Source organism: Gemmatimonadaceae bacterium (assembly GCA_020846935.1).
Taxonomy (GTDB): domain Bacteria; phylum Gemmatimonadota; class Gemmatimonadetes; order Gemmatimonadales; family Gemmatimonadaceae; genus RBC101.
The window spans coordinates 115,344-173,014 of the sequence record JADLCY010000011.1; the positions used below are offsets into that span (position 1 = coordinate 115,344).

50 protein-coding genes and 3 tRNA genes (2 of these 53 cut by a window edge) are annotated in these 57,671 nt (G+C 68.3%); 29 read left to right on the forward strand and 24 right to left on the reverse strand.

Going from position 1 to position 57,671, the window contains the following annotated elements; genetic code table 11:
• The 3 genes in view from IT361_13010 to IT361_13020 are tightly spaced (each overlapping or abutting the next) and all read right to left on the reverse strand, a layout consistent with a single transcriptional unit that may run on beyond the window.
• Positions 1-414 carry the 5' end (the start) of a GMC family oxidoreductase gene (locus tag IT361_13010; GenBank protein MCC6318596.1) on the reverse strand. It extends 1,320 nt beyond the left edge of the window, so 414 of the gene's 1,734 nt are visible here — the first part of the coding sequence; the start codon lies at positions 412-414; the stop codon falls past the left edge of the window.
• Positions 383-949, reverse strand: a complete 567-nt coding sequence (locus tag IT361_13015; GenBank protein ID MCC6318597.1) for a gluconate 2-dehydrogenase subunit 3 family protein — start codon at positions 947-949, stop codon at positions 383-385. The genes IT361_13010 and IT361_13015 overlap by 32 nt, the downstream gene beginning before the upstream one ends.
• Positions 949-1,818 (reverse strand): TIM barrel protein, encoded by an 870-nt coding sequence (locus tag IT361_13020; protein MCC6318598.1) that lies wholly within the window; start codon positions 1,816-1,818, stop codon positions 949-951. Before IT361_13020 ends, IT361_13015 begins: the two co-directional genes overlap by 1 nt.
• A 273-nt stretch (positions 1,819-2,091) precedes the next feature.
• On the opposite strand from IT361_13020, the gene IT361_13025 reads away from it, so the two are divergent.
• Both IT361_13025 and IT361_13030 read left to right on the forward strand, forming a co-directional pair.
• Positions 2,092-2,814: a DNA alkylation repair protein gene (locus tag IT361_13025; protein MCC6318599.1), complete on the forward strand. Its 723-nt coding sequence runs from the start codon at positions 2,092-2,094 to the stop codon at positions 2,812-2,814.
• A gap of 211 nt (positions 2,815-3,025) precedes the next feature.
• Entirely contained in the window at positions 3,026-5,329 is a 2,304-nt protein-coding gene (locus IT361_13030) for a DUF2723 domain-containing protein (protein ID MCC6318600.1), read from the forward strand.
• Positions 5,330-5,372: 43 nt separating this feature from the next.
• Here the strand turns inward: IT361_13030 and IT361_13035 are convergent, their stop codons facing one another.
• Both IT361_13035 and IT361_13040 read right to left on the reverse strand, forming a co-directional pair.
• Positions 5,373-6,665: a dicarboxylate/amino acid:cation symporter gene (locus IT361_13035; protein MCC6318601.1), complete on the reverse strand. Its 1,293-nt coding sequence runs from the start codon at positions 6,663-6,665 to the stop codon at positions 5,373-5,375.
• Positions 6,662-8,518, reverse strand: coding sequence for a hypothetical protein (locus IT361_13040; protein ID MCC6318602.1), 1,857 nt, complete (start codon positions 8,516-8,518; stop codon positions 6,662-6,664). The genes IT361_13035 and IT361_13040 overlap by 4 nt, the downstream gene beginning before the upstream one ends.
• A gap of 157 nt (positions 8,519-8,675) precedes the next feature.
• Between IT361_13040 and IT361_13045 the strand changes: the two genes are divergently transcribed.
• Positions 8,676-8,759: transfer RNA gene (locus IT361_13045), tRNA-Ser, on the forward strand.
• A 137-nt stretch (positions 8,760-8,896) separates the two neighbouring features.
• On the opposite strand, the gene IT361_13050 is transcribed toward IT361_13045, so the two are convergent.
• Positions 8,897-10,768: a hypothetical protein gene (locus IT361_13050; protein MCC6318603.1), complete on the reverse strand. Its 1,872-nt coding sequence runs from the start codon at positions 10,766-10,768 to the stop codon at positions 8,897-8,899.
• A gap of 295 nt (positions 10,769-11,063) precedes the next feature.
• On the opposite strand from IT361_13050, the gene IT361_13055 reads away from it, so the two are divergent.
• The 3 genes from IT361_13055 to lexA all read left to right on the forward strand — a co-directional run bounded on the left by IT361_13055 (position 11,064) and on the right by lexA (position 13,328).
• Positions 11,064-11,154, forward strand: a tRNA-Ser gene (locus IT361_13055).
• Positions 11,155-11,217: 63 nt separating this feature from the next.
• Entirely contained in the window at positions 11,218-12,663 is a 1,446-nt protein-coding gene (locus IT361_13060) for a glutamate--tRNA ligase (protein ID MCC6318604.1), read from the forward strand.
• 2 nt (positions 12,664-12,665) lie between these two features.
• Complete coding sequence (lexA, locus tag IT361_13065) at positions 12,666-13,328, forward strand: repressor LexA (protein MCC6318605.1); 663 nt, start codon at positions 12,666-12,668, stop codon at positions 13,326-13,328.
• A 58-nt stretch (positions 13,329-13,386) separates the two neighbouring features.
• On the opposite strand, the gene IT361_13070 is transcribed toward lexA, so the two are convergent.
• The 9 genes from IT361_13070 to trxA form a co-directional block, all read right to left on the reverse strand.
• On the reverse strand, positions 13,387-14,298 hold the full coding sequence (locus IT361_13070; GenBank protein ID MCC6318606.1) for a hypothetical protein: 912 nt from the start codon (positions 14,296-14,298) through the stop codon (positions 13,387-13,389).
• A 198-nt stretch (positions 14,299-14,496) separates the two neighbouring features.
• Positions 14,497-15,114: a fumarylacetoacetate hydrolase family protein gene (locus IT361_13075; GenBank protein ID MCC6318607.1), complete on the reverse strand. Its 618-nt coding sequence runs from the start codon at positions 15,112-15,114 to the stop codon at positions 14,497-14,499.
• Positions 15,115-15,154: 40 nt separating this feature from the next.
• Positions 15,155-17,620, reverse strand: coding sequence for a helicase (locus IT361_13080; protein ID MCC6318608.1), 2,466 nt, complete (start codon positions 17,618-17,620; stop codon positions 15,155-15,157).
• Between the two features lie 204 nt (positions 17,621-17,824).
• Positions 17,825-19,069 (reverse strand): asparagine synthetase B, encoded by a 1,245-nt coding sequence (locus IT361_13085; GenBank protein MCC6318609.1) that lies wholly within the window; start codon positions 19,067-19,069, stop codon positions 17,825-17,827.
• A gap of 144 nt (positions 19,070-19,213) precedes the next feature.
• Positions 19,214-21,082, reverse strand: coding sequence for a hypothetical protein (locus IT361_13090; GenBank protein ID MCC6318610.1), 1,869 nt, complete (start codon positions 21,080-21,082; stop codon positions 19,214-19,216).
• Entirely contained in the window at positions 21,069-24,611 is a 3,543-nt protein-coding gene (locus IT361_13095; GenBank protein MCC6318611.1) for a hypothetical protein, read from the reverse strand. Before IT361_13095 ends, IT361_13090 begins: the two co-directional genes overlap by 14 nt.
• Positions 24,608-25,273 (reverse strand): DUF4159 domain-containing protein, encoded by a 666-nt coding sequence (locus IT361_13100; protein ID MCC6318612.1) that lies wholly within the window; start codon positions 25,271-25,273, stop codon positions 24,608-24,610. Before IT361_13100 ends, IT361_13095 begins: the two co-directional genes overlap by 4 nt.
• A 62-nt stretch (positions 25,274-25,335) precedes the next feature.
• Positions 25,336-26,109 (reverse strand): 16S rRNA (cytidine(1402)-2'-O)-methyltransferase, encoded by a 774-nt coding sequence (rsmI, locus tag IT361_13105; GenBank protein ID MCC6318613.1) that lies wholly within the window; start codon positions 26,107-26,109, stop codon positions 25,336-25,338.
• Between the two features lie 198 nt (positions 26,110-26,307).
• Positions 26,308-26,637, reverse strand: coding sequence for a thioredoxin (trxA, locus tag IT361_13110; GenBank protein MCC6318614.1), 330 nt, complete (start codon positions 26,635-26,637; stop codon positions 26,308-26,310).
• Positions 26,638-26,715: 78 nt separating this feature from the next.
• On the opposite strand from trxA, the gene mce reads away from it, so the two are divergent.
• Positions 26,716-27,126 (forward strand): methylmalonyl-CoA epimerase, encoded by a 411-nt coding sequence (gene mce / locus IT361_13115; GenBank protein MCC6318615.1) that lies wholly within the window; start codon positions 26,716-26,718, stop codon positions 27,124-27,126.
• Between the two features lie 73 nt (positions 27,127-27,199).
• Here mce and IT361_13120 read toward each other — a convergent pair whose 3' ends face one another.
• On the reverse strand, positions 27,200-27,628 hold the full coding sequence (locus IT361_13120; GenBank protein MCC6318616.1) for a hypothetical protein: 429 nt from the start codon (positions 27,626-27,628) through the stop codon (positions 27,200-27,202).
• A 92-nt stretch (positions 27,629-27,720) separates the two neighbouring features.
• Here IT361_13120 and IT361_13125 point away from each other — a divergent pair, with 92 nt between their 5' ends.
• From IT361_13125 to IT361_13160, 8 genes are all read left to right on the forward strand, one after another.
• On the forward strand, positions 27,721-28,458 hold the full coding sequence (locus IT361_13125; protein MCC6318617.1) for a pyridoxine 5'-phosphate synthase: 738 nt from the start codon (positions 27,721-27,723) through the stop codon (positions 28,456-28,458).
• A gap of 51 nt (positions 28,459-28,509) precedes the next feature.
• Positions 28,510-30,060 (forward strand): hypothetical protein, encoded by a 1,551-nt coding sequence (locus IT361_13130; GenBank protein ID MCC6318618.1) that lies wholly within the window; start codon positions 28,510-28,512, stop codon positions 30,058-30,060.
• 2 nt (positions 30,061-30,062) lie between these two features.
• On the forward strand, positions 30,063-31,070 hold the full coding sequence (locus IT361_13135) for a flippase-like domain-containing protein (GenBank protein ID MCC6318619.1): 1,008 nt from the start codon (positions 30,063-30,065) through the stop codon (positions 31,068-31,070).
• Entirely contained in the window at positions 31,067-31,960 is an 894-nt protein-coding gene (gene ispE / locus IT361_13140) for a 4-(cytidine 5'-diphospho)-2-C-methyl-D-erythritol kinase (protein MCC6318620.1), read from the forward strand. The genes IT361_13135 and ispE overlap by 4 nt, the downstream gene beginning before the upstream one ends.
• A 53-nt stretch (positions 31,961-32,013) precedes the next feature.
• Positions 32,014-32,084 (forward strand) — tRNA-Gln (locus IT361_13145).
• 110 nt (positions 32,085-32,194) lie between these two features.
• Positions 32,195-33,148 carry a ribose-phosphate pyrophosphokinase gene (locus IT361_13150; protein MCC6318621.1) on the forward strand — a complete coding sequence of 318 codons (954 nt, stop codon included), beginning with the start codon at positions 32,195-32,197 and terminating at the stop codon, positions 33,146-33,148.
• A 78-nt stretch (positions 33,149-33,226) separates the two neighbouring features.
• On the forward strand, positions 33,227-33,880 hold the full coding sequence (locus IT361_13155; GenBank protein ID MCC6318622.1) for a 50S ribosomal protein L25/general stress protein Ctc: 654 nt from the start codon (positions 33,227-33,229) through the stop codon (positions 33,878-33,880).
• 14 nt (positions 33,881-33,894) lie between these two features.
• Positions 33,895-34,539 carry an aminoacyl-tRNA hydrolase gene (locus IT361_13160; protein MCC6318623.1) on the forward strand — a complete coding sequence of 215 codons (645 nt, stop codon included), beginning with the start codon at positions 33,895-33,897 and terminating at the stop codon, positions 34,537-34,539.
• On the opposite strand, the gene IT361_13165 is transcribed toward IT361_13160, so the two are convergent.
• Complete coding sequence (locus IT361_13165) at positions 34,457-34,909, reverse strand: four helix bundle protein (GenBank protein MCC6318624.1); 453 nt, start codon at positions 34,907-34,909, stop codon at positions 34,457-34,459. The genes IT361_13160 and IT361_13165 overlap by 83 nt on opposite strands.
• Positions 34,910-34,917: 8 nt before the next feature.
• Between IT361_13165 and ychF the strand changes: the two genes are divergently transcribed.
• Complete coding sequence (gene ychF, locus IT361_13170) at positions 34,918-36,180, forward strand: redox-regulated ATPase YchF (protein MCC6318625.1); 1,263 nt, start codon at positions 34,918-34,920, stop codon at positions 36,178-36,180.
• A gap of 148 nt (positions 36,181-36,328) precedes the next feature.
• Here ychF and IT361_13175 read toward each other — a convergent pair whose 3' ends face one another.
• Entirely contained in the window at positions 36,329-37,090 is a 762-nt protein-coding gene (locus IT361_13175) for an SOS response-associated peptidase (protein ID MCC6318626.1), read from the reverse strand.
• Positions 37,091-37,499: 409 nt separating this feature from the next.
• On the opposite strand from IT361_13175, the gene rpsF reads away from it, so the two are divergent.
• The 11 genes from rpsF to lolA all read left to right on the forward strand — a co-directional run bounded on the left by rpsF (position 37,500) and on the right by lolA (position 51,521).
• On the forward strand, positions 37,500-37,862 hold the full coding sequence (rpsF, locus tag IT361_13180; GenBank protein MCC6318627.1) for a 30S ribosomal protein S6: 363 nt from the start codon (positions 37,500-37,502) through the stop codon (positions 37,860-37,862).
• A gap of 2 nt (positions 37,863-37,864) precedes the next feature.
• Positions 37,865-38,092 carry a 30S ribosomal protein S18 gene (locus IT361_13185; GenBank protein ID MCC6318628.1) on the forward strand — a complete coding sequence of 76 codons (228 nt, stop codon included), beginning with the start codon at positions 37,865-37,867 and terminating at the stop codon, positions 38,090-38,092.
• Between the two features lie 16 nt (positions 38,093-38,108).
• Positions 38,109-39,152, forward strand: coding sequence for a DUF2232 domain-containing protein (locus IT361_13190; GenBank protein MCC6318629.1), 1,044 nt, complete (start codon positions 38,109-38,111; stop codon positions 39,150-39,152).
• Between the two features lie 51 nt (positions 39,153-39,203).
• Positions 39,204-39,647, forward strand: a complete 444-nt coding sequence (locus IT361_13195; protein ID MCC6318630.1) for a 50S ribosomal protein L9 — start codon at positions 39,204-39,206, stop codon at positions 39,645-39,647.
• Positions 39,648-39,982: 335 nt separating this feature from the next.
• Positions 39,983-40,360 carry a ribosome silencing factor gene (gene rsfS / locus IT361_13200; protein MCC6318631.1) on the forward strand — a complete coding sequence of 126 codons (378 nt, stop codon included), beginning with the start codon at positions 39,983-39,985 and terminating at the stop codon, positions 40,358-40,360.
• Positions 40,357-43,629, forward strand: coding sequence for a PD40 domain-containing protein (locus tag IT361_13205; protein ID MCC6318632.1), 3,273 nt, complete (start codon positions 40,357-40,359; stop codon positions 43,627-43,629). Before rsfS ends, IT361_13205 begins: the two co-directional genes overlap by 4 nt.
• Positions 43,630-43,755: 126 nt before the next feature.
• Positions 43,756-45,246, forward strand: coding sequence for an SPOR domain-containing protein (locus IT361_13210; protein ID MCC6318633.1), 1,491 nt, complete (start codon positions 43,756-43,758; stop codon positions 45,244-45,246).
• A gap of 8 nt (positions 45,247-45,254) precedes the next feature.
• Positions 45,255-46,487 (forward strand): SPOR domain-containing protein, encoded by a 1,233-nt coding sequence (locus IT361_13215; GenBank protein ID MCC6318634.1) that lies wholly within the window; start codon positions 45,255-45,257, stop codon positions 46,485-46,487.
• Positions 46,488-50,021, forward strand: coding sequence for a chromosome segregation protein SMC (gene smc, locus IT361_13220; protein MCC6318635.1), 3,534 nt, complete (start codon positions 46,488-46,490; stop codon positions 50,019-50,021). It abuts the gene before it with no gap.
• Positions 50,022-50,049: 28 nt separating this feature from the next.
• On the forward strand, positions 50,050-50,811 hold the full coding sequence (locus IT361_13225) for a ribonuclease Z (GenBank protein ID MCC6318636.1): 762 nt from the start codon (positions 50,050-50,052) through the stop codon (positions 50,809-50,811).
• Between the two features lie 53 nt (positions 50,812-50,864).
• A complete protein-coding gene (gene lolA / locus IT361_13230) occupies positions 50,865-51,521 on the forward strand; it encodes an outer membrane lipoprotein chaperone LolA (protein ID MCC6318637.1) in 657 nt (218 codons plus the stop codon).
• Positions 51,522-51,527: 6 nt separating this feature from the next.
• Here the strand turns inward: lolA and IT361_13235 are convergent, their stop codons facing one another.
• The 6 genes from IT361_13235 to rpmE form a co-directional block, all read right to left on the reverse strand.
• Entirely contained in the window at positions 51,528-53,099 is a 1,572-nt protein-coding gene (locus IT361_13235) for a S41 family peptidase (protein MCC6318638.1), read from the reverse strand.
• On the reverse strand, positions 53,096-53,773 hold the full coding sequence (tmk, locus tag IT361_13240; protein ID MCC6318639.1) for a dTMP kinase: 678 nt from the start codon (positions 53,771-53,773) through the stop codon (positions 53,096-53,098). The genes IT361_13235 and tmk overlap by 4 nt, the downstream gene beginning before the upstream one ends.
• Before the next feature lie 7 nt (positions 53,774-53,780).
• Positions 53,781-54,134, reverse strand: a complete 354-nt coding sequence (locus IT361_13245) for a YlbF family regulator (GenBank protein MCC6318640.1) — start codon at positions 54,132-54,134, stop codon at positions 53,781-53,783.
• A 69-nt stretch (positions 54,135-54,203) separates the two neighbouring features.
• Positions 54,204-55,121, reverse strand: a complete 918-nt coding sequence (prmC, locus tag IT361_13250) for a peptide chain release factor N(5)-glutamine methyltransferase (GenBank protein MCC6318641.1) — start codon at positions 55,119-55,121, stop codon at positions 54,204-54,206.
• The gene (prfA, locus tag IT361_13255) at positions 55,118-56,191 is read right to left on the reverse strand and encodes a peptide chain release factor 1 (GenBank protein MCC6318642.1); all 1,074 of its coding nucleotides are present in this window, start codon (positions 56,189-56,191) and stop codon (positions 55,118-55,120) included. The genes prmC and prfA overlap by 4 nt, the downstream gene beginning before the upstream one ends.
• Before the next feature lie 5 nt (positions 56,192-56,196).
• Entirely contained in the window at positions 56,197-56,406 is a 210-nt protein-coding gene (rpmE, locus tag IT361_13260) for a 50S ribosomal protein L31 (GenBank protein MCC6318643.1), read from the reverse strand.
• 415 nt (positions 56,407-56,821) lie between these two features.
• On the opposite strand from rpmE, the gene IT361_13265 reads away from it, so the two are divergent.
• Together IT361_13265 and IT361_13270 are read left to right on the forward strand one after the other, a co-directional pair.
• Positions 56,822-57,532: a Crp/Fnr family transcriptional regulator gene (locus IT361_13265; GenBank protein ID MCC6318644.1), complete on the forward strand. Its 711-nt coding sequence runs from the start codon at positions 56,822-56,824 to the stop codon at positions 57,530-57,532.
• A gap of 65 nt (positions 57,533-57,597) precedes the next feature.
• A protein-coding gene (locus IT361_13270; GenBank protein ID MCC6318645.1) for an MBL fold metallo-hydrolase crosses the window boundary here: on the forward strand, positions 57,598-57,671 show its beginning. It continues 793 nt past the right edge of the window; the window shows 74 of its 867 coding nt (coding positions 1-74); it begins with the start codon at positions 57,598-57,600; the stop codon falls past the right edge of the window.

Sequence of the window (57,671 nt, forward strand, 5' to 3'; positions counted from 1 at the left end):
GTAGACCTGCCGGCCCCATATGATCGACTTCCCGCCCACCTGTCGGGCGCGGAACCAGTCGAACGGAGTGTTGGCAGGCGTGCTGTAGGGGTTGTCGACGTCGTCAGTCCAGAAGCGGTGACTCACCTCGTCGAAGGAGACCGACCGCTGCTGCTCCGCCTGACGACGCGCCACGTAGCGCCGATCGCCGAGTCCACGAAAGCGCATCTCGAACGGCGCGCGGTGCTCGGCGTAGTCGCGCGACGGATCGATCGGGCGCCCGGCCTCGAGCACGAGCGTGCGCAACCCGAGTTCGGTCAGCTCCTTCGCCGCCCAGCCACCGGTCATGCCGGAGCCAACGACGATCGCGTCGAAGTCCGTGGTGCGCGCCTGGGTCACGGCCTCAGCCTCTCCGGCGCATGGGGGCGTTGCCATCGTACCGCATCGGCAGTGGCCACGCCGCAAGCGTGCGCCGCATCCCGACCTCGGACGTGCAGTAACCCCAGACCGTGAGATACTTGAGCATCGCGAACCAGTGATCGTTGGCGCTCGCGTCCCGTGCCGACCGCAGGCGCTCCACCTCGGCGTCGAACGTCTGGAGCCGGGAGACCTGCTGCGACTCCGTGCAGGCCACGAACACCCTGCCGTGCGCGGCGCGTGCCGCGGCATCGAGCGCGACCAGGCCGGCGGTGAAGCGCGCGCGGTCGGCGTCCGGGTACCAGTCCGCCAGCATCGTATCGATGAACGCCGTCACGTCGGCGTCGGTGGCGCCGGGCGTCGCGGTCGCCGGGATGATGCGTTCCGCGGCGACCGCGACCACCCGTTGCTGCGCCGCATCGAGGGCGCGACCCGCGCGTGCCTGACGATGCACGTCGGCGCCGAGCGTCTCCAGGTCGTGGAGGCTCAGTCGGTGGAAGGCCGCGAGGCCACCGCTGGCGACCATCCACTGGAGCAGCGCGCGGCGTTCCATCAGGGGACGAGCCCGATCGATTGCAGGTACTGCCGCGACGTGAGCGCACAGTCCCGCGGGGTGCGGCCGGCGTCGGGTACGCTATCGAGTTCCACGATGATCCAGCCGTTCCAGTCCGCCGCGGCCAACGCCCTCACGATTCCCTTCACGTCCACGGTACCCTTTCCGAGTTCGACGAAGCGCGGCCCACGCGCGGCAGCGCTCGGTGCCGCGAGATCCTTGAGATGCATGAAGAGCAGGCGCTCGCGATACTGCGCGATGGCGCCCACCGGATCTCCGCCCGCGGCCTGCCAGTGCGCCGTATCGAGCTGGAGCTTCACATAGCGCGCATCGGCGGCGTCCAGCACGCGGGCCACGTCCTCGGGCGACTGCCCGAGGTTCCCCATGTGGTTGTGGTAGCCTAACGACACGCCGAGGTCGGCCACCCGACGCCCCAGTTCCGTGAGGAGGCGGCCCATGCGGGTATAGTCGGCGGAAGCCGGCGGCCGGCCGACCGGTCGCTCGTCCACCACCTGGAGGTAGAGACCGCCTGCGTCGCGCAGGAACCGCGCGTGCCTGAGGTGGAGCGCGAGATCGGCCGCTTCGTGCTGTGGATCGAGCCGCACGAGCCCGCTCGAGAGTGCGACGAACGTCAACTCCTTCGCGGCCAGCAGCTCCCGCAGCGCATCCGGCCGACTTTCCCAGGAGGCGAGCGTGGTCGCCCGCAGCTGAATGCCCCGGTAGTCGAGGTCCGCGATGTCGTTGATCGCCGCGTTGTCGTTGCTGCCCCACGTGATCGCGGCGTAGCCCACGCGCGGCGCGACCGTCCGCCTGAACAATCCTGACGCGGACATCGCGGCCAAACCCTTGAGCACCTGGCGACGATGCATGCGCGAACATAAGTCGCGCCTGCGTTTGCGCCAGAGTTCGGATCGCGGACGACCAACCAGGGCGCGGGATGAGCCGCGTTCCACCCGGACTTGCGACGGCTGCCAGCCGGTTGACCCAGCGCCATGGGCGCGTTCTCTCAGGAGCAGGTTCCTCCGGCGGCGCTTTCGCGTGGGGGGGCGATGCATACCTTGCGGGTCGTCCGTCGTCGACGGACACGACCGACCGCGCGCGATGCGCGCCTCCGCACGACGCAACTGTTCACCCCCTGCGCCATGCCTGCTTCAGGCACCATCCGCGACGTTCTGGGCCAGCTCGAAGCGGCGGGGACGCAACGCACCCGCGAGGGAATGGCCCGCTTCGGCATCGTCGCCCCCCGCGCGTTCGGCGTCTCGCTCACCGATATCCAGAAGATCGCCAAGCGTGTCGGTCGGGACCACGAGCTCGCGCTTGGCCTCTGGAAGACCGGCTGGTACGAGGCACGGCTCCTCGCCGCGTTCGTCGACGACCCGGCGTGCGTCTCCGCGTCGCAGATGGATGCCTGGGCGCGCGACTTCGACAACTGGGCCGTCTGCGACACGCTCTGCTTCAAGCTGTTTGATCGGACGCCACACGCCTGGAAGAAGGTGCATCAGTGGGCGCCAAGGTCGCAGGAGTTCGTTCGACGGGGCGCGTTCGCCCTGGTGGCAAGCCTCGGGGTGCACGACCGCGTGGCGAGCGACGCGCAGTTTCTCGCCACGCTGCCGCTCATCGAGCGATACGCGACGGACGAACGGAACTTCGTGAAGAAGGGCGTGAGCTGGGCGCTGCGTGTGGTTGGACGGCGCAGTCGGGCGCTGCACGGCCCCGCACTTGCTCTCGCTCGACGGCTCGGCGACTCCGACGACGCCGCGGCGCGGTGGATCGGCAAGGACGCGTCCCGCGAGCTGGAGGGCGCGGTGGTGAAGCGCCACCTCGCGCGCAAAGCCGCTGCCGCCGGGAGACGAGCGCGACGCTGACGATTTCGGATGCGGTCGCGAACCCTTCCCCACTCGCGTTTTTGCCCGGCCGTGCGCTGGCATCTTGCTCCCAGGTCTCGCGCCCCTCTTCGGCGTTGGGTCACCCAACGCCCCCTCTTCTGACCGCTCGCCCGGCCGCGGGCCGTCCGGTTAGCTTCTTGAGTTCCCGCCGGGCCTCCGGATCCGCGGGGCCCAAACCCACCCGTCCGCCATGGCATCCGCAGCTTCTGTCGAACTCGACTACCGCCCGTCGTACCTCGCGGCAACCGTAGCCGGGGCGCTCGTCCTCGTCCTGTACGTCCTCACGCTGGGGCCGTCGACCGCCATGTGGGACACGAGCGAATACATCGCGGCCGCCTATACCATGGGACTCCCGCACCCACCCGGGAACCCGTTCTTCGTGCTCCTCGGGCGGTTCTTCACGATCCTGCCCATCGCACCGTCGGTCGCCGCGCGCGTGAACCTCCTCGCCGCCCTCTGCAGTGCGGTCTCGGCGGGCATGTGGTTCCTCATCACCGAGCGGGTTCTGGTCAGCTGGTTCGCCGAACGGTGGCAGCGCATCGTGGGCGGCAGCGTGGCCGCCCTGATCGGCGCCACCGCGTTTACGGTCTGGAGCCAGTCCGTCGTGAACGAGAAGGTGTACACGGTGGCGCTCGCGGGCGTGGCGCTCATTGCCTGGCTCACCGTGCGCTGGTGCGACGATCCCGACGGACCCAAGGCGGACCGCATCCTCATCCTGATCGCGTACATCCTGGGCCTGGGGTATGCCAACCACATGGCCGGCATGCTCGCCGCGCCGGCGGTCGGGCTGGCCGTCCTCATTCGACGGCCCGCGACGCTGCTGCGTTGGCGGCTCATCCTCATGGGAGTGGTGGCGGTGGTCATCGGTATGACGCCCTTCGCCACGCAACCCATCCGCGCGGCCTATCAGCCGCTGATCAACGAGGGCGAGCCCACGGGCTGTACCAATGGCCTCAAGTTCGACTGCACCTTCAGCAAGAAGACCTGGGACAACTTCAAGTACAACTTCAATCGAGAGCAATACGGCAAGCCCCCGGTGACCGAGCGCAACGCACCGTTCACCGCGCAGGTCGGCATGTGGTGGCTCTACTTCAAGTGGCAGTGGTGGCGCGACCCATACGGGACCAACCAGCCGTTGCAGGCAGTTCTCGCCGCGCTGTTCCTCGTGCTTGGACTGTTTGGCGGCTGGGTGCACTGGAAACGTGACAAACAGTCGTTCTGGTTCTTCGGGCCGCTCATGTTCACCATGACGCTGCTGCTCATCTACTACCTGAACTTCAAGTACGGAGCGTCCCAGGCGCCACAGCTCGGAGACGCGGTGGATCGTGAGGTCCGCGACCGCGACTACTTCTACCTCTGGAGTTTCTCGGCGTGGAGCGTCTGGGCCTCCCTCGGCCTCGTGTTCGTGTGGGAGACCGTCGCGTCTCTGCTCGGGAGCGACCCGGTCAAGCTGGGCAAGGAAACGCTCGAACTCCCGCGGCGACGCAGCTGGATGCTCGCGGCCCCCGTGTTGCTGGTGGCCTGTGTGCCGATGGTCGGCAACTGGGGAGCCTCGACGCGCAAGGGCGACGACACCACCCTCGCGTTTGCCTACGACCTGCTCAACTCGGTGGAACCGTACGGCGTCCTCGTGACGGTGGGCGACAACGACACGTTCCCGCTCTGGTACGCGCAGGAGGTGGAGGGCATTCGCCAGGACGTCGTGATCGCCAACACGTCGCTGCTCAACACCGACTGGTACACGCGACAGCTCATCCGCAACCCGATCCGTGAGTACGACGCGGCCAGGGGGCCGGCGATCTACCGCGGCCAGAGCTGGAAGAAGCCGGCGACGCCACCGGTCAGGATGACGCTGGACCAGGCCGACTCGATCCCGCTCGCCTATCAGCTCCCCGATACCGTGGGCTTCGAGGCGTGTGGGACGATTGCCGCGCGCATCGAACCTCGCGTGCTGACGCGCGCCGACATCGTCGTACTGCAGATGATGAAGGACAACTGCGGCGAGCGGCCCATCTACTTCTCCCGCACGGCCGGCAGCTACGGCCGCGAACTCGGCGTCGAGGCCTATCTCGTGACGCAGGGGCTTGCACGCAAGCTGCTGCCCAGCGTGCCCTCGCCGACCGGCCAGGATCCCCTGCTCGTGCCCGGCGAAGGGTTTGTCGCCGTGGCGCGCACCAAGGCCCTCTGGGAAGACGTCTTCCGCGGCAAGGCGTCGTTCATCCGCAAGGATGGTTGGGTCGACAAGCCGTCGGTCGGCATTCCCGCCCTCTACGTGCAGACCGGGTTCATGATCTACGACATGTTGCACACCACCGGAGACCGGCAGGGAGCGGCCAAGGCGCTCGAGGACGCAAAGCAGATCGCACAGGCCACGCGCATCGCGGAGTTCTTCAACTTTGCTGCCGCCGAGTCGCTGGCGATTCCGCCCGACGCCAAGGGCGACGTCAGCCCGGTGGTTCCGCTCGACCTCGGGAAGGACAGCGGCAAGAAGTAGCACATGCCTTGACTGAGGCTCGCCGGTCACGCCCGGCCGAGCCTCAGTCCGCTGCGGACTCCGGCGTTCGCGCTGCCGCGTCCGCGCGCGTCGCCACCAGCGCCGTCGCGGCCACGTCGCCCGTGACGTTGACCACTGTGGCGCACATGTCAGGGATGAGATCGACGGCGATGAGCACGCCGATTCCCTCCGCCGGCAGCCCGATCGCGGTGAACAGAGGCGTCAGCAGAAGAAAGGCCCCACGCGGAACCCCAGGCGCCGCAAACGACAGAAAGACGGAGGCCGCCGCGACGATCGCCAGCGATTGTGCGCCCACGTCGATGCCGTAGAACCGGCCGATGAACAGCACGCCGACGATCCAGGCGACGGGGGCGGCGGGCTTGAAGATCGACACTGCGAGCGGCAACACGAAGCCGCTCACGCGCGCGGGAATCGCCAGCGCGTCCGCGCTTGCCACCATCGCCGGCAGCGACGCCACCGACGAACTGCAGCTCACGCCGATCAGTTGCGTCGGCAACACCGCGCGAGAGAACGCCAACAGTCCCATGCCGCCCGCCACGCGCACGATCGCATGGAACATCAGCGTCGCCAGTGCGCACGTCGCGGCGAAGGCTGCGATGTAGAAGCCCACCGCGCCCACCAACGACGTTCCGGCCTGCGCAGCGAGCGGCATCACCAGCGCGAACACCGCGACCGGCGCCAAGGCGATGATCCATCGGACGAGGTGCAACATCGCATCCCCGAGCGCCGCGAAGAACCGCACCAGCGGCTCGCGCGTATGAGGCGCGCTGTGCGCCACGGCGAGGCCCAGCAGCGCCGTGAAGAGAATCAGCGAAACCATGTTCCCGCTCGCCGCCGCAGCGACCGGATTGGTCGGTATGAGCGACGTAAACCAGTCCACCACGCCGACGCCCGCGGCACCGCCGGCCGCGACGTCACGCGCCGCCTCGGCTGCGCCCGGAGGCAACGCGATCCGTCCCACCGCGTCTGCCGGGAACCAGGCGAAGATCGCCGGGGCGACCAGCAGCGTCAGCAGCGCGCTGGCCATGAGCAGCGCCCCAAACACGAGCAGGGTGCGTCGCCCCAGCGCTCCCACGGCCCGCAGATCCGACACCGAGGCGATCCCCGTGATGAGGAGCGAGACCACGAGCGGAATGACCGTCATCCGGATGGCGTTCACCCACAGCGTGCCGATGGGCTGCAACACCGCGGACAGCCGGATCGCAAACGCACCATCGACCGCGGCGACCCCGATGCCAACCGCCACCCCGAGCCCAAGCGCGGCGAGCACGCGCCCGCCGTCGGACCACGCGCCCCACCAGGCATGACGGATCATCCGGTGCAGAGCGTGGCCACCTGCTGCGCAACGACAGGCTCCAGCTGATCCAGGTACGCGAGGTACTGGCGCGCCGCATCCGCCGCCACGGCCGCACCGGCGGTGATCTTTTCACGAGCGACGGGCAGGAACTCGCTCGCCAGCCGCGAGAGGTCGCACGCCCTGACCACCGGGGCCTCCGTGGCAGCGCTCTGCGAGATGGACAACGCGGTCGCGCCAACCAGGAAGTGCGACTGTGGCGTCCCCTGGATCGAATCGGCGAGCGCGAGGAAACGGAACGCCGTCTGATAGTCCGTGCGTTGTCTTGTGCCGTTCGCAGCCCGATACAGGGCGTTGCCGCGCGCGAGGGCAAACGCGGCGACGCTGGCCGGAGATTCACCTCCTGCAAGCGCGCGCCGCGTACTCACCAGCGCACTATCGAGCAGCCCCTGATCCACCTGCGCCTGCGCCTGCGCCTGCGCGAGCTGGCCCTGCCCGATCCGGGGATCGAGCGTCGTTGCCTTCTGCAGCGAAGCCAGGGCGTCGGCATTCTTCCCGACGCGTCGCTGCTCCTGCGCCCGCAACAGATGCAGCTCGGCAACCTCGGGAAAGCGGGCGACCCCGCGGTCGATGGCAGCCCGACCGTCGGCCTGCACGAGATCGGCGTAGAGGAGATACAACCGTCCGTCGTGCGGGAACCGCGACACGGCACCGGCGGCCACGGCAATGGCACGGATCGTATCGCCGGCCGATCGGTACGCGCTGGCCAGGCGGAACGCGAAGGCGCCGTCACGGACCGATGCGGAGTCCAATGCGGCCAGTCGATCGCCAATCACGGTCGCGGCACGCCAATCGTGCACGGCAAGGAGGACCTGCCACCGTTGGCGCAGCAGGTCCAGGTCACCAGGGTTACGGTCGCTGAGCGTGACCACGAGCGGCGCGGCCGCGGCCGCGTTGCCTCCCCGCAGGAGGGCGCCAACCACGCGCCGCGAGAGGTCGACGTCGAGCGAATCCGACGCGGCGAGCCGGAGCCACATACGCGCAGCGTTCGTGGAGTCGCCCAGCGCATCGTATGACCGCGCGGCGCCATCCAGGCCCCAATAGGCGGTGGGCTGCGCGGCAAGGATCTGTTGCGCCTCCGCCAACACGTGCCGCGCGTCCGCGCCGATGGCCATCAGCCCGCCCACGATGCACGACCGGAGCAGCACCGGAGTCGGCAACGTCGCGGCCACGCGCCGAGCCTCGTCGAGCGCGGCTTCCGACTTTCCGTCACGAATCCCGTTCTCGCAACGGCGCAGCGGATTCAGTTGCTGACGCACCCGTTCCATCGCCGCGGCGACGAGAGTTCCCGCGGAGTCCGCCGTCGGCGCCTCGACCTCCGGGATGTGCTGCACCAGGCGCCGGTCGCGGGTGAGCTGCAGCCACGCCTCGACCCTGACCGTGCCCGCACCGCGCTCCACGCGTGCGTTGATGATCTCATCCGCGCGGTGGTACTTCGCGAGCTGCCTGACAAGAACGCTGTCCACCGCGCCGATGGCGATGCTCGAACGCTCGAGCGTCTGCTCCATGGCATATTCGCCGACCACGGAAACCTCGCGCTTCTTGTAGTGGCGCTGGATGCGAGCGCGCACGACGTCGGCCACCGTATTACCGAGCCGTCGATCCCGGGCCTCGAACGGCGGCACGAGGATGACCTGCGTGGTGAACGTCTGCTGGGCGCGCAGCGCACCCGGCACGATCAGCCACGCAGCAACGCAGGCGGCAAACAGACGAGCGCTCCATGACGGTCGGCAGCGTTCCGCGACAACGCGCAGGAGCACCCTGGCCTGCTGGGTTTGCGGTTGCTGCGAGTTGACCCGTCGTGCGCGTCGCACGGCCGGACTGGAACCAGGGCAAGGCATCTCGACCGGGGGGGGCGTCGGGCGACGGGTGACGGGCACGTACCCAGTACGGACCCTCGGCGACGGAGGACAGTGCTCGGGCGGCGCAGGGCTTTGCCGCCGGGCGCAGGGAGGTAATACTCCGGTACCGGGAGGGCTAGTCTAATGGTAAGGCACCGGTCTTGAAAACCGGCGCGCAGAGATGCGCTTGTGGGTTCGAGTCCCACGCCCTCCGTCTCGTCCCACAGCCCGCGCGACGCGTGGGGCGCCGACGTCGCAGACGAAGGGGCGTGACGGTGACGATGCCGCCTTCAGCGGCCGCGCCCGGCAGCGGCATGCTGGAGGTGCCTCCCTGGCCGGAGAGCCTGGCCGTCAGCGAGTGACCGTCAGCGTGATGGTCAACGTCTTTGACAGCGACGTCGCACCGCTCCCCGAAGCCGCCGTCACGACGATCGGATAGGTACCCGCCGCCGTGCCACCGGTGAGCACCGGAGGCGCCGTCGTGTTGCTCTCGCCCCCACCTCCGCACGACGCCAGCAGCCCCATGGCGACCGCGGCCACGGCCAGGCCTCGGCATCGCGATCGCGCGAACATGACAACCCCCGAAAGCAGCACCACGACCAGCACGATGGAGTCGCCTTCGGTACCGGTCCACGTGGTGATCATGCCGGAGCTTCCCCGCGTGGGCGCCGTCGTGGTGATCGTCAGCGTGGTCGACAGCGCAGCCCCGTTAGGCGTGACCGTCGGCGGAGCAAAGGCGCAGGCCGTCGTGGGCGGCAACCCCGCGCACGCGAAGCTCACCGCCTGGGTGAAGCCACCGCTGGGGGTCACGGTCAGGCTCGCGGTGACGCTCTGTCCCGCGGCTACCGAGGTGGCCACGGGACTCGAGGTCGTGAACGTGAAGTCCGCTACGGCCGGCGCCGGACGCAACGGCGTGCAGGGCACCTGGTTGGTCGTATCGCACAGCTTCACCAGGTAGGGCCGCGTCTCCCCGCTGGGCGTACGCGGGCCGATCCCGTCGCCAACGATGTACTGCCCATCCTGGCTGATCGCCGACGCCGTTACGAGGGAGACGCCGGTCATCCGGAAGCCCTGATCGATCAGCACCTGGCGCAGCTCCCGGATGCTCGCCGACTCCGTCCAGATGAAGGCCGTACCCGCTCCGTATCGCTGGACCGGGTTGAAGCTCAGCGGCCCCGCCGAGGAGATTCCGACGACAACCTTCCCGTTGTCGCTGACGCCCGTCGCGACTGCGTGTGTGTGCCCCGCCAGGGGACCAATGGCTTGCATCCCCCCGGATGAGGTCCAGCGGAACGCGCGACTTCCGTTGGTGGAGCTGTTGCCAACCCGGACTTCGACGCCCCCCTGACCTACGATCGTGCTGCCATCCGCCGATACGCGCGTCGCGATGCTGAAGTATCCCGGCGCGAGCGCCCCGAGGTTCTGGAACCCGCCGGCGGCCGTCCATCGAAAGGCACCGGAGCGAAATCCGGTGAAGGACTGCGGATCGGCAAAGGTCGCGTCCCCGACAATGACATCGCCCGCCGCACTGATGCCGGTGGCCCGCGAGTCCCGCCCGGCGCCCGCAGGAGGAGCCATGGCGACCATTCCCGCCGCGGTCCAGCGAAATGCGTGCTGCGTCGCTCCCGACCCTACCTGCGAAACGCCGACGACCACACTGCCATCCGCGCTCGTCGCCGTCGCCATCGAGGTCCGGCTGGCGTTGTTCGAAGGATCGAGCGTCCCGAGATCCACGAGGCCTCCGGCCCGCGTCCAGCGAAACGCATGGAACGGTGTGAAGTCGCCGCGATCGGCAAAGCCCACCACCACGTCATCCGCCGCGCGTGACGACCCGAAGGCCGCGCTCCCCGCCGACCCTGTCGACCCGCCACCAATCGCCATGGCTCCACCACTCACGCTCGCCTGATTGGGAGTCAGCAGCTGCTCGATCTCGTAAAGGCTTCGGTCGGTGACCGGGTCGCACTTGCCGAGGTGGGGCTGCCAGCGACCGCTGGTATTGGCGCGCTGCAGGTCGTTCCCGATCATAAAGAGCACGCGGGGGCTGACCAACGTCAGCGTGTTCCTGGTGGCGTCCGGCCGCAGGTAGAGATCGTCGAACATCTGGTATAGCTGCTGACGAGTCAGATCGATCTCCTCGACGGCGGAGCTGCACATGCTCCACTGCGCACCAGCAGGCGCCGGAACGAGCGCGACGATGGCAAAGACCGCGACTGGAAAGCGCATGGGCGAGGCACTCGGCCGACGACCTGGGTATCGTGCGCGACATCGGGCTCATGGGCAACCCTCGGCGCGGGCCGGACGAGGGTCCGGCTGAGACATCGCCAACGGGCCCCGGGGGGAAACGGCGATCAGCCAACCCGGAGGATCTCCATCGAGGCAGGCCTTCATCCCGGCCGCGCGGCACGTCCGCGTCGCGGTGCGCCCGGCGGTTCTCGATGCGCTCATGGATCGCGGGCATGGGTCGTCATTGGCTTCCCGCTCGTCGCCCGCCCTGTTAGACTCCGCGTTCCGCACGACGGGAGACGTGGCCGAGAGGCTGAAGGCGGCGGTTTGCTAAACCGTTATAGGGCCTTAAAGCCCTATCGAGGGTTCGAATCCCTCCGTCTCCGCTCAAGCGGCAGGTGATTGGGGACAGGCCTCGCCTGCCCACCCGATCCCTGCCGCTTCTCCTTATGCCCGCGTCCGCGCCTCGCCTCCGTTTCGCCCCCTCCCCCACCGGCTACCTCCACGTCGGTGGGGCACGCACCGCCCTCTTCAACTGGCTCTGGGCCCGCAAGACCGGCGGCGCGTTCCTCCTCCGCATCGAGGACACGGACAAGGCCCGTAGCACCGACGAGAGCACGCGCGCCATCTTCGATGGCCTCCGCTGGCTCGGCCTCGACTGGGACGAAGAGGTCACGTTTCAGGGCGCCAACCTCGAGCGCCACCGGCGCGACGCGTACCGCCTCCTCGAGGCCGGCAAGGCGTATCGCGACTTCACCACCGCCGAGGAACTCGAACGCCGGCGCGCCGAGGCGGAGGCGCGTGGCGAGGTGTTCACGTTTGACCGACGCCTGGCCGAGCTGCCGCAGGCCGAGCTCGACGCACGCATCGCCCGCGGCGACCCCTTCACCATCCGCTTCCGCGTTCCGCCGGGAAGCACGGCGTGGGACGACCTCGTCCACGGGACCATCACGTTCCCGAACAAGGACATCGACGACTTCATCATCCTCCGCTCCGACGCCACGCCGATCTACAACCACGCCGTGGTCTCTGACGACATCGCCATGGGCATCACGCTCGTGATGCGCGGGGACGACCACATCTCCAACACGCCCAAGCAGATCCTGCTCTACGAGGCGCTCGGGGCTGCGCTGCCCCAGTTCGCCCACTTGCCGATGATCCATGGCACCGACGGAAAGAAGCTCTCGAAGCGACGCGGAGCGGTCGCGGTCGGTGACTACCAACACGAGGGCATTCTGCCCTCGGCGATGCGCAACTTTCTTGCACTCCTTGGTTGGTCGCCGGGTGGCGACGTCGAGGTCATGTCGCAGGACGAACTCGTGGCGCGCTTCTCACAGGACGGCCTCCTGCGAAAGGCCGCGGTCTTCGACCTGAAAAAGCTCGAGTGGATGAATGGCCAGCACATGATGCTGCTGCCCATCGATGCGCTCGACGACTATCTCCGCCCGTTCCTCGTGGCCGCCGGCCTGGCGACCGATGCCGAGCTCGTGGAACGGCGCGCGTGGTGGCGGGCGCTGCTCGAGCTGCTCCGCGTGCGCGCACGAACCGTGAACGACCTCGTCCGACTCGCGCGGCCGTACTTCGTGAGCGACCTCTCGTACGACGAAGCGGCCGTGAAGAAACACTGGAAAGACAGACCGGCCACGGCGGAACTGCTCGACGCCGTCGCCGCGACGCTCGAGGCCACGGACTGGTCCGCGGCGGACATGGAGTCGCGGCTTCGCGCGCTTGGTGAGAGCCGGGGGATCGGCACGAAGCTCTTCCAGCCGCTTCGCCTGGCGCTGACCGGCCTTGCCGAGAGCCCGGGGATCTTCGACGTCCTGCTCGTCCTCGGCCGCGAACGCTCGCTCCACCGGATTCGTGCCGCCGCCGCCATGCTGCGGCCGCAGGGCTGACCGTGACCGATCCGCTCACCCATATCGAGCGGAAGGTCTATCACTACCTTCTCGACTTCCTAGCGGAACACACGTATCAGCCCAGCGTCCGCGAGATCGGTCGGCGCCTTCGCATCAAGTCGACCAAGACGGTCGCCGAGCTGCTGCAGTCGCTGGCCGACAAGGGATATCTCGAACGTGAGCCTGGTCGCTCGCGCGGGGTGAAGATCGTCGGCGCCGCGAGCATGGGTGGAGTGCAGCCCGTGCCGCTCTACGCCCGCGTGAACCCGGTGCAGCCGTACCTCACCAGCGAGAATCGTGAGCGCTTCGTGCAGGTCGACCGCTCCCTCGTCCCGACCGACGACACCTGGTTGCTGCGCGTCGTTGGTAACGACATGGCAAACCGTGGCGTGCTTGCCGGCGACTGGGCGCTGATCAGTCCCTCGACGAGGGCACGCGATGGGGATCTCGTGGCCGCCAGGATCGGTGCGCACGTCGTCGTAAGGCTCGTCACGCACCTTGGCGCCGTGCTTTCGCTCTCGACCGCCACCGAGGGCGCGCCAGAGACCTTCCTTGGCCCTGCCGACGACTTCGCGGTGCTCGGCGTGGTCGTGGGCGTCATGCGCGCACGCGAGGAGCCAGACGCCGGTGAGCCCGGGGCTCCCTTCGGACATCGACCATCGTGAACCACGCGGCGTGACCCGGTGCGCGGGCGTCGTGGCGCATTCACCCGCGCGCAACTCATCACGGGTCGCTGATGACCTTCACCTCGGTCTTCTTCTTCTTTTCCGCTTCCTTCCGCTCACGCTCCTTGCGTTCGCGGATCTGCCGGACGGCGCGGCGGAACTCTTCCTCGTTCATGGCCTGCTGGGCCTGCGCGATGATCTCCACGCGCATCGCATCGAGCCGGCGCTGGCGGTCGTAGGCGATCGGGTTTCCCTGCTGGTTCATGGGCAGCAGGCCGAGGAGCGCGGTCGGGATCGACACCTTGCCCAGGCGGATGAACTGCTGGTCGACGCCGTACTTCTTGCCGTCTTTCGTCGTGTAGGTCCAGTCCCCCCGCTCGAACTTGTTCGGCTGATAGGTGTTCTCGGCGACGGAATCGCGGTACGCGAGGATGAGCGCCGAGACCGCGCTGTCGAGCTTGGCGTCACCCACGAGCGGCGCCGCCGTGACCGCCGGCGATTCGACCCAGATGCGGGGCTCGGTGTAGCCCGGCTGCACACCACGCACCGGGCCCTGGCCGGTGATGAGCGGGCCACTGGTCGGGCCGAGCACACGTGGCGCGGTACTGGCCGGCGGGATCGCCGAGGGTACCTCGGCGGGCGCGGCGACCGTCACGGGTGGTTGCGACCGCGGCGGCGCAGGCTCCACGGTCGGCCGCCGTGACGACTCAGGTGCGAGTCGAGCGCTCGGTACGGCGAGGGCGACCTGATCGCGCCGAGGCGCCACCGTGAGATAGCGGAGCCGCTCGACCGGCGGAGCGGAGCGCGTCTCTCCCATCAGGAATGTGATGGCGCGCGGAAACTGGAGGACGTTCCACAAGCCGACCGCAAGCAGCGCGTGCACGACGATCGAGATCGCGGTCGCGCGAGCGCCCCGGGGTGGTTCCCCGCGGTCGCTTGCCTGCGTCCCGTGTCCTCGAAGTCTGAGCATTCAGCCTCGCTGCTGTGGCCGCCCGTGCATGACACGACCGTCTGGAGGGCCCCTACGAATGGGGCTCGGCGCTCCCATCAGTGCCGCGTGTCCGGCCACCCGTCATACGTCAGTCGTACCCCACTGCTGGGTTGCCCTTCCCCTTCAACGCCCGTGCCATCATCAACGCTGACAGCGCGTTGCCCCGCGACGGACCGTTCAGACAACCGGATTTCGCACCGTGCTGATCCCCACGAGTTCCACCTCGACCTGATCCCCGGAACTTAGTCGCCCGACACCCGCCGGCGTGCCCGTGGCAACCAGATCTCCAGGTTCCAGGGTCATGATGTGCGAGATGAACGACAGGCAGAAGGGAATCGAAAAGACCATCTGACTGGAATTCCCACGCTGCCGCTCGGCGCCGTTCACCCGGGTGATGACCTCGATGTTGGCGAGATCGACTTCGCCGAAGAATGGCTCGCCCACCGCGCAGAACGTGTCGAATCCCTTCGCGCGCGTCCATTGCGAATCCTTGCGCTGCAGATCACGCGCGGTGATATCGTTCAGCGCCACGATCGCCCGCACCGCGCGCCGCGCCTCCGCTTCGGAGGCGTGGCGGAGCGTGGACCCGATCAGCACGGCGATCTCGCCTTCGTGCTCGACCTGCGACGACTGCGGCGGGAGAACGATCGCGTCTCCGGTGCCGATGAGGCTCGACGGCGGCTTGAGGAAGAACAGCGGCTCCGAGTCGGGGACGGCATTCCCGAGTTCCCGGGCGTGTTCGGCGTAGTTGCGGCCGATGCACACGATCTTTGACGGGCGCGGTACGAGAGGCATGGACGGGCGGTGAGCGAGTAGGCGTTTGCCAGCGAATGGTCTAGCGATAGAAACGTCGCACCGCGCGCTCCACATCTGCCCACGGTGCCAGGACGCGACTGGCCGGTGGGAGGCCGTCGAGGAGATCCTCACCATACCGCCGTGAGGCCACGCGCGAGTCCATCAGAAGCACCACCCCCCGATCCTCGCGCGTTCGGATCAGCCGCCCGAAGCCCTGCTTGAGGCGCAGCGCGGCGTGGGGAAGCATGTACTCCTGGAACGGGTCTCCGCCACGGGCCGAGATCGCCTCGCAATGGGCGGCGGTCAGAGGCTCGGTCGGCACACGGAACGGCAGTCGCGCGATGACGAGGCCACGCAGCGCCTGCCCCGGCACGTCCACCCCCTCCCAGAACGTCGTGGTGCCGAACAGCACCGCATTGCCCGCCTCACGAAACCGCTGCAGGAGGATGTCGCGGGACTCCTCACCGTGCACGAGGAACGGCAGGCGTGCGCCGAGGCCGCGCTCGCGCAGAAGTCGCGCTGCCTCGCGCACGTCGCGATGGCTCGTGAACAGCGCAAACACCCCGCCACCGGAGGCGTCGGCGAGAACGGCCACGGCGTCCACCACGGCCTGAAAGTGCGCCTCGCCGTCGACGTTAGGCGCGGGCACGTCCAGCGGAACCGCGAGCAGCGACTGCGTGCGGTAGTCGAACGGCGACGCATGGGCCGCGACGTCCGGTTCGACGTCCTCCTCGGTGAGGCCGAGTCGACCGCGCATGAAGTCGAATCGGCCCTCGGTGGCAAGGGTGGCGCTCGTGACAATCGTGGTGTCGACGCGGCGAAACAGGTCCTCGCGGAGGATCGGCGCCAGGTCCAGCGGCACTGCGGTCGCCACCACGTTGCGTTCGCGACCGCGGACTTCGAGCCATCGCACCGTCTTCAGGCGCCCCGAGGGACGCAGGGTCTGACGCAGCGCGTCGGACGAGAGGTCGAGCCGCCTGGCCACGCCCTTCAGTTCGCCGAGCAGCTGGGCATTGAGGTCGATCAGCCGCTCGTCGGACTCCATGCGTTCCCGGATCAGCCGCAGGTTGTCGCTCATCAGGGTCAGCTCACGCAACACGTCGTCGAGCGACGCCTCGAGCCCAGCGGCCCAGACGGGGTGCTCGTCGAACGCACTCGTCAGGCGCATGACGGGAGCACCGGCTTCCTGCAGCACGCCATCGAGCAGGTCGAACACCACGGCCGCCTTCTCGCGCGCCGCATTCGTCGACGGAAACAGCCTGGCGTGCACCAGGTCGAGGCTCGCGGTGCTCAGGATGTCGCGCCGCGTTCCGAGCCGCTGCGCGAGGGTCGGCAGGAGTCCGCGACCACGCCGTTCGAGCCGGGCAAACAGGCGAGTCATGCCGCGCCGCGTCACCGACGCGCCGAGGTGGCTTGCGGCGGCGTCTTCCAGGTGGTGACCCTCGTCGACCACGAGCCGCGAAAACGGGGGCAGCACGGCGGCTTCCTCCCAGTTCTGCGAGGCGCGTCGCACGGCAACGTCAGCAAGCAGCAGATGGTGGTTGACCACAACCACGTCGGCCTGGGCCGCGCGTCGACGTGCAGCAAACACGAAGCACTTGTCAAAGACCGGGCACTGCAGCCTGAGGCACAGGTCGGGCTCGGCGGCCACCTCGTCCCACACCTCCGCGCGAGGAGCGACCGGCAGATCGGCAAGTGACCCGTCACTCGTCTGCTCGGCCCACGCATGCAGGGCCTCGACCTCCGTGGTCATGCCGTCCTCAAAGAGCGTCGCCCCCGCTCCACGCGCCTGCTCGAGCCGGAGCAGACACAGGTAGTTCCGCCACCCCTTGAGCAGCGCAAAGCGCACGGGCTGGTCGGCCAGCGCCCCGGCGAGGAAGGGCAGGTCCTTGCCCACCAGCTGCTCCTGCAGCGTGATGGTGTTGGTGCTCACGATCGTGCGCTCGGCGTTGGCGGCCGCCCAGCGCAACGCCGGGATGAGGTAGCCTAACGACTTTCCGACCCCCGTTCCGGCTTCGAGCAGCCCGATCCCGCCAGAGTTGTAGAGCCTGGCGATCGCGCGGGCGTAGTCACGCTGCGTGGGCCGGTCCTCGTAGCGACCGTGGGCGACGGCGATCTCGCCCGTGGGCCCCAGGGTGCGGTCGATGGCGGAAAGGTCCAGGGGGGCGACCTTTTCCTCGCGAGGCACCTCGACCACGACATAGACATCTGTGGCGCCGTTGTCGGTGATCGCGAACCCGATCCCGTCGTCGTGCAGCCGCGCGGCGATGTCGAGGTCGGGACCCGAGGGTTCGAGCACGCCACTCGGATGGTTGTGCAGCAGCATCTCTCCGCGCTGCGCGAACCCGGGCAGCGCGAGCACGCTCCGCACATCGCCCCGAGCCACCACCCGCGCCGCGGTGATCACGCCGTCGTCGTCCACCTTGCACACGAAGCAGACCTCGCGCCCGCCCGCGAGCTGGATCGCGGTGCGGACGGCGGCGGCGACGACAGGTGTGAGACGCATCTGGACGGACGGATCAGCGGAAGGACACGTCGACAGTGTGGCCTGACGAACGGGCGGACGAGGTGACGCAGGCGTATGCGGCGAACGCCTGGACGGGTGCGGGCACGAAAAGGGGCGTGCGTGGGCACGCCCCTTCATGAAAGCTAGTTCCCTGGATCGGCATTCCACCGACTGGTGTGCACCGCCCTTCCGTCGGTCCTCAGCTCAGGTCTTGAGCGGCTTCTTCTTGGCGGCGGGGAACAACACGTTGTTCAGGATCAACCGATATCCGGGCGAGTTCGGATGCAGCGCGAGGTCGGTCGGGGCCGCGCCGATGTTGTGTTGGGGATCCTCCGGGTCGTGGCCGCCCAGATACGTCCATGAGCCCTTGCCATAGTCGCCGTGCAGGTACTTCACCCACGGTGCGCCCTCTTCCTGCGCCAGCACCGTGACGTTCGGCTTGAGCGTGCTCTTCGAGAACGACGTCGTCACCCCGTAGAAGTCAGGGATGACGGTGCGGTGGTTCTGCACCAGCATGCTCGACACGGGATCGAACTTTGCCGAGAACGAAAACAGCGAAAACTGACCCAACGGCTGGCGACGCCCGGGCACGTTGACCTGATGCCCATCGATGTCGCTCATCGAGTTCACGAAAGGCGAGGGCTCGAGGTGCACGCCGCGGAACGCAAACGAACGCTCCCAGTCGAGCTTCTGGTCCGCATTGTCGTCCACCGGCGTATTGTCGGCAAAGCTGCCCGCGATGTCCGTCGAATGGGCCGCGATGGCCAGCGACAACGTCTCGGTGGCCCCACACATCGCAAACAGAAAGCCGCCCCGCTCCACGAACTGTCGCATCTTTTCCGCCACCGCTTTCTTCAGTGCGGGGATGTTGGGCATGCCGAGCTTGCGCGCCACGGCGAGCTGTGCCTCACGCTGTTCGATGAACCACGGCGTGTCGCGAAAGCCAAGGTACAACTTGTTGAGCTGGCCGGTGAAGTCCTCGTGATGCAGGTGGAGCCAGTCGACCTTGGAGAGGTCGCCGTTCATCAGTTCTTCGTCGTACATGGACGTGAACTCGATGCCGGCGTAGCGGAGGGCGAGAGTCACCGCGTCGTCCCACGGCGGCGACTTGAGGGGCTTGTAGATGGCGATGCGCGGTGCGCGCTCGAGCGACACCGCGTCCATGTTCGAGCCTGCGATCTGGGCCCGGATGGCCGCCACCTGCGCGGCGGCCTGCGGTTCGAACGTGATCCCGTCGAGCGTCGCGCGTTTGCGCAGTTCGGGCGTATCGGGGAGCAGGAACGAGCCGCCCCGGTAGTTGATCAACCACTCGGCCTTGTTGCCGTCACGCAGCGCGTTGAACGTGAGGCCGTAGGCCTTGAGTGCGTTGGTCTGTGCGTCGTCCATCGGCACGAGCAGTTGCTGACTGTGGGCCGGACGGCCAGCCAGCGCCAGCAGGGCAAGCAGGATGGGGACCGCGCGTCCCAAGGAACGGGACACGCGGTGGAGCGGGCGTCGAGGCTGCACGGGCAACAGGGAGAGAGTCATTCGGAGCGCGCACTCGGATTGTATACCACAGCGCGACCGTGCGACGGACCACGCCATGCATTGGAGCTACGCCGCATCGGCGGCGACCGTTCGCCGACGCTCGTCCGACCAGGCGGCCGCGGCAGCGCTCGGGGGAATCGCGCCGCGCAGGATGTCGAGTTCGCGGCGCGCCTGCGGCACCAGGGCGCTTTGCGACCAGGTGAGGATCAGGTGCTCGAGATGGCGCACGGCACCGGCGCTGTCACCACGCACCCGCAGCACGCGCGCCCACGCAAGGTCAGCCTCGGCGGCCTCGGGCGCCTGCTCCTGGCGCTGCAACAGATCGCGCCACAGATCGATGGCCCGCGCCGTGTCTTGCGTGGCGAGAAACAGGCGCGCCGCCACTCCGGTGAGGAACGGCGCGGCATCGCTCAGCGTGCCAGCGACCTGCTCGAACTCGCGCGCCGCGATGGCGGTATCACCGCGGGCCAGCGTCAGAAACGCCCGGCCGACCGCCGGTGAACTGTCCGCGCGCGTGCGAGACAACAACGCCATCGCCGTCACCACATCGTTGGACGGCTCGTCCGTACGCCGCAGCCCGCGGCGCGCCGTCGCGAGGTCGCCCTGGTAGAGCGCGATCCACGCCGCGACGCGTTCCCCTTCATCGGTCTCGCGACCGGCGGAATCGAGCGCGGCGTTGGCACGTGCGAGGTCGCCACCGCGAATCCACGCCCACGCCATCGCGCGCTGCGCCAACTTCGACGTCGGGGCATCGAGCCCCTGCCCTCTGGCCGTGAGGACCGACTCGGCGGCCTGCGGGCGCCCGAGTGCGCCAAGGGCCTGCACCTGCAGCAGCAGTGCGCTGGCGGACACCGCGGGGTCCGTCACCGGCGCGAGGGGCGCCAGCAGATCCAGCGCCGAGCGCGGGTCGCCGCCCGTCATGGCCGCCGAGGCCGCGCGGAGGGCAAGCTTTCGATCGTTTGGACGCGCCGCGGCCGCCCTGGCGTACGCGTCGCGCGCCGTCAGCCACGACTGTTCCGACTCCGCCTCGCCACCGAACACGATCCACGCCGCGACGGTGCTGTCGGTGACGGGCAATTCGCTCAGCACGCGCCAGGCGTCCCGCGGTGCGTGCCACCTGAGTTCGAGACCCGCGAGGATGCGTCGTGCACCAAGCGTGGCCGGCGCGGCGGTGAACACGTCGCGGATCGAGTCCCTCGCCGTGACCGGAACGGGCATCAGCGAGAACACGGCCGCCTGCTCCAGGTACGAGAGTGACTCGGCGGCGCTTCGCCAGCTCCGAGCCGACGGGACCCAGAGACCAAGCGCGGCTTGCATCTGGGCAAACTCCGAGGCCAGCGCCCTGGTATTCCCCAGTGCCACGGCCGCGCCCCGCAGAATCGAATCGGCGGCCATGGCCCGGCCGTTGTCGAGCATGAGTTGCGCGTAGACCCGCCACGGGGTGGCCTCCGCCGGTGCCACCGCGATCCAGGCCTGAAACGCGGCGGCGAGGTCGGCGTCGCGCCGCACGGTGCTCAGGGTGCGCAGCTGCACCGTGCGCAGCGTCGGATCGCCGGGCTTTTGGACGAGCAACGTGTCGAGCAGCGCGAGAATGGAGTCCGGCCGTCCGACGATGCTGTAGCAGCGCTCGAGGCCCAGGATCGCGCCGGTCGGATCAGGGACCTGGACCGCCTGCCGAAACAAGGGAATCGCCTCGCGGCACTTGTTGTCCCCCTCGAGGTCCAGCGCTCGAACCAGCGCCGCCTCGGCGGTGTTGCCAGCCTGGGCGACCGCATCCCGCGGACGCAGGCACGCCAGCATCGCAATCACCAGGAGGGCGCGGCGCCATGCCGCGCCCGCCTTCGGCCCGGCGTGCCGACTCAGGCGCCGAGCCTCCTGCACCTCGCGCTCCACGGTCTCGCGTCCAGCGATCGGTGGGACGTCACGGCCTGGCATTGATCCGCTTGAAGTACTCGAGCACCAGGCGGCGCTCTTCCGGCGTCAGGCCACGCAGGTCGTTCCACGTGGGCGCCGCGAACCGTTCCGCTGCCTTCCCCGAGGCACTGGCAGCACTTGGTGTGTAGACCGCTGTGCCCGTCCACGGCCTTGCTTCGCGCTTCCCCGTGTCCTCGCGCTCCTCTTCTTCGAGCAGCCGTCCGGCGTCGAGCATCTTCCGGAAGAGCCGCTGCTGCCGTTCGAGCACGGCCGGATCGAGCTGGCCCGACTCGAGTTGCTGGGCGATCTGGCGCGCCTCGCGAGCCATCTCGTCGGCACGCCCGCTGTTGTCCTTGTCACCAGACTCTTCGAGCCGGGCTGCCACGTCGCGCTGCTCGCGCGCCAGCTCGCGCGCCTGCTGCGCCGCCTGCCCCGCCTGTTGCTGTTGCGGCATCAGCTGCTGCATCGCCGAGTTGATGCCCTGCTGCTGTTTGGCCATCTGCTGCAACTGTTCGAGCAACTCGGCAAAGCCGGTCGAGGAGTTGGCGTTCGACGTGCGTTCGCGATCACGCACCAGCGACGCCGCCGCCTGGTTGAGACCTTCAGAGGACTCACGCATCGCGCTCGCCATCTGCTGGCCGCTGGTCGCGCGCTGCGTCTGCTGCGTCGCGTCCTGCACCTTGCGCTGCGCGTCCGCCATCATGCGCATGGAGCGCTGCGACAGCAGGCTGGACTTGTTGCCGGCTTCCTGCAGGCGCTGCATCGCCTTCTCGACGCCTTGCTGCAACGCGCTCTGCTGCGAGCGCAGTTCACCAGTCGACGCCCCTCGGCGCGCCGACTGCTCCAGCTGGTCCTGCTCGCGCGCGAGCTGCAGCATCTCCTGGATCGAGCGATCGAGCTCGCCGCTCAGTTCCTTCTTCCATTCGCCCACCTGCTGCTCGCGGGCCTTGGACAGCTCGTTGGCGGCCTGCTCCATGGACTGCGCGGCCTTCTCGGCGGCTTCGCTCCCGCTTTGCTCACCCTTCGCGTTGCCCTGATTACCCGCACCGGTGCGGTTCTGCTCCTGTTGGCCGCCTTTGCCCTGCTGTCCCTGTTGTTGCTGGCCTTGCTGCCCTTGTTGGCCCTGTTGCCCCTGCTGTTGCTGGCCCTGCTGTTGTTGACCTTGTTGACCCTGCTGCCCCTGCTGTTGTTGACCCTGCTGACCCTGTTGTTGCTGGCCCTGCTGCCCTTGCTGTTGCTGCTGGCCCTGCTGCTGCTGACCCTCACGGTTCGTCGACTTGTTCCCCTGCTGCTGCTGGCCTTGCTGCTGCTGCCCCTGCTGGTTCAGCGCCTCCTGCATTTTCTGCAGGGACTCGTCGATCTTCTCACCCGCCTCGCGCACGCGCTCGGCCCCCGCGTCGGCCTTCTCCTGCTGCAGCCGCTTCTGCAGTTCCTGCACGTCCTTCTGCAGGTCCTTCGCCTTGTCGGCCAGTTCCCTGGCAAGCTGCTCGGCCGCCTGCTGCTCCGCCTGCTGATCCGCCTTGCGCAACGAGTCCACCAGGTCACGCTGGCGGCGGGCGAGATCCTTCGCCTCATCCTTCAGCGTCTCCATCTGACCTTCCATCGCTGCGCGCTTGAGCATCTCCACGCTCTTGTCCAGCATCTCGCGCAGCTGCTTCTGCTGTTCGGCGAGGTCCTGCAGCGCACGTTTGGAGTCCTCGGGCGACATGTCCTTTGACGCCTGCTCGAGCTTGCGGAGCTTCTCCGCGAGTTCCGGCGTCAGGGCCTCACGCATCAGCTTCTGGGCCTCGCGCAACCGGTTCTGCAGCGTGCTGTCGAGCGCGCCCGCGTCCTTCAACTGCTTCTCCAGCTGCTTGGCCGCGTCCTGGACCTGTTGCATCCGGTCGGCGAGCTGGCGCTGCTCCTTGGCGAACTGACGGGCCTGCTCCGAGGCCTCGTAGCTCATCGTGCTGTCCTTCTTCGCCGCCTCCCTCGCCTGTGCGCGGGCGGCATCGGCCGTGCGCTGGTTCAGCTGGCGCTGCGCGTTCGCCGCAGCGAGTGCCTTGTCCACCGCGGAGTCGGCCGCCTGGCGTGCGGCTTCGCGCTGTTCGGTCACGCTGGGAAGCCGCAGGACCAGCTCCCGGCTCTGCGCCACCTGGCGCCACGGCGAACCGTCCGTCGCAATCGCCGTGATCCGCATGGCGTCCCCGGGCTGCAGCGCCGACATCGGGATCGACAGGTCGCTCGCCACCTGGTCCTGCGCCGCGCCACTCAACGGTCGCGTCGACGACGTGCGCACCTCGCCACGGCCGTTGGTCAGAGCGATGCGCAGCACCACGTTCGCGATCCCGTGGTCGTCGGTGGCCAGCACCGACACAGCCACCGTGTCCTTGCTGGCGACGAGTGTGTCACGCGACGGTGAAATGATCTCGACGCGGGGCGCAGAGTCGGGAAGCACGTCGAGATCCAGGGCCGAGGGCAGATCAGCGATCGGTCCCTGCGCACCCGCGGCCTCCCACTCGTAGCGGCCGGACGTCGCAGCGACGAGCTGTCCGTTGAACCGGCGCCCGGCTACCGTCATCGCGAGCACGGCCGACTCGCCGCGGCGCAGCGACACGGCGCGCAGCTCGGTCGATGAGTGGCCCTCGAGCTCCAGCGTGGTGCCGCGCGGCACGCGCACCAGCTCACCCAGCGGCACCGTCTCGGGACGACGATTCAGGTACGCGGGAAAGCTGGCCCGCACCGTGACGTCGCCCACGAACGGACGATCGGACACCTTCACCACCGCCGTATCGCTCGTGCTGCGGCCGTCGGTCGCAAAGATCGCCAGGTCCGCATCGAGCGGCCCCAGGGGCACCATCACCGAGTCTCCGGTCACCGCGATGGTCGTGCTCCGCCACGAGCTGCCGGTCACGCGCTGGGCGACCTCGACAGCCTTTCGGCCAGGCGCCCGAATGACGAGTGAGAGGCGCTCGCCGCGCAGGACCGAGCGCGGCACCTCGCCCAGGCTCACGGCGCCGAGCAACGTCCCGCGCCAGGCCGCGACCGGGTGGATGACGGCGCGAAACCCGTCCGGCGCCGCGATCGCGGCGGACCACATGGCCAGCAGTCCCAGCACGGCGGCACCGACGCCGGCGCCCAGCCGCCTGAGGACCTGCTGACGATAGTTTGGGATGAGCGTGCCGCCTCCAAAGGCGTGCAGCTTCTCGGCCATCTGTTCGGCGCCGCGACGACCCAGGACGCCGCTTTCCTGCACCTCGAGCACGCCGCGCAACGAGCCCGCGCGAAGCCGCCGCTCCTGCTCCACCGTCTTGGCCAGCGCCTGAATCGACGACTCGGCACGGCTCTTTGCGTGCAGCCTCCGGTACAACGGCACGGCGCCCGCGAGGACCGCCAGCCACACCACGAACGGCAGCACCCGCGGCAGCTCGAGCCAGCGCGCGTTCCCCAGCGCGAACGTGGCCACCAGCAACACGACGAGCCCAAGCGCCATCACCCAGGCGCCCGAAAGCAGCTCCAGGTGGCGCGCCACGCCGCGCCGTTCCCTTTCCACGATGTCGAGAAGCGTCATTGAATCGGTCGGCTGGTGACGGCGTACACGAAGAGATTCACGCCCATGCGGAGCGCCGCTTCGTGCAGTTCCGGCGGATCATTGTAGGTGCCCACGTCCTCCCACCCGTTCCCAAGGTCCGTCTCCTGCGTGTAGTACACCGCGAGACGATCCCCGATGAAGATCCCGAATCCGCGCGCCGGCTTGCCGTCATGCTCGTGCACCTTCGGGACGCCCTTGGGGAACTCGTAGACCAGGTGGTAGATCGGATGTGACAAAGGAACATCCTGCAGCGGACGGTCCGGGAACACCTTGGCGATCTCGGTACGGAACGACTCATCGAGCCCGTAGTTGTCGTCCACGTGCAGGAACCCGCCCCGCAGCACCCAGTCCCGCAGCTTCGCGGCTTCGGCGTCGGAGAACTTGATGACGCCGTGCCCGGTCGCGTGCAGGAACGCAAAGTCGTACAGCCGGTCATCCGACAGCGAGACCCGACCTTCCGTCGGTTCGACCCGGATCGTCGTCCGCTCGTTTACCGCTTTCAACAGGTTGGACAGGCTCGACGGGTTGGCGTACCAGTCCCCGCCGCCATCGTACTGCAGACGCGCGATGCCGAGCCGCGCAATCGGCCGCGGCCGCTCGGTCGCGACACGAATGCTCGGATCCGGGATTGTGGACAACATCGGCGTGACGGCCCGTACCGCAGCCGTGCCGAACAACAGAGCGACCAACGTGGCCTTTCCAGTCATGCGTCCTCGTGAGCCAGGCGATAGGCCTCATTACGGGCGAGCCCGGCGCGCTCGACGAGGGCGCGGGCAACATCTCGTGCTCCCAGGCCCTCGGCGCGCAGGGCAACCACCATATGCCGTAATTCGGCGGGGTCCGGCACCTCGGGGCCCCGCCCATCCACAATGATTACCACTTCGCCGCGCGGAGGAACCTCGCGGTAGTACTCGGCCAGTTCCGCCACCGTTCCTCGTCGAAACTCCTCGAACTGCTTGGTCAACTCTCGAGCGACGACGGCCTGCCGGTTGCCGCAGCCCGCCGAGGCGAGGTCGTCGAGCGTCGCCCCCACGCGTTGCGGGGCCTCGTAAAGTACGCCGGGGTGCTCCAGCCTGCTGAGGGCGCCCACCTGCCGACGTCGGCCCTCACCCTTGCGGTCAAGGAAGCCCAGAAAGGTGAACGGTCCGCCGCCCAACCCCGACGCCGAGAGCGCCGCGAGGACCGCGGACGCACCCGGTACGGGCACCACCGTCAGGTCATGCGCGATCGCGGACGCCACCAGGCGGCTCCCCGGGTCTGACAACGTTGGCGTGCCGGCGTCGGAGACGAGCGCGACGCTGGCGCCATCGGCCAGCCGGCGCACGAGGCGCGGAACAACCGTGGCCTCGTTATGCTCGTGCAACGCCTCGACCGGCGTCGTGATGTCGTAGTGCGCCAGCAGCGTGCGCGAGTGCCGAGTGTCTTCGCACAAGATGAGGTCGACCGCACGGAGCACCTCGACGGCGCGGTGGCTCATATCCCCGAGGTTGCCGATCGGCGTACTCACGAGGTAGAGCGTGCCGGGACGCGCAAGAGACGCGGGATCCGGCCGCGTGGGCGGTTGGACATCAGACACGGCGCGGGGTCGGACTGGGCCTGGAAACGACGATCGCCAGGGGACGCATGGCCCCCCGGCGAAAGGTGCGTGTCGCGCTGCCCACAGGCAACGCGCGCCTTACGCGCCGATGTGCTGCTTGAACTTCGCGTCCAGCGCCGGCTTCTGCGCGAAGCCGATCACCTGATCGACGAGCTTTCCGTCCTTGAAGAAGAGAATCGTCGGAATCGAGCGAATGTTGAAGCGCATCCCGGTCTTGGGATTGGCGTCAACGTCGAGCTTGGCCACCTTGGCTTTGCCCTGGTATTCGCCCGCGAGCTGCTCGACGATCGGTCCCACCATGCGACACGGGCCACACCACTCCGCCCAGAAGTCCACGACCGCCAGCCCATTGGCCTTCTCGATCTCGGTCTCGAAGGTCGCGTCGGTTACTGCCATGGTATTCCCCATCAATCGCTCCTGATAGCGCGAGGTGACTCGCGCCGGCTGAGTAGTTTCCTGTCTGACCTGATGAATCCCGATCATCCGATGACCGTTCCCGATCGCCGCGGCACCACGATCGCCCACCTGGGCATCGCCGTCCGCTCCCTCGACGACATTCTGCCGTTCTATCGCGACATCCTGGGGTTGCCGGAGGTTCCGCTGGACAACGCTGATGGTGCGCGCATCGCTGGACTCGCAGCCGGTGCGTCGCTCGTCGAGTTGCTCGAAGCAGAGCGCGAGGACTCCCCGATCGGAAAGTTCGTCGCCAGGCGCGGCCCCGGCATCCATCACGTGTGCTTTGCCGTCGACGATCTGGAGGGAACGCTGGCGCGGTGTCGCGCGGCCGGGGTGCGATTGCTCGATGACACCCCGCGGCTCGGTGCCGAAGGCAAGCGCATCGCGTTCCTGCATCCCTCATCAACCCACGGCGTGCTGGTCGAGCTCACCGAATACTGACTCGACTGAAGCGATGCCGCCGGGAGATCCCGACCAACGGCTGAGCGCGCCGTTCGCCGCGCGCGCCCAGGGTTCACGAAGGCCTGCACATCTCCTGCATCGCGTCAAAGTCGGCGTCGAGCACATACCAGCGATCCGAGGGCCCCTTCACCAGCTCGAAATTCGGCGTCTTGGTGCGCCGCCCGCGGCTCACGTTGACCTTCACGTAGCGGTGGCCCATGGGGCCAGGCGACTCGTCCATGACTGCGAACCGATCGTGCGCGTAGCACGTCTGGATCATGATCAGGCGCTTGTCGAGTTCTGCGCGATCCAGCTGATCACGCGCCGCGCCCTTTTCAGTTCCCCACACGACGCTCATCGCCTGCAGGTCCTGTGCGGCCACTGCTCGCATGAACTGCTCCGCAGCCAGGCGGGGTGCCGGTGCACCCGTCAGCTGCGATCCAGGCGTCGGCGTTCGGCTACAGGCCCCGACGAGAAGCCCCAGGATGACTACCTTCTTCACGTGAGACTCCAGGCCATGGTTCCCTTGCGAACGTAACGGGGGGCCGAAGTGCCGGCAACGTCCGCCCGCAACACTCCATCTGACGTTTCACAATGCCCCTCGTTTCAACTCAGCGGCTCTACATCAACATCGATCACGTCGCGACGATCCGGCAGGCGCGGCGCACCGATGAGCCTGATCCCGTCGCCGCCGCGATCGTCTGCGAGCAGGCCGGCGCCGACGGCATCACCGCGCACCTGCGCGAAGATCGCCGCCACATCCAGGATGCCGACGTGGAACGCCTGGGCCACGAGATCTCGACCGTCCTCAACCTCGAGATGGCATGCTCCGACGAAATGCTCGCCATCGCCGAGCGGCTGCGTCCGTTCCAGGTCACCCTGGTGCCGGAGCGACGCGAGGAAGTCACGACGGAGGGCGGGCTCGACATCCTGCGTGAGCCCGCGCGCATCGCCCGGGCCGTGCGACAACTGCAGGCAGCCGGAATCCGCGCGTCCTTGTTCATCGATCCGACGGTGGCCATGGTGCGCGCCTCGCACGAATCGGGCGCCCAGGCCATCGAGTTGCACACCGGGAGCTATTGCCATCATCCGGATGATCCGGCGCGCCTCGTGGCGCTGCAGGAGGCCGCGGCCGCTGGCGCGGCGCTCGAGCTGCACGTGCACGCGGGACACGGCCTCACCGTGCGCAACGTGACGCCGGTGGCCGCGATCGCCGAGATCGAGGAACTGAACATCGGCCACAGCATCGTCAGCCGCTCCGTGTTCGTCGGGCTCGCGGCCGCCGTCCACGAGATGCGCATCGCCATGAACGCCGCGCGGGCCTCCGGCTAGCGGCGCTCGCGAGGCACCGCCTAACTTCTCGCCACCCGCACCGATCGCCGCATGCATGGTTCGCCTGAACTCCTCGAGTTCTACCTCGTCGAAGCCACCGAATACATCGATGCGCTGCACGAGCTGGTGGCCGACGCTCGCGGCGCACCCGATGCCAACGCGCTCCTGGCGACGGCGCGCGCGCTGCGTGGCAGTTCCACGATGGCGAAGGTCGAACCGATCGCCGGACTGAGCCTGGTGCTCGAGGACATCGCGGTCCGCAGTCATGACGCGGACTTTGCGTGGACGCCGGAGTTGCACCGCGCACTTCGCGGGGCCGTGGACGACCTTCGGTTTGCGGTCCGCGGCGTCCGAGTCTGGTCGGACCGCGAGCAATCGCGCGTCGACGCACGGGTCGCCGACCTGCGACGGTTTCTCCCGGGCGAAGGCCGTCGCGCCACGCCGCCGTCGTCGGAGTCCACCACGCCCGTGTTCGTGGCCCTGCAGGCAGCCGCCATCGCCGCGGAGCTCGACGCGTTTGTCGCCTCGCCCGAGCACCGTCGCGCCCTCGACGATGCCATCTCCCGCACGCGAACCCTGCGCGGCATCGCCGGCATCAGCGACTTCCCGCCCCTGCACGACGTGGCGGAGGCGGTCGAGCACGCGGCACGACGCCTGATGCCCGACGCCCCGTTGTCCCACGACGAGGTGGAGCTGTTCGGCGCTGCCGCACATTTGTTCCGCGACGCGGCCGCGCAATTGCGACGCGGACCGACCTACACGCCGGCAGCTGCCGATACGGCCCGCATCGCCGCCGCCACGCACCGCACCGAGACACCCCCGGTCGCCGCGCCGGCGGTGGTCCGCATCGAGCAGCTGTTCTATGCCGACCAGGGTCCGCATGTCGTGGAACCGCCCGCGGCCCCCGGCCGGCCGGAAGACCGGCTGCACCAGGAGCTGCTCTCACGTTCCGAACACCTCCAACGGCTCATCGACGACGCACGCCGAGCCGTCGACGACGTCGTGAAGCGCCGACTGCAGCGCGACCTCGCGCTCACGGTCCGTGACATCGAAAAGCTGGCCGCAAGTTTTGGTGCCCACCAACTCGCGGCGTTCTTTTCGGACGCCGGGGAGTCCGGCGACTTGCTCGCTCCCTCGGAGCTCGACTCCCTGGCGACCGCGGCGCGCGTGACCATCACCCCCTTCCCGTCGTTGGATGAGTTGGAACGACGGATCGCCGTGGTCACGCGGTCTCGTCACATCGCCCCGACGTCCACCGCCAGCGTGACGCCACCTGTCCAGGTACCGCCCACCGCCACACCAAGAGCGCCGCAGCCGGTCGCTCCACCGACCGCGGCGCGCAGCGCACCCACCGGGCGCGCCCTGCAGGATCTGCTCCGCACCGGCATCGAGGAGTTCCGGTCGCTCGACCGGGAGCCGCTGCTCGCGCCGGCGGACGTCGACGGGGGCGAGATCGTCGAGATCGGGACGCTCACCTTCAGTGGCCCCGACGCGCTGGCCCGCGCGATTGCCCTGCGCGACGACTGGCGCTCGCGCGGTGGTGCCGAAGACGAATCGCTGCGCGAGATCTTCGACCTCCTCGACCTCGCGACGTCCGAGTAATCATGAAGTTCGGTTGGCGTGGTGTGCTCGGCATCGTCGTGAGCGTTGCACTGCTCGCCTGGACGCTGCGTGACGTGTCGATGCGGGAAGTCGCCGACGTGCTGCGGCACTCCAGCGCGGCGATGCTGCTGGTGTCCGGCGCTGTCGCCACGCTCGTGTTTCCGCTGCGTGCCCTGCGATGGCGCGTGATCCTCGAACCCGTGGCGGCGCTGCCGCTTGGTCCGCTCTGGCGCTCGATCGCCATCGGCATGATGGTGAACAACGTCGCGCCGGCACGCGCCGGTGAACTGGCGCGCGCGTTCGCCATTACCCGCGAGGCCCCGCAGGTCAGGTTCGGCACCGCCTTTGGATCGCTCGCGGTCGATCGCATCATCGACGCCGTCGTCGTGGTCGTGCTGCTCGTGATCGCCATGCTGTTCAGCGACATCCCGACCACGACCACGATCAACGGCTGGACCGTGACGCGCGTCGCGCAGGTCGCCGGTGGGCTCGCGATCACCGCGCTCGCCGGTGTCACCGCGATCGCGCTGTTTCCGGGCCTCCTCACGCGGATCTTCGACGCGCTGTTCGCCCGGTTCCCGGGCCTGCATGGCCGCGGCCGTGCCATTCTCGACTCGTTGATCGGTGGCTTCGTCGCGTTGCGATCGCCCGGGCGATTCGTGCGGATCGTGTGGTGGGCGGCCGTGATGTGGCTCGTCAACGCACTCGCGTTCTACATCGGCTTTCTGGCCGTGGGGATGGACGTGCCGTTCTGGGCGGCCATCTTCGTCGCTTCGCTCATTGCCATCGGCGTGGCCGCGCCGTCGTCCCCGGGTTTCGTGGGCGTGTTCGAGTTCTTCGCCAAGGCCGGGCTCGCGCTCTACGGCGTGCCCTCCGGACTCGCCGTCAGTTGGGCACTCGCCTTCCATTTCATCGCGTTCATCCCGATCACGGTGTTCGGCTTCTACTACTTCGGCCGCCTGGGCCTCCATTTCAGAGACCTGGGCTCGGCGCAGCAACAGGCCGCGTGAACCGCACCGCGTCCGTCGCGGCCCAGGCCAAGGTCAACCTCGCGCTCCGCGTCCTCGCGCGTGAGGCGAACGGGTTTCATCAGATCGAGACCCTCTTCTGCCGCATCGACATCGCCGATGCGGTCACCGTTCGGCTCGACACCAGCGGTCGGTCGCTCCGGTGCCACGGTCCCGCGATCCCTGACGAGGGGCTCGGTCCCACGGAGCAGAACCTCGCCTGGCGGGCCGCCATGGCCTTCACCGAGGCCGCATCGTGGGCGACCGGTTTCGCCATCGAAGTCGAGAAGCACATTCCGGTTGGTGGAGGTCTGGGCGGAGGCAGCGCGGACGCAGGCGCGGTGCTCCGCTGCCTGAACGCCCTGGCACCGCGCCCGCTGGCAAACGAGCGCCTGCTCCAGATCGCCGGCACGCTGGGTGCTGACGTTCCGTTCCTCACGCAGGAGCGATCGGCGTTGGCCCTCGGCTGGGGCCGCGGTGATCGCCTCCTTGCGTTGACGGCCCCGCCACGTCGCGCCTGCCTCGTAGTGGCGGCGCCGTTCAGCGTACGGACCGCGGATGCCTACACCTGGCTCACAGAACGCCAGCCCTTCCCGGCCGGAAGCACCATCCTCGCGGCGGACGCCCTCGGGCGCTGGCCCGCGCTGGACGCGCTATCGGGGAACGACTTCGAGCCCATCGTTTTCGCGCGCCTCCCGGAGCTGCGGGCCGCATTCACGGCGCTCGACGCCCATCGCGGCCCAGGCGGGGTCGCCGTCGTCCGCATGAGCGGGTCGGGGTCCACGCTGTTTGCGCTGTACGACGGTCGCGAACCGGCCATCCCCCTGCCGCAGGGGTTTTCTGGCCGCCCGACCTGGACGAGTACGGAGGTGAGCTCGGTCGTGGTGACCTGACGACTGGGTGTCCGTTGAGCCTGCCCCGGCGGGCCACTAGCTTGAGGGGCTTCTGCCCCCTCGTCCAATGGCAGGACATCGGTCTTTGGATCCGAGAATGGTGGTTCGAATCCACCGGGGGCAATCGGCGTCCGCGCCCGCGGGAACACGTTACCCAGGGATCACTCCGCAGCACCGCCGCGCATTTGCTGCGCGTAGTTCGTTGTCCTACTTACGTTTACAGACTCCACAGCAATGGATCACCTGCCGGGCGTGCTCCGCGGTTTCAAGCTGCTATCGGGGACGGCCAACAGGGGGCTCGCTGAGGAGATCGCGCGCAACCTCGGGGTCGAGCTGGCACGGGTGACCCTCACGCGATTCGCCGATGGTGAGATCTTCGTGCGGATCGACGAGAATGTGCGCGGCGCCGACGTCTTCATCGTGCAGCCGACCAACCCGCCCGCGGAGAACCTGCTGGAGCTGCTGCTCCTCATCGATGCGGCGCGGCGGGCCTCGGCCGCACGGATTACCTGCGTGATGCCGTACTACGGCTACTCGCGGCAGGACCGCAAGGACCAGCCGCGCGTCGCCATCGGCGCCAAGCTGGTGGCCAACATGATCGAACGGGCGGGAGCCGATCGCGTGCTCGGGATCGACTTCCACCAGCACCAGTTGCAGGGATTCTTTGACGAACCGGTCGACCACCTGTACGCGGCACCGGTGCTCATGAATCACTTCAAGAAGAAGCAGCTCAAGGACCTGGCCATCGTGGCGCCCGACGTGGGGTCGGCCAAGATGGCGCGCAGTTTCGCCAAGAAGCTCAACGCCACGCTGGCGATCATCGACAAGCGGCGGCCGTCGGCAAATGTGTCTGAAGTCGTGAACGTGGTGGGAGAGGTCGAGGGCAAGGATTGCGTGATCCCCGACGACATGATCGATACGGCGGGGACCGTTTCCGAAGCCGCGCGGGCCCTCAAGGAGCTTGGGGCGAAGGACATCTACGTGTGCGCGACACACGCGCTGCTGTCCGGTCCCGCGGTCCAGCGGCTGTGCGAGGCGCCGATTCGGGAAGTCGTGGTGACCGACACGATCGCCCTCGACGCGTCCAAGCGGTTCGATCGCCTGACGGTGCTTTCCGTCGGCGAGTTGCTCGCGAAGGCGATTCGCTTTACGCACAGCGAGCAGAGTGTGAGTTCATTGTTCGACTGACGGTGCGGCCTGGGCCGCACCTCCGCTCCGGCGTCCGCCGGGACCGGCATTCACCCCAGGATCTTTCGAGTCTGACCCATGGCAACTGCCAACCTGTCCGCTGCCGCCCGTACCGGAACCGGTAAGGGCGTGTCCCGTTCCCTGCGCCGCGAAGGGCGCATCCCGGCCGTGATCTACGGTCGTGCCCGTGCACCGCTGGCCCTCAGCCTCGATGCCCGTGAACTCTCTCGCCTGCTGGGCCACATCAACGCCGAGACCACGGTGATCGATCTTGCGATCGACGGCGCGGCGGCCCGAACGCTCATTCGCGACATCCAGCGTCACCCGCTCTCGCGTGCGGTGATCCACGTCGACTTCCAGGAGCTGGTCGCGGGCGAGAAGGTCGTGGTGAAGATCCCGATCGTGCTCGTCGGTACCTCGGTGGGCGTGCGCCTCTCCGGTGGCATCATGACGCAGGTCCTGCAGGAACTCGAGTGCCGCGTGGACCCGGCGAATATCCCGAGCCGCATCGAAGTGGACGTGACCGAAGTGACCATCGGCCACTCGATCCACGTGAGCGAGGTGAAGGTGCCGGACGGCGTCGAAGTCCTCGACGAAGGCACCGGCACGATCATGATCGTCTCGGCGCCGAAGGAAGAGGCAGCGGCGGCCCCGGTCGAGGGTGCGAGCCCGACGGAGCCGGAGCTCATCCGCAAGGCCAAGGCCGAGGACGAGACACCGGAGAAGAAGTAGCGCCCGCCTGACGAGTGAAACTCGTTGTCGGCCTGGGCAACCCGGGCAGGAAGTACGAACAAACGCGCCACAACGTCGGCTGGTGGGTCGTGGACCACCTGGCCGACGTTTGGCGTTTCGACGCCTGGCGCAAGGATGGCGAGGCCCTGGTGGCGGACGGCCGCCGGGGCCCGCACCGCGTCCGGCTGATGAAGCCGCAGACGTACATGAACCTGAGCGGCGCGGCGCTGAGGCCATTCGTGCGGCGGGAGACGTGGTCGGCGGCCAGCGACCTGCTGGTCGTGGCTGACGAGGTGCAGTTGGCGTTAGGCAGGTTTCGCCTGCGCGCCAGCGGCAGCGCCGGCGGCCACAACGGCCTCAAGTCGATCGAGGCGGCGGTGGGCAGCCAGGACTACGCCCGACTGCGCATCGGCATCCGGCCCGAGGCCGAGCATCGTGAGGTCGGCGTCCTGTCGGACTTTGTGCTCGATGCGTTCGGCCGCGGGGAACGGGCGCGCGTCCGCGAACTCTTGCCGCAGTTCGAGGGCCTGGTGGACACATGGGTTGGTCAGGGCGTGTTGGCCGCGATGAACGCGTTCAATCGTCGTCCGGCGGCCCCGGAGAAGCCGGACGATGCCGGGGAGCCGCGCGGGAAGCGCGAGCCGCCGCCGACCGACTGACCGACGGTCTGTCCGGGCGTGCCGAGATGTGCCGGAGGAGGCTGACGATCAGGCGGCACACCTGCTCGCATCTGGCCTCGAGTACGGCCCGCTCCGACGTACGAATGGCTTCGAGGTCGGCCGCCAGCCGAACGAGGTAGCCTGACTCGCGGGCCGCAGCGAGCGCCATCGACAGGCAGGCGGCGAACTCCGTCGCCGAGGACCGGGCAGATCCTTCGACGATGTTGGCCGAAACGGCGATCGCGGCCCGTCGCAGTTGGTCGGCGAGCGCCTCGTGGCGCGCGCCGCTTCGCCGATCGAGCGCCGAGAGGGTGACCACGGTGAACTCATGCGCCTTTTGCCAGGCGATCAGTCGTTCATGGGGAGACATGCCGAAGAATGCGAGCACGCCGCCGCGGCCGCACACCCATTCCCTCCCGGGTTGATACATTTCTCCGCCTGACGCGGCGGCTGCGCGCCTCTCGCGCGGCGAAGTCACCCAGGCCGCGCGTCGCCCTCGGTACGTCGCGACGGCCCTCGACTCTCAGCGAACCACTCGTGCTCTCCCTTGGTATCGTCGGACTTCCCAACGTCGGCAAGTCCTCGCTCTTCAATGCGCTGACCTCGTCCGCCGCGGCCGCGGCGGCGAACTATCCGTTCTGCACCGTCGATCCCAATGTCGGGATGGTCGAGGTGCCTGACGAGCGGCTTGGCCGTCTCGCCGAGGTCGTGCAGCCGAAGAGAACCGTTCCCGCGGTCGTGCAGTTCATGGACATCGCCGGCCTCGTGAAGGGGGCGGCGCAGGGCGAAGGACTCGGCAACAAGTTCCTCGCCAACATCCGGGAGACAGACGCGATCGTGCACGTCGTGCGGTGCTTCGAGGATCCCGACGTCACGCACGTGATGGGGGACGTCAATCCGGTTCGTGACCGGGAGGTGATCGAGTTCGAGCTGGCCCTGGCCGACCTTGGCTCCGTCGAGAAGCGGCTCGACAAGGTGCAGCGATCCGCGCGGTCTGGCGACAAGGACGCGCAGGCGGAACTCCCGGTGCTCGAAGTGGCGAACCGCACGCTCGCCGAAGGAAAGTCGCTCCGCGAGGCGGCGCTCGACGCCGGTCAGCGCGCGCTGCTCGCGCCGCTGCAGCTCCTGACGCTCAAGCCGGTACTGTACGCGGCGAATGTCACCGATGCCGAGTTGAGCGGTGAAGAGGGCGCACATGTCCGTGCGTTGCGCGCGGCGGTGGCGGCGAGCGGAGAAGCCGCCGAGGTCGTGACGTTCTCGGCGAAAATCGAGGCGGAACTGGCGGAGCTTTCGCCGGAAGAGCGCCGGGAGTTTCTCGGATCCCTGGGCATCGAGTCGGCGGGCCTCGATCGACTCATCCGCGCCGGCTACCACCTGTTAGGGCTGCAGACCTACTTCACGGCAGGCGAGCAGGAGGTGCGCGCGTGGACCATCCACCTCGGCGACACGGCGCCCAAAGCGGCCGGCGTGATCCACACCGACTTCGAGCGCGGGTTCATTCGCGCCGAAACGGTGAGCTATGCGGACTTCGTAGCGCTGCGTGGCTGGAAAGAGGCACGGGAGAAGGGCGCGGTCCGCTCGGAGGGCAAGGAGTACCTCGTGAAGGACGGCGACGTGATGCTCTTCCGCTTCAACGTCTAGTGACGCGGCGCGGGCGCCAGTTCTTCCACGCATTCACGGCCATCGACGCAGCAGGACGTCACATCGTCCTCGCCAGGGCTCGGCCACCCGAAGCTCGCGGGAGGGTGAAGGCACACGCAAAGCCGCGGAGCGCGTCGAGCCATCGGTGTCAGCCCAGCTCGAGCTGCTCGTTCTGAGTGACGGGTGGCGACGCCGGCTCGAGCAGTCCCGCGTCGTCCTCATCGGCCTTGTTCACGCGCGGTGAGATCGTCCACGCCTTCATCAGCTCGGACGGAAACGCGCGGACGAACTCGGCGACGCCGGGATCCGGCGTGCGCGGGTCGAGCCAGGTGAGGTAACGGTCGGCCGGAATGATCACCGGCATCCGATCGTGGATCGGCGCGAGGAGCGCGTTGGGCGCGGTCGTCAGGATGGCGAACGTGGCGAGGCCCTCTCCCCCGTCCTTCGGTCGCCAGAAGTCCCAGAGTCCGCCGAGCGCGAACGGTTCGCCGGACCCGAGCCCGATCGCCCATGGCTGCTTGCGCCTGGAGCCGGGAACGGCCTGCCATTCGTAGAACACATCGGCCGGAATGAGGCAGCGGCGGAGGCGCATCGAATCCCGGAACGCTGGCTTGGTGAACGCGTTGTCGGCGCGCGCGTTGGCCATGCGGGCGCCAACGGCGGGGCTTTGCGCCCACCACGGCACCAGGCCCCAGCGGAGCATCCCGGCGTCGCGCTCACCTTTGCGCTCGCGCACGACGAGTGCGGGGGTCCCGGGCGCGATGTTGAATCGAGGCCGTATGCCCTCGGGGAGCCCGACGATCCCGAAGCGTTCGAGTTTGAGCTTGTCGGGCCGCGAGAGGCCGAATCGACCGCACATGGCCTGAGAGTGGCCGCGAGTGCGTCGCGAGGCAACGGCGAGACGTCGCATGGCAACCACGGCGCCCGGCGCGGCCGCTGGCCAGCCCGGCGCATCGACCATGGGTCCGGGTGGGAGAGCCCTTGTACCAGCGGGCCGAGGGCGCGCCCCTTGTGGTCGCGTCGCCGTCGTCGTGCGGGCGAGCCCATGCACCTCGGGTGAGACGCCACGTGCTCCGTACCGCCGTTGAGGTCTCGCGGCGAGCCCATGCGGGTGGGGCGCGTCGGGGGTTCGTGGTGGCCTCGCGCGCGAGCGGCGAGCCCATGCACCTGCGGGTGAGGCACACAGCCAGCGCCCCACGCTCTCCTCCCCTATGTTTCCGCCCCGCAACGCCTTAACTTGTTCGGCTCGACAACTCACCCTCCTCCCCCCGAGGCAACCGGCGGGAGGCGGAAACTGACCAAAGGGAGGTTTGCCAACCGTGTCTCGAGAGTACGAGGCGGTCTACATCTTCGACTCCACGCTCGAAGATGCCGCCATTCAGGAGAAGATTGCGCGACATCACGCGCTCCTCCACGCGACCGAAGAGATCAAGGTCGAGCAGTGGGGCCGACGCCAGCTGGCGTACAAGATCGGCCGCCGCGAGACGGGCTACTACGTCCTCGCGCGATTCCTCACCGATGCCAAGCACCTGCCCGAGTTCGAGCGCGCGCTCAAGCTCGACGACGGCGTCGTTCGCTACCTGATCACCCTGCACGAACACGAACTCGGCGCGCCCCCGCAGACCGAGGAAGAACTCGCGGCCGCCAAGCGTCGCGAGGAAGAAGAGGAGGACGAGGACTGACCATGCGACGACCCAGAAAATCCTGCCCGTTCTGCGAAGGCCGCGTCCACTACGTGGACTACAAGGACGACCGTTCGCTCGGCCGCTTCATCACCGACCACGGCAAGATCCTGCCGAGCCGACTGAGCGGCGTCTGCGCGCGTCATCAGCGGCAACTCGCGACGGCCATCAAGCGCGCACGCTATCTGGCGCTGATTCCGTACCTCCGCGGCCATCAGGGCGCGGCCTGATCACGGGGCCAACGCCGTGACCGTTCCGACCACACCGTCCACGGCGTCACCGATTCCGGTGACGTCGCCGGCGCCACGCGGCTGGTTCCGGCTGCTGGTGGCCATGGTGCTGGCCCTGAGCATTCCGGTGATTGCGCAGTTGCGATTGGTCGTTCCGGTGGAGCAGACCATCCTGTTCCTCGGACCCGCCATGGCCGCCTGCGGCCTCGTGGCGTGGTGGCTGGGCGGCCGCCTTTTGATGTTTGTCGCATGGGGTGGGCTCGCCGTCTGGATGCTGTCGATGAGCCCTCCGAGTGCCCCGAGCTTCGATCCGTTGAGCCGTGGGTGGGTGCTGCTGGTCGGTGCTGCCTTCGGCGTGGTGTCGTGGATGGATCCGCGCCGCACATTCTTTCCTCGAGCACTCGCCGCGACGGCGATCGCGTACGCGGTGTCCCTCGGCATCCTGGCCGTCGGTTCCGCCGAGGTCCAGGACGTGGGGCGCTCGGTGAGCGATGAGTTCGCGCGGCGATTGGCGCAGGTGAGCGACCAGTACGAAACGCGGGCACGGACGCCGGAGTGGCGTTCCTTCGTCGAGCGCTTTCCAGGGGCGGCAGATGTCGTTGAACAGGGAGAGGCGCAATTGCCGACGATCGCACGCACCTCGATCGGCATCTTCCCCGCCCTGCTCGGGTTGCAATCGCTGGCCATGCTTGCCCTGGCGTATGCGGTGTTCCACCGTTCCAGCCGCACACGCATCGGACCGCTCCTGCGTCCGCTGGCCGAGTTTCGGTTCAGCGACCAGCTGATCTGGGGCGTGGTGCTCGGCGTGACCCTGCTCGTGCTGCCTCGCCTCGGCGAGGCGAAGGGGATCGGGCTCAACCTGGTGGTGTTCTTCGGTGCGCTGTATGCCCTTCGGGGCCTCGGCGTACTGTCGTGGTTTCTCGCACCTGGGCGACCGACCCCGGTGCTGTTGGTCGTGGCGGCGTGCCTGGCGGGCCCGGTGGTGGGCATCTTCTCGCTCGGACTCGGACTCGCAGACACGTGGATCGATTGGCGCGGCCGCCTGCGGCCCGCCGGATAGGCAACTACCGGCGCTCCCGCGGGAGCGCTGCATAACGAGTGGAGCACTCTCATGGAAGTCATTCTTCGACAGGCGGTTGATTCGCTCGGACACCCGGGCGACCTGGTAAAGGTGTCCAACGGGTTCGCCCGGAACTTCCTGCTGCCGCGCGGCATTGCCGTCGAGGCGACAGAAGGCAACAAGCGGCGCATTGCGCAGGAGAAGGCGCGGCTCGAGGCCGCCGAGGCCGAGCGTCGGCAACACGCCGAAGCGCATGCGACGCGGCTCGAGCAGGTGTCACTCACCTTCTCGGCGCGCGTCGGCGAAGAGGGCAAGCTGTTCGGTTCGGTCACCGCGGCCGACATCGCACACCAGCTCGAGGCGCAGGGGTTCACGGTCGAGCGTCGGCAGATCGACCTGCACGAGCCGATCAAGGCGCTGGGCGTTTATCGCGTGCCGATCAAGCTGCACGCCGATGTGAAGCCCGAAATCAAGGTCTGGGTCATCAAGGCCTGATCGAGGCAGCACATCAGGCGCACGGGGCGCGGGCCAGCAGGTCCGCGCCCCGCGTGCGTCCGGGGAGGTCGTCGTGCGCGTCGTCGCCAGGTCGCCGTGCGCGGCGTCTCCAAGGCGGTCGCCGTCACGCGCCAGGCGTAGGCACGGGCAGGTCCGCGCCGCGGCGTGGCCGCGCGATAGCGCCGTTCAGCACGCGGCTAGGGTGCCGCTCCCTTCTGCGTGTCGCTGGGACGAGGGCGGCGCATTATGCTTGGCGATGGCGCCCTCGTGACCGGGGGCCTGGCTGCGGCGGACCTCGCCGCTCCGGGAGCCGACGGGCCCCTCCGCTCTCACGCATGGCATCGAGCAATCGCACCACCTCGGCAGCACTGGCTCAGCGCATCGCGGCGCTCTGCCTCGACAACAAGGCGACGGACGTCGTGATCCTCGACCTCAATGGCGTGACCGACATGACCGACTTCTTCGTGATCGCCAGCGGCACCTCCGATACGCATGTCCGGAGTACCGCGGAGCACGTCGCCGAGGCCATGAAACACGAAGGTAACGCCGCGCACCATGTCGAGGGCGTGACGCAGGGCCGGTGGGTGCTCGTCGATTTCGTCGACGTCGTCGTCCACCTGTTTCATCCCACGCTCCGCAGTTTCTACCAGTTGGAACGGTTGTGGGGAGATGCCACGATCGTCCCGATCGCGTCGCAAGGAGCTTCCGCATGAAGATCCGTCCGTTCGCCTCGCTCCGTTTCCTGCTGGCCATGGCGGTCTTTGCCACAGCCACCCGGGCCGAGGCCCAGCTCTACTTCGGCCAGAACCAGGTCCAGTTCGACAAGTTCAACTGGAAGGTGCTCGAGACGGAGCACTTCCTCGTGCACTACTACCCCGAAGAAGCGAACATCATCAACGATGCGGCGCGGATGGCCGAGCGTTCGTACGCGCGACTTTCGCGGCTGCTGAACCACCAGTTCCGGGAAAAGAAGCCGCTCATCCTGTTCCGCTCACGCACCGACTTCGGGCAGAACAACGTGACCGGGGACCTTGGTGAAGGGACCGGCGGCGTCACCGAAGCGCTGCGGCACCGCATCCTGCTGCCGTTCACCGGAGACTTCCAGTCGTTCGAGCACGTACTGGCGCACGAGATCGTGCATGGATTCCAGTACGACATCTTCGCGCGCGGTCGTGCCGGCAACGGCCTGCAGACGCTGGCACAGGTGCAACCGCCCCTGTGGATGATGGAAGGCATGGCGGAGTACCTGTCGCTCGGTCCAAAGCACGTGCTGACACAGAGCTGGATGCGCGACGCGGCACTCAACGGGTCGCTGCCGACCATCAAGCTCATGACCGACTACCCCGATCGCTTCTTCCCCTATCGTTTTGGTGAAGCGCTGTGGGAGTACATCGGCGAGCGCTGGGGTGACGATGTCATCGGCGAGATCCTGAACTCCACGCCCAACGTCGGCGTCGAGCGCGCGTTCAAGCGCGAACTGGGGCTGTCCCTGGAGGAACTCAGTGACGAGTGGCGCGAAGCGATGCAGGTCAAGCACCTGCCGCAGATCGCCCAACTCGACCGCGCCCGCAAGTTCTCCGAGGCGCTGCTGAGCCAGCGCAAGAGCGGTGGCATCGCGCAGTTGTTCGTTGCACCGTCGTTTTCACCCGATGGCAAGTACATCGCCTTCATCTCGCTCGGGAGTTACCTGCGCGGCGAAGTCTTCCCCGACCTCTGGCTGGGCAATGGCGAGACGGGCAAGCGCATCAAGCGACTGGTGAAGTCGGCGCTCGATCCCGACTTCGAGGAACTGCGGCTGCTCTATTCGCAGAGCGCGTTTTCGCCGGACAGCCGCACGCTCGCCTTCACGGCGCAGCGCAACGGCAAGGACGTGCTGTACACAATGGACGTGCAGCGTCGCCGGGTGACCCGGACGTTCGACGAGCTCCCGCTCGACGTGGTGATGAACCCGTCCTGGAGCCCGGACGGCAGCCAGATCGTGGTCTCGGGATACGACAGTGGCATCCACGACCTGTTCATCATCGACGTGGCGACGGGTAAGCTGCGGCAGCTGACCAACGACAAGCACGCGGAGATGATGCCACAGTGGTCGCCGGACGGAAAGACGATCGCGTTCGCCACTGATCGCGGCGCCGGCACGGATCTCGACGTGCTCAAGTTCCAGAAATGGCAGATCGCGACCTACGACATCGCGTCCGGTCGCATCGACGTCATCCCCGGGCAGGCGGGCCTCAACCTGAACCCGATGTGGGCGCCGGACGGCAAGTCCCTGGCGTTCATCTCCGACCGGACCGGCATCTCCAACGTCTTCTTGTACGACTTCGACCGAAAAGAGCATTTCCAGCTCACCAACGTGATCGGTGCGGTGTCGTCGTTCTCCGAGTATTCACCAGCGATCACCTGGGCGCGTGGCGCGGACAAACTCGCGTTCACGTACTACGAGAACGGTGACTACACGGTCTGGGCCGTCGCCAATCCCCGCCGACTCCGCAAGGAGCCCTACCGCGAGACCCCGGTGACCGTGGCTGCTACCAGCCCGACCCGCCCCGTCGATCGCCCGACCAACGCGCGCCCCAACACGGACGCGGCGGGCGACATGCTGCGCGCGATCGCAAGCGCCGCGCGCGCCGCCGATACGACCAAGGACGACGTGGTGTCCGTGTATCGCTCCGCGACCGGGATCCGCCCGTCGGCCGATGTGCCGACCTCCAGCGAGCGATCGGGGAACGCGCCGATCTCGGTGTCCGCGCTGCTCGACAGCGCAACATTTGCCCTGCCGGACACCACGCGCTTCCGCCAGTACGCCTACAAACCGGGCCTGCAGCCGGAATACATCGCACGGCCAAGCGTCGGCTACGCACAGGACAACTTTGGCCGCGGGCTGTTCGGCGGCACGGCGATCGTGCTCGGCGACATGCTGGGCAACAACCGACTGGCCCTTGCCGGCCAGATCAACGGCCGGTTGAGCGAAGCCTATGCGTACGGCGCCTACACGAATCTTGCGAACCGCCTGCAGTATACCGTTGGGGCCGCGCAGACCCCGATCTTTTTCCTCAACGGCTACAGCGAGGAACCGGTCGGCAACGGCACGCCACGCATCGTTCAGTCGTATGACATCGCGCGCTACATCGTGCGGCAGGGGTTCGCCATCGGCATGCGGCCGCGCAACCGGTTTTCGCGCTGGGAGTTCGGCGTCAACGCGACCAATCTCAGCTCATCCGTCCAGCGGATTCAGCGACTCGTCGACTACGGCCTGGGCTTTGCCTCCGACTTCGTGACGACGGAGGTGATCAACGGCCAGAGTCGCAGCTATGTGGGACCGTACCTCGCGTACGTGTCCGACAACGCGCTCTTTGGCTACACCGCGCCGATCTCCGGTCGACGCTTCCGCTTCCAGGTCGAACCGTCGGTCGGACAGCTGCGCTGGACCGAGTTCACCGCGGACTACCGCAAGTACGTCCCGCTGCTCTTCAACTTCCTCACCTTTGCCTGGCGCACGCAGGCCAACATCGGCGTCGGCCGTGACGAGAGCGCGTTCCCCAAGTACATCGGCCGGCCGGACTTCGTGCGCGGCTATGATCGCGAACAGTATCTCTCGCAGTTCTGCGGTGGCCTCGTGAACGACCAGAGCGCCTGCAGTGCAACCGAACTGCTCGGATCCCGGGTCGCCTTTGCCAACGCCGAACTCCGCTTCCCGCTCGTGCGTCGCTTCGACCTGGGCCTGATTCCGATCTCGCTGCCACCGGTGGACGGCCTCTTCTTCTACGACGCCGGCATCGCGTGGTCACGCGGTCAGTCGGTGTCGTTCCGAAAGCCGGAGGGCTACGACCAGGCGCGTTCTCGCTACATGCTCCGCAGCTACGGGGCTGGCATTCGCCTCAACCTGTTCGGCTTCGCCCTCGTGCGCTGGGACTATGCCATTCCGCTCGATCGACCCGGCGCAAAGGGCTACTGGATGTGGACGCTGGGCCAGTCGTTCTAGCGCACACGTCAAGAGGACACGAGGAGCGAGCGGGGGAGCGTCACACGGCGCTCCCCCGCATCGCGTCGTGACGTCGCGCACCACGCGCCGCCTGCCGCGTGTGGACCCGCGCCTGTAACTTGCGGCGTGCGCTACGCCTTCTTCGCACTCTTCGCTGGCCTGCTCCTCGCCTGTGCGCGCGAAAGCGAATCTCCGCAGGGTCGTGCGACCACCATGTCGGCTGGCCCCGATCCGGTCGTGGTTCGGATTCCACGAAACGGCGGGACGGCGCGCGCGTACCGTTTTGCGTCGCTCGACTCGACGATCTGGCGCTCATCGCAGGCGGCCCCTGCCGTCGAGCGGGTGCTCGCATTCGACGCCGAGAACGGGCTGCTGGCGATCGCGGATTCCGCGGGCCAGCCCGGCTGGGTCGACCTCCGACTCGGCACGGTAAGGCGCCCGCCCAGGGCCGCGTTCAGCTCGCTGGTGTCGGCCGATGGATGGTCGGTGTATGGCATCACCGGCAAGAACGAGATCGTGCGCATGACACCTAGCGGCGACTGGCAGCAGTCGCCGCGGCGCAAGGTCCGTCGACTCATCCCCACGCCAGACGGGACCGTGCTCGCTGTGCTCGACGCCGGAAAGGGTGAGGGGATGTTGGTTCGACTCCGCCCACCCGACGACGAGGTTACCGACTCGGTGGCGATCCCGCTCGCCGAGCGCGCCGCGATCACCCCAGTGGGTGACCGCGTGTACCTCGGCGCGGGCCCCGACCTCCTCAGCGTGTTGCCGGACGAGGTGGCTCAGGTCCAACGGTACACCGCGGACGATGACATCCTCGCGATGGCGCCGACTCCAAGCGGCGACCGCGTGTTTGTCGCCAACAAGGGCTCGGCGCGACTCGAGCGCTTTGATCGCTACGCGAATGACCTCGCAGGGTCGGTGCGCCTGCCGGGCCTGATCACCGAACTGCGCATGGACCCGCTCGGGCGATACCTGCTGGCCCGTCCGGTGCATGGCGATTCGGCGTGGGTCGTATCCGTCGGGACGGAGACGCTGGTGGGTGTGGTGCGTACGTCGTGGCGCGCCGATCTCCCGGTCGTGGCGTTCGACGGTTCGGTCGTGACGCTGCGCGGGAGCAACGTGGCGTTCGTTGAGCCCACCACCAACAAGGTGGTTCGTACCGTCGCCAAGGGCGGCGATGACACCTGGTTCTTTACCCGATGGAACGGGTTTCGCCCGCGCGCACGCGGAATCGATCAGCCGGTGTCGTTCCGCACGGGCGCGAGTGAGGTGGCCCCCGTGATCGCGCCGCCCGCCGGGACCACCGCGACGCCGCCCGTGGACACGGCGACGATTGATCCACCGGCGCCGACACCCGCGGTACCGGTCACTCCGGCCCTGCGAGCGCGCACCGGATGGACGCTCTCCTTCGCGGCCGTGCTATCGCTCGATCGCGCGCGGGAGATCGCGGCATCGATCAACGTGAGGGGCGAGCGCCCCCGCGTCGTGACGGGCGATGCGAATGGCACCCCGATCTACCGCGTGGTCCTCGGGCCCTTTGACTCGCGAGACGAGGCCGAGCGCGCCGGCAAGGCCTCGGGACACAGCTTCTGGATTTTCGAGGGCGCCCCCTGACCGACACCATGCTTCGGGCCTTTGAGGCCACCTGGGAGCAGGCCGGGCATCGAGTCGCCCCCTTGCTTGACGGCGTGGCAGCTGCCGCCGTACTCGGTGACGACCCGGTTGCCACCCGGGCCGTTGCCCTTGGCCTCGCCCGAGCGCAGGCCATGCACCGTCGCGTCTTTCTGGGCGACCTGCTCGGCGATGAGGGCGACGGCCTCCCCGACGATGGCGCCGGGATCAGCGACATGGTGCGATACGGCATTTCCATCGGACGCGCCGCGCGCACCACCGACGACTCGCCCAATCTCTTCACCCTGCACGGCGGCACGGAGTCTCCACTGGCCGAAGATGTGCTGACCAGCCCACGCTGGCGGGCATTGAGCCGACAGGTGCACGGAGCCGGGGCGATCCTGCTCATCTCGGCGCCCTCGCGCGTCCCGTCGCTTGGGGCGCTCGTGGAGCAGTTCGACGGCGTCGTCCTGGTCGGCGACGCCGCGCGACCCGGCGGGGTGACGGTCCTTGCGGACGTACAAACCGCGGCGACCATGCGCACACCCACCGTTGCCGCGCGACCCGTCGCACCGCGAGTCGAACGGCGGTCGGCCCGCTGGCCCTGGGTCGCGCTGGCGGCCGCACTCGCTGCCGGCGTGCTCGCAATCCCTCAGGTGCGTGAACCGCTGCTGCGAGCCGCTGGGCTGGCGAGTCCCGCATCGGTCGCTCCAGGCGTCGATTCCTCCGGCGGGCAGCTCCCCGTCGTGCCGCCACGCGTGACTTCTGACGCTGCGTGGAGCACCGAACTGCGTTTCCTCAACTCGCGGGCCGATGCGCAGGCGGCGGTGCTTGCGCTCCACGACTCCGTCCCGGCGGCAACGTTTGCCGACGTCCGCACGAGTGCGGACTCCACGGCATGGTACCGCATCCTGGCGGGTGCCTTTTCAGACAGCATCTCGGCGGAGAACTTTCTGGCCGCGTTGCGCACCTCGGGAACCACGTTGGGCTCCGCCGGCGCCGTCACCCACGTTCCGTTCGCCCTTCTCGTTGACTCCGCCTCCGATAACGCGATGGCCCGACTGCGGGTGACCGGCTATCAGGGGCGAGGTCTCCCCGCGTATACGCTGCGCGATTCCACCGGCGTGTGGCACATCTATGTCGGCGCCTTCACCGACGGTGCCGCGGCGGCGTGGTTCGCTCGGCAGCTCGATTCGCTGAACATTCAATCGGTCCTCGCGGTCCGGACCGGGAGTACATCGTAGGTGCGGCTCTCCAAGCTCGAGATGCATGGCTTCAAGTCGTTCGCCGACTCGACGACCATGGAGTTCGACGCCGGTGTCACGGCGATCGTGGGTCCCAACGGCTGCGGCAAGTCCAACGTGTCCGATGCGGTGCGGTGGGTGCTCGGCGAGCAGCGTGCGCGCATGCTCCGCGGCGCGAAAATGGAAGAGGTGATCTTTCAGGGCTCGTCGGCTCGACGCGCGGTGAACCTCGCGGAAGTCTCCCTGTTCTTCGAGAACGACGACGGCGGCCTGCCGATCGCGTTCAAGGAAGTGGTCATCACGCGGCGGCTCTCGCGTTCCGGAGACAGTGAGTACCTGATGAACGGGGCCTCGTGTCGCCTCCGTGACATCCACGACATGCTCCGCGGGACGGGCCTTGGCGCCGACACTGGCGTGGTAATCGAAGCACGGATGATCGACGCCCTGCTCTCCGATCGGCCCGACGATCGGCGGGAGCTGTTCGAAGAGGCTGCCGGTGTGGGCCTGTATCGCGATCGGCGGCGCAGCACCGAGCGCCGGCTCGAGGAGACCACGGCCGACCTCGCCCGCCTCGACGACTTGCTGGGCGAAGTCCAGAGCCAGGTGCGGTCGCTCGCCCGCCAGCGCAAGAAGGCCGAGCGTCACTCCGAGCTCATGGCCCGCCGTTTCTCGGTCGATCTCACCGTGGCCGCGGGCGAAATGGCGGCATGGCGCGAGGAACTGTCGCAGCTCGAGGTCCGGCTCGTCGACTTGCGGGAATCCGCGCCAGTGGCGTCGGCGGAGGTCGAGAGCGCAGAGCAGCGCCGTGATGCACAACACGAGGTGCGTGCGCAAAAAGAGGCTAGCCGCAATGAGTTGGCCCGTCTCGCCTCACAACAACAGCAAAGCGTCCAGGAACGTCGCTCCGAGGTCGCCGTCGCCGAAGAGCGCCAGCGGAACGCCCTCGAGCGCAGGCACCGCGCTGAAGAAGAGCGCCGCGAAGGTGCGGCGACGGGCGAGCGACTGGCGTCTGAGCGCAGCGCGGCGAGCGACGAACTCGCGCATCTGGACCAGCAAACGAAGATCGCCGAGACACACCTCGCCGAGCGCGCGATTGCCGAAGACAATGCCCGTGGCGAGGTCACGAATCGGCGCGGCGCGGTGGATGCTGTCGAACGGGAAGTCCGAGAGTTGCGCGATCGCGTCCGGCGCCTCGAGCTGGATCGAGAGGGAGCCCAGCGCGAGATGGCGGAGTTGGACGCACGAGCCTCACAGCTCGGAGGCGAGCGGGAACTGCTCGCCGATGCCGCCTCCGCGCTGCAGCGAGAGATCGTCGCCGCCGACCAGGCGATGGAGACCGCCCGCGTGGCCGTGACCTCGGCACAGGGCGAGCTGGAGTCCACGCGCACGGCCGCGCGCGCCGCCCGAGACCTCGACATCGGCGCCCGCGCAGAACTCGCGCGCGCCAACGACGCCTCGACGGCGCTCGAAGCGCGACTCAGCGCGCTCGAAGGCCTCGAGCGCGAGCGGGTCGGCCTCGCCCCCGCCGCCGCACGTCTCCTCCGCGACCGCGAGCGCTTTGGACCGGGCGCCGTGCTCGGCCCGATCTCCGACTTCGTGACCGCTGGATCAGCGTCAGCGCTCGTCGTCGAACGGTTCCTGGGCATGTCGCTTCACGCGATCGTCGTGCGTGATCAGCACACGGCGGCCGCGGTGAGGACGTGGCACGCGTCGACGAATCCGGGCCCCCTGCTCCTCCTGCCGCTCGACGCCGCGCCACCAGCGTCGGGCCGAGACGACGGAGATCTCGCCGGTCAGGTCGACGCCGCGCCTGACGCCGCGGCCTGGGTGCACGCCTTGCTGGACCGCGTGCGCACGCTGGATGAAGGCACCGCGTTCGTCGACGCGCGTGGCGCCGTGTGGCTCCCGGGCACGGTGGCCGGCGCCGGTCCACTGCGCCGCCGCGCCGAGCTGTTTGCGCTGCGAGCCGAGTTGCAGGCCGCGCAGGACGCCCGCGCGGGCGCGACCGCGGCCGCCGAATCTGCGCGTGCGGCCCTCGTCGCGGCCGAAGGTGCGGTGTCTGGTGCGGCCGAGCGGTCGGCGCTGGCCCAGGCGGACGACCGACGCGCCAACGACGTGCGGGGCGAACTGGAGCGTCGTCGGCTCCGCTCCCTGCGAGAGCAGGAAGAGGCCGAAGCGCTCGCCAACCGGCTGACGGCGCGCCGCACGCAGCTGAGCGAGCGACTCGCAGGCGTCGATACCCAGGTCGGAGAGGTCAGCGCGTCGCTTCACGAACGTGAACAAGGGATCGAGGCTCGGCGGGCAGCGGCGGCGGCAGCGGAACGTGCGCTCGAAGAACTCCGTGAGAACCGAACCCGCGACCAGGTGGCGCTGGCGCAGCTAAAGGCACGCCTGCAGGTGGCCACCGACAGAACGGTACGCCTGGAACAGGAGCACAGCTCTGCGTCCCAGCGCCTCGCGACGCTCGCCGAGGAGCTATCCTCGCTTGGCGAGTCCGATCAGCGCATGGCCACGCAGCTTCAGGAGTGGCACACGGACCTGGACGCGCGCGTGGCGGTGCTGCGTGACATCGAGACGCGGCTGGGTGCCGCCGAGGACGATGTACGCGCGGCCGACCAGGCGCTTCAGAACGCGGAGCACGCGCTCGACGCCGCGCGCCGCGAAGCGCATGATCGCGAGTCAGCGCTCCATCACGCCGAGTTGAGGTTCATCGAGTTGTCGGGCAAGCGGACCGCGATCCGTGAGCGCCTGGAGACCGAGTGGCGGCGCCCGCTGGAGGACCTCCTCACCTCGTACGAGCCGGTGGATCTGCCAGAGGATGCGCTGCGTGCCGAGGCCGAGCAGCTTCGCGGCGAAGTGGAGCGACTCGGCCCCGTGAATCCGCTGGCCATCGAGGAACACGAGGAAGAACTCCGACGCTTCGAGTTCATCACCAACCAGCGCAACGACCTCTCGGAGGCCAAACACAAGCTTTCGCTCGCCATCCGCGAGATCGACACGACGGCCCGGGAGATGTTCCTGACCACGTTTGCGCAGGTGCGCGAGAACTTCCGCCAGATTTTCATGACGCTGTTCGGCGGAGGCGAGTGCGACCTGCGGCTGGAGAACCCCGAGCTGCCGCTCGACTGCGACATCGAGATTCATGCGTCGCCGCGTGGCAAGCGAACGCAGCGTATCCATCTGCTCTCGAGCGGCGAGCGGGCACTCGTCGCCCTCTCCCTGCTGTTCGGCATCTTTCTCACGAAGCCGAGTCCGTTCTGTCTGCTCGACGAAGTGGACGCACCCCTGGACGACGCGAACATCGGCCGGTACGTGCGCATGCTGAACGAGTTCAAGAGCAAGACGCAGTTCATCGTGATCACCCACAACCCCCGCACCACCACCGAAGCCGCGGACGCGGTCTACGGCGTCACGATGCAGGAACCGGGGGTGTCGTCGCTCGTGAGCGTGCGCATGCGCGGCACGACGGTCGACGAGTCGGTCGAGGCCCCCGACGCGCCGGTGGTGGAGCCGCAGGGCGTCGAGGCCGCCTGACGAGCGTGGCGAGGCCCGGTCCGAGATCGTGCGACTGACGACGATCGGAACGGGCACCGCGGCCCCACATCCGCTCAGGGTGCAGAGCAGCGCGCTCATCGAGGCGGGCGCGGTGCGGCTGCTCGTGGACTGCGGCAGCGGGTCACTCTGGCGCATGGCGCAGCTTGGGCTCGACTGGGCGTCAGTCACGCATGTGGCCATCACGCACTTTCACCCGGACCACACGCTGGACCTCGTCAGCCTGCTCATGGCCTGGCGATACGGCATGTTGCCGCCGCGAGACGCACCGATCACGCTCGTTGGACCGGTGGGCCTCGATGCGCTCGTGGACCGCCTCGCCGCCGCCACATTCCCCGCGCTGCGCACCAACGTCCCGGGGATGCGGATCATCGAGGTGGGGCCGCACGAACCGTTTTCGTTAGGCGATGACGTCGTGCTCGAAGCCTGCGCGGTGCCCCACACGCCGGAAAGCGTGGCGTTTGGCCTCACCCACCGCGGCCGCCGGCTGGTCTGCTCGGGCGACACGGGCATGGACACGGCGTTCGCTGAGTGGGCCAGCGACGCCTCGCTGCTGCTGCTCGAGTGTTCGCTGCCCAGCGCCATGGCGGTGGCATCCCATCTCACCCCCGAGCAGTGCGGCGCGATGGCGGCGATCGCCAGTCCCGGGCGGCTCGTGCTCACGCACCTGTACCCGCCGGTGGAGCGCGCGGACATCCGAGCGATCGTCGGCGAGCGCTTCGGCGGACCCATCGACGTTGCCAACGACGGCAGCGTGTTCCTCGTCACATGACCGGAACGTGCCACGCGCGCCCGGGGTACGTTTCCCTCGTGACCACTCCTCCCATGCGACGTCTCGCGGCCTTGGCGAGCTTCATCCTCCCCTTCGCGCTCGGCGCCCAGGCAAGCCCCGCCGACCAGGCCATCGATCGGGCCGTTGCGGCGTACGCGACGGTCCGAACCGCGAAGGCCACGTTCGAGCAGAGCATCACGAACGCCCTCACCGGTTCCACCATCCCGTCGAAGGGTGCATTCGAGCAGGCCCGCCCCGATCGATTTGCCTTCCGTTTCACCGATCCAAAGGGAGATGTGATCCTCTCGGACGGCAAGTTCGTATGGCTGTACCTGCCGAGTTCGACGCCGGGCCAGGTGATCCGGGCACCGCTGACGGCCGACATCGAAGGATCGATTGACCTCATCGGCGCGTTCTTCTCCAACCCGCGCGCGAAGTACACGATCTCCGACGCCGGTGAGGCGACGATCAACGGCCGCGTGACGCGAGCGGTGAACCTGGTACCCAGGGGCGACGCCGGGTTCGCGCGCGCGCGCGTCTGGATCGATGACGAGGGCTTGCTCCGTCAGTTCGAGGCCCAGGAACACAACGGCGTCTCGCGACGCGTGCGCATCATGACCTACGAACCAAATGCCACGGTGTCTGCGTCGGCGTTCCGCTTCACGCCACCAAAGGGCGTGAAGGTGGTCGACGGGTCTACCCTGCGGTAGTTCGCCTCAGTTGCGCGTCGAGGCGACCGTGCCCGCGAACACGTCGGCGGGCCGGCGTACACCGCCCAGCAGGGTCGCTGCGCGCTGGATCACGCCATCCTCGTTGATTGCGCGCCGCGCCTCCACCCCCGCGCCGAACTCGATCCGCGCAATCTCGCGACCGATGAGGATCGACACGATGCCCGACGCGCGATCGTAGGTCGCACGATCCAGGGTGAAGCCGCGGCTCGTCACGAAGCGCCAGGCCGCATCGCGCATGGCCTGCGTCACCACGAAGTCCGGCGAGGAGACCGGACGTGTGCCCCGCAGCGACGCGGCGTAGGCGGTGAGCGCGTCGCGGAAGTCCGTCACCCGCTCCCCAAGCGCCTGCTGCAGCTCGAGCTCACCGGGCGCACGGGACGTGTCGCCCGCGATCACGTCCGGGGTGATGCCGCCACCGCCGAACACTGTCCGGCCGCCGTCCGTTCGGAACTCGTCACTGGCGGCGACCGCGCGCGGGTCGGGCTCGACGGCTCGACCACGATCGATGGACCGCCCCGACGGACTGTACCAGCGCGCTGTGGTGAGCTTGAGCCCTCCCACCGCGGTCTGGAACACCGCCTGCGCACTGCCCTTCCCGTAGGTCGTTCGGCCGAGGAGCAGCGCGCGGTCGTGGTCCTGCAACGCGCCGGCGACGAGTTCTGCCGCACTCGCCGAAGCCTCATCGACCAGCACCACCACGGGAAGCGTGGGCCACCGCTGCACCGCTGTATCGCTGTAGGCCATCGTCGTCTGCGGCGTGCGACCCTTGAGCCGCACGATGAGCTGCCGCGGTTCGAGGAACAGGTCGGCCACGGCCACGCCCTGCGTCACGAGGCCACCCGGATTCCCGCGCAAGTCCAGCACCAGCTTCTGCATGCCGGCGCCCCGCAGCGAATCGACCGCGCGCGTGAGTTCGCGCTCGGTGGAATCCGAAAAGATCTTGAGGTCAATGTACCCAACGCCCCCCGGCAGAAGCGCCGTGCGTCGCACCGCCTGACGATGCACCTCGCCGCGCACCAGCATCATGCTCCAGGGGCGGGGTTCACCCGGTCGATCAACCATCAGTCGCACTCTGGTGCCGACCGCCCCACGCAGCGCGTTCCGGGTTTCGTCGTCCGTCCAGCCCTTGGTCACGCGCCCGTCGATTTCGATGAGCCGATCACCGGGCAGCAGGCCGGCACGCTCGGCGGGCCCACCGGGGAGCGGGGCAATCACCGTCGGAACGCCATCGCGCGAATCCACGCGCACGCCGGAGCCGGTGTACAGCCCCGTCGTCGACTCGGTAAGCCGCTTCAGTCGATCCGGCGGCAGGTAGACGGTGTTGGGGTCACCCAGCTCCTGCAGCATACCCGTCATCGCCTTCTCGAACAGCTGCCCGGTGGGGATCGAGTCCACGTAGTACCGCTGGATGTGCGTCAGCACGTGGTCGAACAGCCGCTCACGCTGCATTTTCGGCGTAGGCCTCGAGAACCCGTGCCCGAGCAGCCACCCCCCGCTGACGAGGGCGCCACCCAGCACGGCGAGGGCGATGAATCCGCGGGTTCGCGACGAGGTCATGTGCCTGTGTGAGACCCGCGAACCCCGCCGAACGTTTCAGGGCGCGCCAAGGCGAGCTGATCCCAGATCCGTGCTTCGACCTGCGACGCCGAGCCCGTGGCGTCGACCAGGACGATCGGGCCGCACTCCGGGTGCTCCCGCTGCCACGCCCCAGTCGCGAACTCCCGAAACGCAAGCGCCACGCGCTGGTGAAATTCGGCGCCGGAGCGCTCCACGCGGTCCGGGGCGCTGCGCGCGGCCGCACGCGAGACCCCATCCCCCGGGGGGAGGTCGAGCAGGATCGTGACGTCGGGAGCGAGTCCCGCCGTGGCAAGCTGGTTGGCCATCCGCACCGCCTCCGCATCGAGGCCGCGTCCCGCGATCTGGTACGCGTACGTCGACAGGAAGAATCGGTCGGTCAGGACCACCTTGCCAGCCTCCAGGGCCGGACGGACCAGGTCGTCCACCAGCTGCGCGCGCGACGCCATGAACAACAGCGCCTCGGCGCGAGGCGCTACCTGGAGCGGCGCATCGAGCAAGAGGCGCCGGACTTCATCGCCCAGCGGCGTTCCGCCGGGCTCGCGCACGACTTCCACGGCGAGTCCGCCTGCTCGGGCGCGGTCGGCCAGCCGCTTGAGTTGCGTCGTCTTGCCGACGCCCTCGGCACCTTCGAGCACGACGAGCACGCCGCGCATCGAAAGCTCAGGACAGCGTGATGATCGGGCTCGCCGCGCCGGTCTTGATGCCTTCGGCGATCCATTGGTTTACCTGCATCATCACCTTGTCGAAGTTCTCCTGAGCCACGATCGCCTGCTGATACGCCGGCGCCACCTGAACGCGGCTGAGGAGTCCATCGAGTTCCTGCTCCATCTCGGGTGTGGGGTCTTCGCCGGCCTGCAGCATGCGCTGCGCCTCGCGGCGGAGCGTCTCCATGCGCTGCAGGCTCGCCACCGCCTCGCGGTCCTGGCCGAGCCCGTCGTTGGCGCGCTTGAGCGCCTTGTACTCGTCGCTCTGTCCGATCAGGCGACCCAGTTCCCTGGCTTTCTGGTCGATCATCGTCCCGTGGAATGGCTGGGGAAATGCGCCCTGCCGAGCCGGCCGGCGCGTGGTGGTGGTGGGTAGAGCCTAATCGCCCCCGCGCCGCGTCGCCAAGACAAACCGGTCGCGCCCGCTGAAGTCCCGATGCACCGCCACCTGCTCAAAGCCGCCAGAAGACTCCATGAGTGCCGCGACGGCGTGCGCGCGCGTGGCATCCACCTCGAGGGCCAGCAGGCCGCGGGGCTGGAGGGCGTCCGGCGCGGCAGCAACTATCTCACGCGTCACAGCGAGTCCCTCACCCGAGCAGCAGAGGGCCTGCGTGGGCTCCCAGTTCCGCACGTTGGCGGGCAGCGCAGGCAGTTCGGTGTAGGCGATGTACGGTGGGTTGGACACGAGCACATCCACCCGGGTCCCTCGCAGCGGGGCAAGCGCGCTTCCCGCGCGCCACTCCACCGGCGCGCGCAGCGACGCCTTCACGAGCCGATGGTTCTCCCGCGCAACGCCGAGCGCGTCGAGGGACAGATCGGTAGCGATGATCCGCTCGAAACGTCCCTCAGCGGCCAGGGCGAGTGCGATCGCACCGGACCCGGTGCCCACGTCGGCCGCGATGCCTCCGCGGCGCGCCTGGGTCGACGCGAGGACGAGCTCAACGAGTTGCTCAGTCTCGGGTCGAGGGATCAACACGCGCTCGTCGACGCGGAGTGAGAGAAACCGAAAGGCCGCCCGCCTCACGGCGTATTGCATCGGCGCACCGCGCGTCCGTCGCCGCGCTGCCTCGCGGATCGCGGAGGCCTCGTCAGGCAGCGGGTGCTCGTTGGCGTGGAGCGCGGGCCAGAAGCGAGGCTTGTCGAGCACGGCCGCCACGAGGTCCCGTGCTTCGGTGCCGGCCTGGGGGATCCCCGCCGCAGCAAACATCCGCGCGAGGCCACGGACCAGTTCTCCGAAGGTCGGCTCGGCCCCATGCTGGGCCGACGATGGTGCGTTGCGCTCGGCGAGGCCGCTCATGCGTTCGAGTCGCCGCTGAGCTTCTCTTCCAGCTCGGCGAGCCTCAGGGCCTCGATCAGTCGGCCGATGTCACCCTCCATCACGGTGGGGAGATCATGGAGCGTGACGTTGATGCGGTGGTCGGTGACGCGACTCTGCGGGTAATTGTAGGTGCGGATCTTGGCCGAACGATCGCCGGTGCTCACCGCGGACTTCCGGAGGCGCGAGCGCTCCATCTGCTGTTCCTGGATCCTGAGGTCGAGCAGTCGGGCACGGAGCACTTCCATGGCCTTTGCCTTGTTCTGGATCTGGGAGCGTTGGTCCTGCTGCGTGACGACGGTGCCGGTGGGGAGGTGCGTGATCCGGACGGCGGAGTCGGTGGTGTTGACGCCCTGTCCCCCGGGTCCCGACGCCCGGTAGACGTCGATGCGCAGATCCTTGTCGAGGATTTCGACGTCGATCTCCTCGGCTTCCGGCAGCACGGCAACGGTCGCGGCCGACGTGTGGATGCGTCCCTGCGCTTCGGTGACGGGCACGCGCTGCACGCGGTGCACGCCGGCTTCCCATCGCATCTCGCCGAAGGCGCCGTCGCCGAGCACCTTGAAGATGACTTCCTTGTAGCCGCCTAACGTGGCGTCGGAGAGCGACATGACCTCGATGCGCCATCCGCCGTGGCGTTCGATGTACCGCGTGTACATGCGATACAGGTCGGCGGCAAACAGGGCGGCTTCGTCTCCCCCGGTGCCGGCACGGATCTCGACGATGGCCGGTCGGTCATCGAGCGGATCGTGGGGCACGATGAGGGGCCGCACGTCGACTTCGATGCGGGCGATTTCCTCGCCGAGGCGCGTGACCTCGGCCCGCGCCTCGGCGGCGAGGTCGGGGTCATCGATGGTCAGGAGTTCGCGGGCCTGCCCGAGTTCGTCTTCGGCCCTGGCCAGGCGGGTGGCCATCTGGACGACCGCCTGCAGGCGCTGGTGCTCGCGACCTAACGAGGCGAGGCGCCGCGCGTCACGCGCGGTCCCGGGATCGGCGAGTTCGTCTTCGACCTGGCGGGCGCGCGTGACGGCGTCCGCCAGGCGATCCCGGATCAGGCTCAGCTGGTCTTCCCGCTGGCGTACTTCTGACGGAAGCGCTCGACGCGACCCGCCGTGTCCACCAGCTTCTGCTTGCCGGTGAAGAACGGATGGCAGTTGGAGCAGATGTCGAGGTGCAGCTCCGATACGGTTGAACGAGTCTGCCAGCTGTTGCCGCACGCGCAACGCACCGTGCAGGTGGCGTACTCGGGATGGATGTCGGTCTTCACGGGTCCCTCAGGGTGTTCTTGGCGAATCGAGAAAGCTATGGGGCTCAGCCGGCAAGATCAAGGCAGGCAAAGGGATAGAGCCGGTCGCCGCCCTGTGGGCAGCTCGGACTGAACGGCCGTGTACAGGAGGCCGCCGATGCCGGTGAGCGTGCCCCGACGAAACGATGCCCAGGGCATGCCCGGCTGGGAGCCTCTCTGCCAATCACCAGCGAACGTGATCCGGCTTACAGAGTCCCCGTGAGAATCCGGTATGTTGCCGCCGTCGCGTGTCCAAGCTGCGACGCGCCGGGACGCCTGACCCTGAACGCGTTCAGGATGTCTGCCCCGGGCGTGACCCCACATATCCTGTCGCGTCCATCCTCAGTACGGTTGGCCACGCGGCCGCCACGCCTTGCCTCTATACTCCGACGTCACGATGTCCTCCACCCTGCTCGAAAGGCCCGTCCGCGCCATGGATAACGCCGCATTCCTGCGCTCGATCCCGCTCTTCTCCAAGCTCGATGACGCCGAACTCCAGCGCTTCGGCGAGCTCATGCGCGAGAAGAACTACCCGAAGGGCAGTGTGATCGTGTTCGAGGACGATCCGGGCGACTCGCTCTTCGTCGTGCGCGATGGTCGCGTCAAGGTCGTGCTCATCGGCGAAGACGGCCGCGAGGTGATTCTGGGGGTCCTGGGCGTTGGCGAGCACTTCGGCGAGTTGGCCCTCATCGACGATCAGCCGCGCTCCGCCCACGTCATCGCCATGGAGGAGACCAACCTGCTCGTCCTCCGCCGGGATGACTTTCGCCGGCGCGTCGAGGCCAACCCGGCCGTGGCGTGGTCGCTCATGATGGAACTCGCGCGGCGCCTGCGCCGCGCCGACGCCAAGATTCACGGCCTTGCGCTGCTCGACGTCCCCGGCCGCATCGCGCGCCTGCTGCTCGACTTTGCCGAAGAGAGCGGGAGCGACATGATCGAGAAACCGCTCACGCACCAGACGATCGCGCACATGATCGGCGCGAGCCGAGAGACGGTGTCGCGCACGATCCGCGACTTCCAGATCCAGGGATTGATCAAGGTGGAGCGCCGCCGCATCTCGGTGGCCAACCGGCCGGCCCTCAAGCAGATGGCGCAAGCGCGCGTCTGACGTTGCGACGAGGATCCCCCGCGGCCGCGGGGGGGCCTCGTCGTGGTTCCCTTCCATTCTCGGGAATGCGCGTCCGATTCTGGGGCACCCGCGGGTCGTGCCCTGCCCCTGGTCCGGAGACCGCCCGCTTCGGCGGCAA

Bases quoted from the DNA above. Each gene is read 5' to 3' on its own strand.
- IT361_13015 (MCC6318597.1), bottom strand. From the start codon at position 949: ATGGAACGCCGCGCGCTGCTCCAGTGGATGGTCGCCAGCGGTGGCCTC.
- IT361_13020 (MCC6318598.1), bottom strand. From the start codon at position 1,818: ATGCATCGTCGCCAGGTGCTCAAGGGTTTGGCCGCGATGTCCGCGTCA.
- IT361_13025 (MCC6318599.1), top strand. From the start codon at position 2,092: ATGCCTGCTTCAGGCACCATCCGCGACGTTCTGGGCCAGCTCGAAGCG.
- IT361_13030 (MCC6318600.1), top strand. From the start codon at position 3,026: ATGGCATCCGCAGCTTCTGTCGAACTCGACTACCGCCCGTCGTACCTC.
- IT361_13035 (MCC6318601.1), bottom strand. From the start codon at position 6,665: ATGATCCGTCATGCCTGGTGGGGCGCGTGGTCCGACGGCGGGCGCGTG.
- IT361_13050 (MCC6318603.1), bottom strand. From the start codon at position 10,768: ATGCGCTTTCCAGTCGCGGTCTTTGCCATCGTCGCGCTCGTTCCGGCG.
- IT361_13060 (MCC6318604.1), top strand. From the start codon at position 11,218: ATGCCCGCGTCCGCGCCTCGCCTCCGTTTCGCCCCCTCCCCCACCGGC.
- IT361_13070 (MCC6318606.1), bottom strand. From the start codon at position 14,298: ATGCTCAGACTTCGAGGACACGGGACGCAGGCAAGCGACCGCGGGGAA.
- IT361_13075 (MCC6318607.1), bottom strand. From the start codon at position 15,114: ATGCCTCTCGTACCGCGCCCGTCAAAGATCGTGTGCATCGGCCGCAAC.
- IT361_13080 (MCC6318608.1), bottom strand. From the start codon at position 17,620: ATGCGTCTCACACCTGTCGTCGCCGCCGCCGTCCGCACCGCGATCCAG.
- IT361_13090 (MCC6318610.1), bottom strand. From the start codon at position 21,082: ATGCCAGGCCGTGACGTCCCACCGATCGCTGGACGCGAGACCGTGGAG.
- IT361_13095 (MCC6318611.1), bottom strand. From the start codon at position 24,611: ATGACGCTTCTCGACATCGTGGAAAGGGAACGGCGCGGCGTGGCGCGC.
- IT361_13100 (MCC6318612.1), bottom strand. From the start codon at position 25,273: ATGTTGTCCACAATCCCGGATCCGAGCATTCGTGTCGCGACCGAGCGG.
- rsmI (MCC6318613.1), bottom strand. From the start codon at position 26,109: ATGAGCCACCGCGCCGTCGAGGTGCTCCGTGCGGTCGACCTCATCTTG.
- trxA (MCC6318614.1), bottom strand. From the start codon at position 26,637: ATGGGGAATACCATGGCAGTAACCGACGCGACCTTCGAGACCGAGATC.
- mce (MCC6318615.1), top strand. From the start codon at position 26,716: ATGACCGTTCCCGATCGCCGCGGCACCACGATCGCCCACCTGGGCATC.
- IT361_13125 (MCC6318617.1), top strand. From the start codon at position 27,721: ATGCCCCTCGTTTCAACTCAGCGGCTCTACATCAACATCGATCACGTC.
- IT361_13130 (MCC6318618.1), top strand. From the start codon at position 28,510: ATGCATGGTTCGCCTGAACTCCTCGAGTTCTACCTCGTCGAAGCCACC.
- IT361_13135 (MCC6318619.1), top strand. From the start codon at position 30,063: ATGAAGTTCGGTTGGCGTGGTGTGCTCGGCATCGTCGTGAGCGTTGCA.
- IT361_13150 (MCC6318621.1), top strand. From the start codon at position 32,195: ATGGATCACCTGCCGGGCGTGCTCCGCGGTTTCAAGCTGCTATCGGGG.
- IT361_13155 (MCC6318622.1), top strand. From the start codon at position 33,227: ATGGCAACTGCCAACCTGTCCGCTGCCGCCCGTACCGGAACCGGTAAG.
- IT361_13165 (MCC6318624.1), bottom strand. From the start codon at position 34,909: ATGTCTCCCCATGAACGACTGATCGCCTGGCAAAAGGCGCATGAGTTC.
- ychF (MCC6318625.1), top strand. From the start codon at position 34,918: ATGCGAGCACGCCGCCGCGGCCGCACACCCATTCCCTCCCGGGTTGAT.
- IT361_13175 (MCC6318626.1), bottom strand. From the start codon at position 37,090: ATGCGACGTCTCGCCGTTGCCTCGCGACGCACTCGCGGCCACTCTCAG.
- IT361_13185 (MCC6318628.1), top strand. From the start codon at position 37,865: ATGCGACGACCCAGAAAATCCTGCCCGTTCTGCGAAGGCCGCGTCCAC.
- IT361_13195 (MCC6318630.1), top strand. From the start codon at position 39,204: ATGGAAGTCATTCTTCGACAGGCGGTTGATTCGCTCGGACACCCGGGC.
- rsfS (MCC6318631.1), top strand. From the start codon at position 39,983: ATGGCATCGAGCAATCGCACCACCTCGGCAGCACTGGCTCAGCGCATC.
- IT361_13205 (MCC6318632.1), top strand. From the start codon at position 40,357: ATGAAGATCCGTCCGTTCGCCTCGCTCCGTTTCCTGCTGGCCATGGCG.
- IT361_13215 (MCC6318634.1), top strand. From the start codon at position 45,255: ATGCTTCGGGCCTTTGAGGCCACCTGGGAGCAGGCCGGGCATCGAGTC.
- lolA (MCC6318637.1), top strand. From the start codon at position 50,865: ATGCGACGTCTCGCGGCCTTGGCGAGCTTCATCCTCCCCTTCGCGCTC.
- IT361_13235 (MCC6318638.1), bottom strand. From the start codon at position 53,099: ATGACCTCGTCGCGAACCCGCGGATTCATCGCCCTCGCCGTGCTGGGT.
- tmk (MCC6318639.1), bottom strand. From the start codon at position 53,773: ATGCGCGGCGTGCTCGTCGTGCTCGAAGGTGCCGAGGGCGTCGGCAAG.
- IT361_13245 (MCC6318640.1), bottom strand. From the start codon at position 54,134: ATGATCGACCAGAAAGCCAGGGAACTGGGTCGCCTGATCGGACAGAGC.
- prmC (MCC6318641.1), bottom strand. From the start codon at position 55,121: ATGAGCGGCCTCGCCGAGCGCAACGCACCATCGTCGGCCCAGCATGGG.
- IT361_13265 (MCC6318644.1), top strand. From the start codon at position 56,822: ATGTCCTCCACCCTGCTCGAAAGGCCCGTCCGCGCCATGGATAACGCC.